The organism is Brevibacillus thermoruber 423, from assembly GCF_000454065.1.
Classification (GTDB): Bacteria; Bacillota; Bacilli; order Brevibacillales; family Brevibacillaceae; genus Brevibacillus; species Brevibacillus thermoruber.
In genome coordinates this window covers 175,738-233,408 of sequence record NZ_KE695653.1, presented here as the reverse complement: position 1 = coordinate 233,408, position 57,671 = coordinate 175,738, and the positions used below count along the sequence as shown (strand labels likewise).

53 protein-coding genes (2 of these 53 only partly in view) are annotated in these 57,671 nt (G+C 59.1%); 47 read left to right on the top strand and 6 right to left on the bottom strand.

Features of this window, described 5'->3' with window-relative positions:
- The 3 genes from M516_RS23905 to M516_RS0118475 all read left to right on the top strand — a co-directional run.
- Positions 1-2,269 carry the 3' portion of an ABC transporter permease gene (locus tag M516_RS23905; protein ID WP_152523436.1) on the top strand. The gene continues 719 nt to the left of window position 1, outside the view, so only the last 2,269 of its 2,988 coding nucleotides appear in the window; the start codon falls outside the window, past its left edge; the stop codon is at positions 2,267-2,269.
- Between the two features lie 66 nt (positions 2,270-2,335).
- A complete protein-coding gene (locus M516_RS23900) occupies positions 2,336-4,924 on the top strand; it encodes a lipase/acyltransferase domain-containing protein (protein ID WP_051188293.1) in 2,589 nt (862 codons plus the stop codon).
- Positions 4,911-5,228, top strand: a complete 318-nt coding sequence (locus M516_RS0118475; protein ID WP_152523435.1) for a hypothetical protein — start codon at positions 4,911-4,913, stop codon at positions 5,226-5,228. The genes M516_RS23900 and M516_RS0118475 overlap by 14 nt, the downstream gene beginning before the upstream one ends.
- Positions 5,229-5,285: 57 nt before the next feature.
- On the opposite strand, the gene M516_RS0118470 is transcribed toward M516_RS0118475, so the two are convergent.
- Positions 5,286-5,549, bottom strand: a complete 264-nt coding sequence (locus M516_RS0118470; RefSeq protein WP_029100430.1) for a hypothetical protein — start codon at positions 5,547-5,549, stop codon at positions 5,286-5,288.
- 257 nt (positions 5,550-5,806) lie between these two features.
- On the opposite strand from M516_RS0118470, the gene M516_RS0118465 reads away from it, so the two are divergent.
- Entirely contained in the window at positions 5,807-6,304 is a 498-nt protein-coding gene (locus M516_RS0118465) for a YwhD family protein (RefSeq protein WP_029100429.1), read from the top strand.
- A gap of 353 nt (positions 6,305-6,657) precedes the next feature.
- Positions 6,658-6,930 carry a hypothetical protein gene (locus M516_RS0118460; RefSeq protein WP_035290283.1) on the top strand — a complete coding sequence of 91 codons (273 nt, stop codon included), beginning with the start codon at positions 6,658-6,660 and terminating at the stop codon, positions 6,928-6,930.
- Positions 6,931-6,993: 63 nt separating this feature from the next.
- Here M516_RS0118460 and M516_RS0118455 read toward each other — a convergent pair whose 3' ends face one another.
- Positions 6,994-9,045 carry a transglycosylase domain-containing protein gene (locus tag M516_RS0118455; RefSeq protein ID WP_029100427.1) on the bottom strand — a complete coding sequence of 684 codons (2,052 nt, stop codon included), beginning with the start codon at positions 9,043-9,045 and terminating at the stop codon, positions 6,994-6,996.
- A 300-nt stretch (positions 9,046-9,345) separates the two neighbouring features.
- Here M516_RS0118455 and speE point away from each other — a divergent pair, with 300 nt between their 5' ends.
- The 9 genes from speE (at position 9,346) to M516_RS24965 (ending at position 19,720) form a co-directional block, all read left to right on the top strand.
- The gene (gene speE / locus M516_RS0118445; protein WP_029100426.1) at positions 9,346-10,179 is read left to right on the top strand and encodes a polyamine aminopropyltransferase; all 834 of its coding nucleotides are present in this window, start codon (positions 9,346-9,348) and stop codon (positions 10,177-10,179) included.
- A gap of 21 nt (positions 10,180-10,200) precedes the next feature.
- On the top strand, positions 10,201-11,073 hold the full coding sequence (speB, locus tag M516_RS0118440; protein ID WP_029100425.1) for an agmatinase: 873 nt from the start codon (positions 10,201-10,203) through the stop codon (positions 11,071-11,073).
- 185 nt (positions 11,074-11,258) lie between these two features.
- On the top strand, positions 11,259-12,503 hold the full coding sequence (locus M516_RS0118435; protein ID WP_029100424.1) for an MFS transporter: 1,245 nt from the start codon (positions 11,259-11,261) through the stop codon (positions 12,501-12,503).
- Positions 12,504-12,550: 47 nt separating this feature from the next.
- Positions 12,551-12,979 (top strand): YwiB family protein, encoded by a 429-nt coding sequence (locus M516_RS0118430; RefSeq protein WP_029100423.1) that lies wholly within the window; start codon positions 12,551-12,553, stop codon positions 12,977-12,979.
- 206 nt (positions 12,980-13,185) lie between these two features.
- On the top strand, positions 13,186-13,581 hold the full coding sequence (locus M516_RS0118425; protein WP_029100422.1) for a hypothetical protein: 396 nt from the start codon (positions 13,186-13,188) through the stop codon (positions 13,579-13,581).
- Positions 13,582-13,646: 65 nt separating this feature from the next.
- On the top strand, positions 13,647-15,119 hold the full coding sequence (locus tag M516_RS0118420; protein WP_029100421.1) for a sigma-54 interaction domain-containing protein: 1,473 nt from the start codon (positions 13,647-13,649) through the stop codon (positions 15,117-15,119).
- A 168-nt stretch (positions 15,120-15,287) separates the two neighbouring features.
- Positions 15,288-16,646, top strand: a complete 1,359-nt coding sequence (kamA, locus tag M516_RS0118415) for a lysine 2,3-aminomutase (RefSeq protein WP_029100420.1) — start codon at positions 15,288-15,290, stop codon at positions 16,644-16,646.
- Positions 16,647-16,935: 289 nt separating this feature from the next.
- The gene (locus tag M516_RS0118410; RefSeq protein WP_029100419.1) at positions 16,936-19,008 is read left to right on the top strand and encodes a heterodisulfide reductase-related iron-sulfur binding cluster; all 2,073 of its coding nucleotides are present in this window, start codon (positions 16,936-16,938) and stop codon (positions 19,006-19,008) included.
- Positions 19,009-19,183: 175 nt separating this feature from the next.
- Positions 19,184-19,720 carry a glucosaminidase domain-containing protein gene (locus tag M516_RS24965; RefSeq protein ID WP_081656596.1) on the top strand — a complete coding sequence of 179 codons (537 nt, stop codon included), beginning with the start codon at positions 19,184-19,186 and terminating at the stop codon, positions 19,718-19,720.
- A 36-nt stretch (positions 19,721-19,756) separates the two neighbouring features.
- Here M516_RS24965 and M516_RS0118400 read toward each other — a convergent pair whose 3' ends face one another.
- Complete coding sequence (locus M516_RS0118400; RefSeq protein WP_029100418.1) at positions 19,757-20,314, bottom strand: hypothetical protein; 558 nt, start codon at positions 20,312-20,314, stop codon at positions 19,757-19,759.
- A gap of 166 nt (positions 20,315-20,480) precedes the next feature.
- On the opposite strand from M516_RS0118400, the gene M516_RS0118395 reads away from it, so the two are divergent.
- From M516_RS0118395 to icmF, 8 genes are all read left to right on the top strand, one after another.
- On the top strand, positions 20,481-20,813 hold the full coding sequence (locus M516_RS0118395; protein ID WP_029100417.1) for a sigma factor-like helix-turn-helix DNA-binding protein: 333 nt from the start codon (positions 20,481-20,483) through the stop codon (positions 20,811-20,813).
- A 237-nt stretch (positions 20,814-21,050) separates the two neighbouring features.
- Positions 21,051-22,229, top strand: a complete 1,179-nt coding sequence (locus M516_RS0118390) for an acetyl-CoA C-acetyltransferase (RefSeq protein ID WP_029100416.1) — start codon at positions 21,051-21,053, stop codon at positions 22,227-22,229.
- 78 nt (positions 22,230-22,307) lie between these two features.
- The gene (locus M516_RS0118385) at positions 22,308-23,159 is read left to right on the top strand and encodes a 3-hydroxybutyryl-CoA dehydrogenase (RefSeq protein ID WP_029100415.1); all 852 of its coding nucleotides are present in this window, start codon (positions 22,308-22,310) and stop codon (positions 23,157-23,159) included.
- Positions 23,160-23,190: 31 nt separating this feature from the next.
- Entirely contained in the window at positions 23,191-24,333 is a 1,143-nt protein-coding gene (locus M516_RS0118380; RefSeq protein ID WP_029100414.1) for an acyl-CoA dehydrogenase, read from the top strand.
- A gap of 44 nt (positions 24,334-24,377) precedes the next feature.
- Positions 24,378-25,520: an acyl-CoA dehydrogenase gene (locus M516_RS0118375; protein WP_029100413.1), complete on the top strand. Its 1,143-nt coding sequence runs from the start codon at positions 24,378-24,380 to the stop codon at positions 25,518-25,520.
- 36 nt (positions 25,521-25,556) lie between these two features.
- Positions 25,557-26,504: a methylmalonyl Co-A mutase-associated GTPase MeaB gene (gene meaB / locus M516_RS0118370; RefSeq protein ID WP_029100412.1), complete on the top strand. Its 948-nt coding sequence runs from the start codon at positions 25,557-25,559 to the stop codon at positions 26,502-26,504.
- Between the two features lie 142 nt (positions 26,505-26,646).
- Positions 26,647-27,279, top strand: a complete 633-nt coding sequence (locus tag M516_RS0118365; protein ID WP_029100411.1) for a TetR/AcrR family transcriptional regulator — start codon at positions 26,647-26,649, stop codon at positions 27,277-27,279.
- A gap of 39 nt (positions 27,280-27,318) precedes the next feature.
- A complete protein-coding gene (gene icmF / locus M516_RS0118360) occupies positions 27,319-30,570 on the top strand; it encodes a fused isobutyryl-CoA mutase/GTPase IcmF (RefSeq protein ID WP_029100410.1) in 3,252 nt (1,083 codons plus the stop codon).
- A gap of 108 nt (positions 30,571-30,678) precedes the next feature.
- Here the strand turns inward: icmF and M516_RS0118355 are convergent, their stop codons facing one another.
- Positions 30,679-32,376: a b(o/a)3-type cytochrome-c oxidase subunit 1 gene (locus M516_RS0118355; protein WP_051188292.1), complete on the bottom strand. Its 1,698-nt coding sequence runs from the start codon at positions 32,374-32,376 to the stop codon at positions 30,679-30,681.
- A gap of 22 nt (positions 32,377-32,398) precedes the next feature.
- Positions 32,399-32,878 (bottom strand): cytochrome c oxidase subunit II, encoded by a 480-nt coding sequence (locus tag M516_RS0118350; RefSeq protein ID WP_338010437.1) that lies wholly within the window; start codon positions 32,876-32,878, stop codon positions 32,399-32,401.
- Between the two features lie 395 nt (positions 32,879-33,273).
- Between M516_RS0118350 and rpoE the strand changes: the two genes are divergently transcribed.
- Together rpoE and M516_RS0118330 are read left to right on the top strand one after the other, a co-directional pair.
- Complete coding sequence (rpoE, locus tag M516_RS0118340; RefSeq protein ID WP_029100407.1) at positions 33,274-33,822, top strand: DNA-directed RNA polymerase subunit delta; 549 nt, start codon at positions 33,274-33,276, stop codon at positions 33,820-33,822.
- A 210-nt stretch (positions 33,823-34,032) separates the two neighbouring features.
- Positions 34,033-35,634, top strand: coding sequence for a CTP synthase (locus M516_RS0118330; RefSeq protein ID WP_029100406.1), 1,602 nt, complete (start codon positions 34,033-34,035; stop codon positions 35,632-35,634).
- Between the two features lie 172 nt (positions 35,635-35,806).
- Here M516_RS0118330 and M516_RS0118325 read toward each other — a convergent pair whose 3' ends face one another.
- On the bottom strand, positions 35,807-36,601 hold the full coding sequence (locus M516_RS0118325; RefSeq protein WP_029100405.1) for a lipid II flippase Amj family protein: 795 nt from the start codon (positions 36,599-36,601) through the stop codon (positions 35,807-35,809).
- A 163-nt stretch (positions 36,602-36,764) separates the two neighbouring features.
- Between M516_RS0118325 and M516_RS0118320 the strand changes: the two genes are divergently transcribed.
- The 23 genes from M516_RS0118320 to M516_RS0118200 all read left to right on the top strand — a co-directional run.
- Positions 36,765-37,139 (top strand): response regulator, encoded by a 375-nt coding sequence (locus M516_RS0118320; protein WP_029100404.1) that lies wholly within the window; start codon positions 36,765-36,767, stop codon positions 37,137-37,139.
- A gap of 100 nt (positions 37,140-37,239) precedes the next feature.
- The gene (gene fba / locus M516_RS0118315; RefSeq protein WP_029100403.1) at positions 37,240-38,094 is read left to right on the top strand and encodes a class II fructose-1,6-bisphosphate aldolase; all 855 of its coding nucleotides are present in this window, start codon (positions 37,240-37,242) and stop codon (positions 38,092-38,094) included.
- A 17-nt stretch (positions 38,095-38,111) separates the two neighbouring features.
- On the top strand, positions 38,112-38,756 hold the full coding sequence (fsa, locus tag M516_RS0118310) for a fructose-6-phosphate aldolase (protein WP_029100402.1): 645 nt from the start codon (positions 38,112-38,114) through the stop codon (positions 38,754-38,756).
- 81 nt (positions 38,757-38,837) lie between these two features.
- The gene (locus tag M516_RS0118305; protein WP_029100401.1) at positions 38,838-40,121 is read left to right on the top strand and encodes a UDP-N-acetylglucosamine 1-carboxyvinyltransferase; all 1,284 of its coding nucleotides are present in this window, start codon (positions 38,838-38,840) and stop codon (positions 40,119-40,121) included.
- Between the two features lie 39 nt (positions 40,122-40,160).
- Positions 40,161-41,123 carry a class II fructose-bisphosphatase gene (gene glpX / locus M516_RS0118300; RefSeq protein ID WP_029100400.1) on the top strand — a complete coding sequence of 321 codons (963 nt, stop codon included), beginning with the start codon at positions 40,161-40,163 and terminating at the stop codon, positions 41,121-41,123.
- A gap of 51 nt (positions 41,124-41,174) precedes the next feature.
- Positions 41,175-42,449, top strand: a complete 1,275-nt coding sequence (rho, locus tag M516_RS0118295) for a transcription termination factor Rho (protein ID WP_029100399.1) — start codon at positions 41,175-41,177, stop codon at positions 42,447-42,449.
- Between the two features lie 116 nt (positions 42,450-42,565).
- Positions 42,566-43,462 carry a peptidoglycan DD-metalloendopeptidase family protein gene (locus M516_RS0118290; RefSeq protein ID WP_029100398.1) on the top strand — a complete coding sequence of 299 codons (897 nt, stop codon included), beginning with the start codon at positions 42,566-42,568 and terminating at the stop codon, positions 43,460-43,462.
- A 70-nt stretch (positions 43,463-43,532) separates the two neighbouring features.
- Complete coding sequence (locus M516_RS0118285; RefSeq protein ID WP_029100397.1) at positions 43,533-44,798, top strand: radical SAM family protein; 1,266 nt, start codon at positions 43,533-43,535, stop codon at positions 44,796-44,798.
- Between the two features lie 109 nt (positions 44,799-44,907).
- Positions 44,908-45,108: a 50S ribosomal protein L31 gene (gene rpmE, locus M516_RS0118280; protein ID WP_029100396.1), complete on the top strand. Its 201-nt coding sequence runs from the start codon at positions 44,908-44,910 to the stop codon at positions 45,106-45,108.
- A gap of 175 nt (positions 45,109-45,283) precedes the next feature.
- On the top strand, positions 45,284-45,859 hold the full coding sequence (locus tag M516_RS0118275; protein ID WP_029100395.1) for a thymidine kinase: 576 nt from the start codon (positions 45,284-45,286) through the stop codon (positions 45,857-45,859).
- A gap of 111 nt (positions 45,860-45,970) precedes the next feature.
- Entirely contained in the window at positions 45,971-46,468 is a 498-nt protein-coding gene (locus M516_RS0118270; RefSeq protein ID WP_029100394.1) for a sporulation protein, read from the top strand.
- Positions 46,469-46,861: 393 nt separating this feature from the next.
- Positions 46,862-47,938, top strand: coding sequence for a peptide chain release factor 1 (gene prfA / locus M516_RS0118260; RefSeq protein ID WP_029100393.1), 1,077 nt, complete (start codon positions 46,862-46,864; stop codon positions 47,936-47,938).
- Positions 47,922-48,830, top strand: coding sequence for a peptide chain release factor N(5)-glutamine methyltransferase (gene prmC / locus M516_RS0118255; RefSeq protein WP_029100392.1), 909 nt, complete (start codon positions 47,922-47,924; stop codon positions 48,828-48,830). Before prfA ends, prmC begins: the two co-directional genes overlap by 17 nt.
- Before the next feature lie 180 nt (positions 48,831-49,010).
- Positions 49,011-49,886, top strand: a complete 876-nt coding sequence (gene spoIIR / locus M516_RS0118250; RefSeq protein WP_029100391.1) for a stage II sporulation protein R — start codon at positions 49,011-49,013, stop codon at positions 49,884-49,886.
- Positions 49,887-50,068: 182 nt separating this feature from the next.
- On the top strand, positions 50,069-51,160 hold the full coding sequence (locus M516_RS0118245; protein ID WP_029100390.1) for an L-threonylcarbamoyladenylate synthase: 1,092 nt from the start codon (positions 50,069-50,071) through the stop codon (positions 51,158-51,160).
- Positions 51,161-51,214: 54 nt separating this feature from the next.
- Positions 51,215-51,775 carry a manganese efflux pump MntP gene (locus M516_RS0118240; RefSeq protein WP_029100389.1) on the top strand — a complete coding sequence of 187 codons (561 nt, stop codon included), beginning with the start codon at positions 51,215-51,217 and terminating at the stop codon, positions 51,773-51,775.
- Between the two features lie 120 nt (positions 51,776-51,895).
- Entirely contained in the window at positions 51,896-52,339 is a 444-nt protein-coding gene (locus M516_RS0118235) for a low molecular weight protein arginine phosphatase (RefSeq protein WP_029100388.1), read from the top strand.
- 168 nt (positions 52,340-52,507) lie between these two features.
- The gene (gene rpiB / locus M516_RS0118230; RefSeq protein ID WP_029100387.1) at positions 52,508-52,963 is read left to right on the top strand and encodes a ribose 5-phosphate isomerase B; all 456 of its coding nucleotides are present in this window, start codon (positions 52,508-52,510) and stop codon (positions 52,961-52,963) included.
- A 1-nt stretch (position 52,964) separates the two neighbouring features.
- Complete coding sequence (locus M516_RS0118225) at positions 52,965-53,534, top strand: TIGR01440 family protein (protein ID WP_029100386.1); 570 nt, start codon at positions 52,965-52,967, stop codon at positions 53,532-53,534.
- 57 nt (positions 53,535-53,591) lie between these two features.
- Positions 53,592-54,842, top strand: a complete 1,251-nt coding sequence (locus M516_RS0118220) for a serine hydroxymethyltransferase (protein ID WP_029100385.1) — start codon at positions 53,592-53,594, stop codon at positions 54,840-54,842.
- A gap of 210 nt (positions 54,843-55,052) precedes the next feature.
- Entirely contained in the window at positions 55,053-55,682 is a 630-nt protein-coding gene (gene upp / locus M516_RS0118210; RefSeq protein ID WP_029100384.1) for a uracil phosphoribosyltransferase, read from the top strand.
- A gap of 13 nt (positions 55,683-55,695) precedes the next feature.
- Positions 55,696-56,844 (top strand): non-hydrolyzing UDP-N-acetylglucosamine 2-epimerase, encoded by a 1,149-nt coding sequence (wecB, locus tag M516_RS0118205; RefSeq protein WP_029100383.1) that lies wholly within the window; start codon positions 55,696-55,698, stop codon positions 56,842-56,844.
- Positions 56,845-57,071: 227 nt separating this feature from the next.
- Positions 57,072-57,671, top strand: the beginning of a protein-coding gene (locus tag M516_RS0118200) for a phosphodiester glycosidase family protein (protein WP_029100382.1). The gene runs 2,550 nt beyond the window's last position; the window shows 600 of its 3,150 coding nt (coding positions 1-600); its start codon is at positions 57,072-57,074; the stop codon falls past the right edge of the window.

Here is a 57,671-nt window from a genome sequence, read left to right as displayed (position 1 = left end):
GGAACCGCCTGTCGGTTATTCGCCCGGCGGCGAGCTGCTGGACGACACGCTGCTTGACGAAGGGCTGTACTTCAGCCACTTCACGGATACCGGAAACGACTACGACACCCACTTGGGAGTGGCCGCAGACGTGCCGGGCACTTGGTACTTGAAATTCAACGGCAGCCAGACACCCTTGACAGGAAAATTGGCAGCGAAAGAAAAGTTCCACCTGTTCTTGCCATACGATGTGGAGGCAGGGGACACCGTCACGCTGGTCTTTATTTCCGAGACGGGCTGCATTCGGGAGCTGGAACTGCCAATCTGGTCCGATCGCAAGTGTTACACACTAACCGCCTCTATCGAACACACGACAGGACAGGTCGTTTGGGAGAAGGACGTCGAACGCGGTGAAATCCTTGAGTTGAAGCCGGAAGACTGGATCGACGGGTATCACGGCTTCCGTCTCTTTACCAGCGCGGACACGCATTTTTCGCTCACGTGGCTCAATCCCGCAACGAACACCTGGGAAAAACAGCGCGACGGAAAATGGCTGAGCGCATCGTCACGAGCGCAGAACCATCACAGCATTTCGTTCCCCCGTGATAGCAGTGGACCAACGGGGTTGCCGTTACCGGGATTCTACAGAATCCAGTTCTATGATGAAAACAGTGATTCTGACCAATGTGACGGCTTCTTCTTTGTTCGCATTGGAGACGGCGGAAATCCCAACCCGAATCCGGATGGGGAAAACCTGCTGATCATCAAAAGCAGCTTCAAGATTACACCAAACGATCCGCAGGCTCCAGGGACGACCGCAACCATCACGTTTGACGTGAAAAACGCCGGAAAACTGGAACACGATACAAAACTGGCGGTTCGCTGGGAAAGCTCCCCGACGGCCACCATGCTGGACGTAAACAACTTCAAGCCGGGGGAAGTCCGCAAAATTACCGTGCCGACCCAATACCCGCAGCAGTCGGAGGATTTTATCGCCAACATCAACCCGAACAAAGACAGGCCGGCTGACGAAACCATTTGGCCGGACAACCGCGCTCAATGGCCGGTCGAGGTGACCGGAGGCGGAGGAGGAACCATTCCCGCCCCGCCGGGAGGAGGAGGCAGCTTTGAAGGCGGCGAGATCGGCCTCAAGATTTTCGACAGCGACGGCCGCGAGCTGCAGAAGCTGCAGGTGAATGCCGACGGTGTATGGGAACGCGAACCGGCCAGGATCCGCGTCGAGATCGACCAGACCAAAATCAATCAGGGCTTTGATCGCGTGAAGCAGGAGATCAACCAAAACATCACTTTGTACAAGTCACAGCTTGAGCAGTCGATCAGCGGTGACGGGATCAAAGGCGTAACCGTGACGGCGACGCCGGGATGGATCGCGGACGCGAAAAGCCTCGCCGTGTACAACCCGGCCATGCTGGACCTGAAGGTGACCGGTCCCGGCACACCCCAACAGTGGCAGGTGAGCAGCGCGGGAACCGGCGGAGACTATCTCTACACCGGAACCGTTGTCCCGACGCAAACGACGTGGCGGCAGGTGCTAAACGCGCAAAAATACAAAGTCGAGATCAACGGGTTTGTCATCACGATGGATTACCACATCCGGTTTAACGTGTCGTATGAGAGCTGCACGGAGGACGACGACGGGAACGAAACGTGCGAGCCGCACAGCTTGACCCAAAACATGACGGGACGTTACACGATCACGGTAAAGGGCGGGGAGCGCGAGTTTGAGGTGTTCGAACCCAACGCCAAAGGGCTGCTGCGCCACACCGCCGAATGGGCGGAGTACCACGGGCGGGACCGATATCCGGAAAGTCGTCCCGATGATTTTTACGCCGGCGAGCGCATCTTGACCAGTCTCGTCCTGGAAACGCGTCACCGTCATCCGGTCAGCGGCAACTATCCGGAGATTACCGCGGCGCAAGCATGGATTTCGGAAACGGGGAGGCGAAACACGCCGCTTCAGTCCACCCTGGGACTGCAGCAGTCGTCGCCGACGGCATGGCAGGGGGCGTCCTACATGGTGCCCAAACTGGGCATGAGAGAAACCGGCGTCGACACGCCCCTGATGGGAGACAAACAGCGCGGCTTTCAGAAGGATGCCAGCTACGCCGTTTACTTTCACGTTAATTTTCGATTCGGAGCGGTGAAGGGCTTTGCCTTCCCGAACAAACAGACGCTCGCCGGGCATGATCAGGCGGACTATCGGACACCGTTCCGCATTATCGCCAACGCCTGGGAACGCCAGGGCATTCGCAACCATACCACGCGGTAAATTTACTTGCTCCCCCTCGCTGTCTTTTCCTACCTTATAGGAAGAAACAGGCAAGGGGGTATTTTTATGGGAGAGACGTTGCGCCGGATGGCACATGTGCTGCTGCTGGCTGTCCTGCTGTTGAGCAGCGTGGTTCCGGCCGGTTTGGCCAAACAGAGCGCTGCGCTTGCGGATGAGGCGGGGGACAAGCCCCGCGAGAGCGAATGGATCGCGCTGCAAGAACAGGAGGACGACGGTGGGGAAGACCCGCATGCGGGGGAAGGAATGGAAGTGGAAAACTCCGATCCAGTGACGGGAGAGGAGGAGTTGGACGCAGGGAATGAGGGCGAAGAGGTCGAAGATGGTAATAACGAGCCGGACGAGCAGGCGGACAGCGACCTGCAGGAGCAGGAAGAGACGTTTTACCGGCGCTTTTCCGGCAGGACGAAGCCGCCGGAAGCGGCGCTGCGGGGGCTGCCCGCGACGTATGAACTGGAGCCCAATGACACCTTTTCCAAAGCGGACTGGATGTTTACCGGAAAGGACGCGTACGGCCGGATTGGAAAAAGCGGTGACGTGGATGTGTGGAAAATCAAAGCTCCCGCAAACGGGGCGATCGCGTTCTCGCTCTTCGACATCCCCTACCAGACAGATTATTACCTGTACGTGTTCGACGGCGAAGAGCGCGAGCTGGGTCGTTCCGACCATCCGGGAAGTGACGAGCAGCGGGTGGAAGACGTCGCCGTCGAAAAAAACAAGTGGTACTACGTGAAAGTGGAGGGAAGCCGGGGGACATTCAACAAGACCTTTCACTATCGCCTGAGGGCGGATTTCGTTGCCGGATCGGAAGGCAAGCCGGACGAGTACGAACCGAACGACACGCCGAAAGACGCCCGCGAACCGATGGTGCAAGGAAGCATCGTGGCCAATTTGCATCAGCTTGACGATGTCGATTTCTACCGCGTAACGATAAAGCGGTCTTCCACCATCCGGGCAGCGCTCAGCGATATTCCCGAGGGGATGGACCTGGATTTGTACCTGTACAACCAGGAGAACAAGCTGGTGGCCAAATCGGACAAGGCCAGGAATGCGGACGAGCTGATCGTGTACAACGGCGACCCCGGCACCTACTTCGTAAAAGTCTCGGCCAGCCGCCGTTCCGCCCTCAAGCCGCACGCCTACAAGCTGTCGATCTCGAACGCTACGATTCCGGTCATCCTGATTCCGGGTATCGGCGGTTCCCGGCTGGAGGTGGAGGAGGACGGGAAGACTTCGGAAATATGGTTGGGCTTGTGGGATATGGGCGTGGGCATCAGAGACCCGCGGCATCGCAGGATTCTGTCGCTGGAACCCGTCAAGAACGGCAGCGTAAACGTACAGCCCCGCCAACCGGGTATCAAAGTGTTTCCGGAACGGGCGGATGGTGGGTTTCGCGCCATTGAATATCTTTCGTATACCAAATTGGACCTGGATGTCATCAAGAAACAAGTGGAGCAGTATGCAAGCATGGCGAAGCATCTGGAGAAAATGGGGTACAGGAAAAACCGGACGCTTTTTGCCATGCCCTACGATTGGCGGTACAGCAACGCGGACAACGCCAAATTTTTAAAGCAGAAAATAGACGAGGCCCTGAAGGAGTCCGGAGCCAGCCAGGTACAGTTGGTCGCCCACAGCATGGGCGGATTGCTGGTCCGGGAGACGCTCCTGTCCAACGTATCCTATCAGCCAAAAGTAAAGCGTATCATTTACATGGGCACCCCGTTTTTGGGATCGCCCCGCGCATATCAGGCGATCAAATACGGCTACAACTTCGGCATCCCCTTCCTGCACGAAGAAACAGGGAAAGTCATCTCCGCATACGCTCCCGCTGTATACGAACTGCTTCCTTCCCGAAAGTACTTCGACACGGTTGCGTTTCTCAAAAAGGACGTGGTTCACCCGTACTCCTATGAAGAATTTTTGCAAGACCGGGAGATCCGCCTTGACTATGACCCGCTGGTCAAAAACGCGGGACAATTGCATGAAAAGTGGGACAACAAGACGATCAATGTCCCTCAGTATTCCATCGTCGGACATGGGCAAACGACCCTGCTGGGATATGTCATGAATCCCGTTTCCCGTCAGTTGGTACCGTATTTTGACCCCGGGGTGGGGGATGGAACGGTTCCCTACCTGAGCGCCAACTACGCCCAAAAAGACATCAAGAAACAGTATTACGTCAAGGAGGAACATGCCAAGCTGCCGGTTAATCCGTACGTCATCCAGCAGGTGGGCCATCTGCTGCTCGGCATTGAGGATGTGCAGAACGGGATGCGGCGAACTCCGCAGAAAACATCTTCCTACCTCTATTACATCCTGTCCCGCGAAGACGGTGAATTTCCTGAAGTGATCGTCTCCAAGTCCGGCAGGACCATACGGATTACTCCCGAGAAAAAAGAAGTGTGGGACGACTTGCGCGTCGAGTACCACGGCAATATCGTGGTGGTTCACGTGCTGGACGGAGAGAAGCCGCTCTTTCAGGAACTGCCGCGTTCCCGGAGCAGTTCCTCGGCCAAGCTGCTGATCCAGCGGTTTTCATCGGAAGATTCCCAAGATCGGCAGGAAACAGGCCGACTGTTCCGGCTTGTTGAAGACCGCCTGGAAGATGTGGAAGGAGTAGAAAATGATGAGCGTTGACGGCATATTCATCCTGATTATGTTGATCATTCCCGCCTGGGAATTCGGGGGACCCTTGATCGGTCTGCTGATTTCCGGATACCTGAGCTTTCTTTTCGGCATCCGCATCTGGCTGATCATGGCGGTTACCTTTCTTGTGACCTTTTGTTATTTCCAACTGCGCTTCTCCGAGTACACCATGTTCAATTCCTGGCCGATCATCGCCTGCATGGCGTTTCACAGCGCCTGGAGCGCGGCACTGCTGATCTGGCTGTTCGGCAAAGCGGCGCGAGCGGTGAAGAAAAAGAGACGGCCGGATTCATGAAAAATCGGCCGCCGGCCCGTCCGTCAACACGGTTCTCCCTGCCCTTTTGAGACAGGGCTACAAACGGCCGGGCGACTTTTTCACTTCAAAAGCGGTCAGGCTCGCGGGCTCGCCGCCCAAACTGGCTTCGTAATTGCTGGGAACGCCGGTCTTCAGTCCGTCGACGCCGCCGGCAGCTTCCTCCGGAACAGGAGGGGCCGGAGACTCCGCCGCCTTTGCGCGCACGACCTGATCCACCACCCGTGCGGCAGCGGGATACGGTTCCTGCAATTGACGCTCTCTGTTGAGCTGAATGTCCCGATCTCTCGGACGATCGTTCATCCGTACAGTCACTCCTTTTCGCTTCGGAATTCGCTTCAGAAAAATCCGGATGGCTGCAAGCGGCGTTTACCGAGAGAAGCCTCGAGAGAAGCTCCGTTTGTAGTGTCTCCCGCTTGCGTCCGTTCCATGTGAAGGACAGTGGAGAGGGGCCAAACAGAGAGGGGCCCAAACGGCCGGGCGCGTCGTAAAATTGCGCCTCACACCGTTTCCGGGTAGAATATGCTGTAAGAAGATTCGGGTCAGAAGAGGTGGATCACGTGGACATTTTTGACAGCAAATCAGGTGGTTTTACGATCATGAGCGGGAAAACGGACGTGCACGGCGGTTTTGGGCAGGGGGTGCTTGACCTGAGCGCCGTCTCCTCCGTCATCATTGACGGGGACAAGGCCTACATCGACATGGGCGCACTGCATGCGAAAAGCGCCGTGGAAAAAGGCATCAAGTGGACGACGAACAAGGAGGAGGTCCCCAACGGCAAGCCGTATTGGGTGGTTTGGGTGACGGTCGACCGCAACGATTCGGGACCGTACTACGCAGGGGTAACCGCCTGCTACATGGAGATTGACCGGGAGGCTCGGCGCGGATACAAGATTTTGGCCGACCATGTCAACCGGATGGACTACTCGATGAAACGGCGCATCATGGTGTCGGAGCTGAACGACACGGAAAAAGCGGCGCTGAAAAAGCTGTTGATGGAACACAACCCGACGATGTGGGAGAATTCCAGCGAGGAACTGAAGCAGGCGTTGGCCTAAAAAGTACGCCGTGCAAGCGCATGGTTGAGCCAAATGGTTCCGCCCATCCTGCCGTTTGTTTGGGCGAAGCTGGAAATCTTGAACGGATTGTGAACAAATTGTGAAATCAATTGTTAGCCGTATTGAAGTCAGGTAAACTTATTTCCATAGCTGTGTACATGTACACTAGGTCAGCAAACAGGGAAAGAGCCCGTCACTCTTTTCCTGTTTGTCTTTTTTTACGAAAACGCTTGCTGGGTTGTGTTCGCTGCTGATCCATGACGTTGTTGGGGCATTTTTCAGCGCATTCCCTGTCCACGGACGCGGGAGACTAGGAAGGTACGGCCAAACTGTTGACGGAAGGGGCGTTGAAGATGACCGACCGCATACAGGGGGGAGACCTGCCGGGGAACGACGCTCAGGCAGACGACAACCATTACGTGCGGCACGGCGGCGTCCATTTTCGCACGCACGTGTCTCCCCAGGAAATCAACGACTTTGTCCGCAAGCTGCCGGCCGGAAAACGGGAGAGCCTGTTTGAAGTGCTGGAGCAGCTTGACAGAGCCGGGTTGATCACCATTTGCAACGACCACGTGTTCGCCGACGGCAGCGGCGTCGTGGGCGGCGGCGACGAATCGGCCCGCTGACGGCAAAAAGGGGCTGTCCCCGGCAGAATCGATCTGCCTTGTGGGACGGCCCTTTTTTCGTGCCTACTCCGACGGTTTCCACCAACTGCCCATGCGCTGCCAGAACGACGGAGTGTCCGGCGGCGGGAGCGGCGTGGGCGTTTCATGGTTGGGGAGGTGATCCGTGCAGTACTCCTGTGGCTCGGTTCCTTTGGCAAAGTAGAACAACTGCGGGTTGGGGCAGTGCTCCGTCGCCAGCTTGCCCGATGCCGGATCGATGTACACCGACACCACCCCTGCCGGCATGTCAAACAAGGCGGGAGGCTGGTCTTTCAGCGCGCTTTCCATGAACTGCGCCCAAATTTTTTTGGAGAGATAGCCTTCTGTCACATCGTCCACTTTTTGATTCTTGTCGTACCCCAGCCAGACAGTGGTGACCAACTGCGGCGTGAATCCGCTGAGCCAGGCGTCGTAATCGGTGGAGCCGGTTTTGCCCGCGACCGGCCTGTTCAGTTCGCCTGCCACCCGGTAGCCGGTTCCGCCCGGTTCAAACACGCTCTGCATCAAGTTGATCAGCAGTGCCGACGCCACCGGATCGGCGGCTCTGGTTTTCTCCGTTTTTTCCTCGACGAGCACGTTGCCCTGGCTGTCTTCGATCCGGGTGATGGCAATGGGCTTGACCCGTTCCCCTTTGTTGGCGATGGCGGCGTAGGCGGTGTTCAATTCGAGCGGGGAGACGAGCGACGTGCCCAGCGCCAGCGAGGGAACGGCCTGCAGCTTGCTGGTGATCCCCAGGTTGCGGGCCTGTTCCACCACTTTTTGCGGGGTGAGGTGGTCGATCGTCTTGACCGCGTAGATGTTGTCCGAGGTCTTGATCGCCTCCCGCATGTTGATATAGGCGTGGGCGTAGCGCTCCCCAAAGTTTTTCGGGATGTAGGTCTTGCCGTTGTCGTAGGTGAACACGGTCGGTTCGCTTTTCATCAGCGTCAGCGGCGTATAGCCGTTTTGCAGGGCGGTCAGGTACAGGATCGGCTTGAACGAGGAGCCCGGCTGCCGCATGCCCAATGCCCGGTTGAACTGGCTCTTGCGGTAGTCCCGTCCGCCCACCATCGCCTTGATCTGGCCGGTGGCCGGGTCCATGGCGACCAGTGCCACCTGCAGGTCGGGCTTGTCTTTCGGCAGCACCTTGGCGATGATGTCCTCCGCTTTTTTCTGCATCACCGGGTCCAGGGTCGTGTGGATTTTCAGCCCCCCGTGGATAAAGGTCTCTTCGTCGATGCCGTATTTGTTCTTCACCAGGTTGGCGATGTAATCGCGAAAATAGGGGGCCTGTTCGGTGGCGGTTTCGGTGCCGCGCTCTTTCAGCTTGATGGGGGCGGCATACGCCTGCTCCGCCTGTTCCGGCGTGATGTAGCCGGAGCGCACCATGGCCTGGAGGATCACCTGCTGCCGCGATTTGGCCTTGTCAAAGTCCACGAAGGGAGAGTAGTACGACGGGCCTTTGGGGATGCCGGCCAACAAGGCGCTTTCCGCCAGCGTCAGATCCTTGGCGTCCTTGCCGAAGTACGTCTGCGCCGCGGCCTGGGCGCCGTAAGCGGAATGGCCGTAGTAGATCTGATTCATGTACATCTCCAGAATCTCGTCTTTGCTGTAATTCAGCTCCAACTGGATGGCCAACAGCGCCTCCTTGATCTTGCGCTCCCAGGTCTTGTCCAGCGTGAGATACAGGTTTCGCGCCAATTGCTGCGTGATCGTGCTGGCTCCCTGCAGCTTTTCCATGTGGATCACGTCCACGTAGGCGGCCCGGGCCAGACGCAGCCAGTCGATGCCGTAGTGCTCGCGGAAGGAACGGTCCTCGATGGCGATCGTCGCCTGCACCAGGGAGGGGGCGATGTCCTTCAGCGGGACCACAAACCGGTTCTGGCCGCGGTGCAGCGTATCCAGCACCTCGCCGTTTCCGGCGTAAATGGTCGTCGTCTGATTGATCGAGACCGCCGGCAGCGGCTGCGAACGGAGGTAGAGAATCAGCAGCAGGATGGCAAAGGAACAGCACAATAGGCTGAGTATGAGCAATTTTACGAATTTCTTCGCCCAACGCAAATAGCGGAGCAGCGGGGCTTCCCGGATCACTTCCATGTCCTCTCTAGTCCTTTCCCCTCATTTTTTTCCGAATTGGGACATACTAACCAAACGATAGGGTTACTGTCTAGTATGGGACAAAGTCGCGCTGGATAAACTTGACGTCCGCGCCGGGCAGCGAGTCTCGCAAAAATTGCTTGCATTTTGAGAGGCAGCCACTATAATTTTCTTGGCAGATACGAATGGCAGCGGTCTGGACCATTTCGGCAGGGACTGCCCGCTATCTCCTGCCAAACCGGCGTCGGCCGGGTTCTTCCAACCAATGCGGTTAGTTAAGGAGGGTACATAATCATGAACATGGAACTGTGGTACACCGAAAAACAAACGGAAAATCACGGTATTACGACAAAGATCACCGAGACGTTGTACAGCGAGAAAACCGAATTCCAACAATTGGACATCATCAACACCAAACAGTTCGGCCGCATGCTCGTTCTCGACGGCATGGTCATGACCACTGATGTGGACGAGTTTGTCTATCACGAAATGATCGCCCACGTTGCCCTCAACACCCACCCGAACCCGAAAAAGGTGCTCGTCGTGGGCGGTGGCGACGGCGGTGCCATTCGCGAAATCGTCAAACACCCCTCCGTGGAAAAAGCCGTATTGGCGGAAATTGACGGTGGCGTGATCGAGGCCTGCAAAAAGTTTTTCCCGGCCATCGCCAGCGAACTGTCCGGCAACCCGAAAGTGGACGTGCAGGTGATTGACGGAATCAAGCACATTCACGACCACAAAGGCGAGTACGACGTGATTATGGTCGACTCCACCGAGCCGGTCGGACCGGCCGTGGGCCTGTTTGAAAAAGGATTTTACCAAGGCATTTACGACGCGTTGAAACCGGACGGGATCATGGTGGCTCAGACCGAGTCCCCGTGGTTCAACCGCGACTTGATCAAACGCGTGTTCAAGGATATCAAATCGATTTTCCCGGTAACCCGTCTGTATACATGCAGCATCCCGACGTACCCGTCCGGTCTGTGGAGCTTTACGATCGGCTCCAAACAGTACGATCCGCTGGAAGTGGATGCGAGCAAGATCAAGGATCTGAACACCAAGTACTACAATGCGGAGGTTCACTACGCCGCGTTCAAGCTGCCCAACTTCGTGGCTGAGCTGACCCGCGACTAAGGACTGGGAGGAAGGAACACCATGCGTTTTGACGAAGCGTATTCCGGCAACGTCTTTATCCGCAGCCACGGCAACTACGAGGAGAGCCAGGCGGTCATCTACGGCATGCCGATGGACTGGACGGTCAGCTTCCGTCCCGGTTCCCGTTTCGGCCCGGCCCGCATCCGCGAGGTCTCGATCGGCCTGGAAGAGTACAGCCCGTACCTGGACAGGCTGCTGGAAGAAGTGAAGTACTTCGACGCGGGGGATATTCCCCTGCCGTTCGGCAACGTGGAGGGCAGCCTGGATGCCATCCGCTCGTTCGTCAGCAAAATTTTGGCGGACGGCAAGTTCCCGATCGGTCTGGGCGGCGAGCACCTGGTGACCTGGCCGGTGATCCAGGCCGTCTATGAAAAGTACAAGAGCGACCTGGTCATCTTCCACTTTGACGCGCACACCGACCTGCGCGACCACTACGAGGGGTATGCGTACTCCCATTCCACGCCGATTAAAAAGGCGTGCGATCTGATCGGCGGCAAAAACGTCTACTCGTTTGGCATCCGCAGCGGGATGAAGGAAGAGTTTGAGTGGGCGAAGGAAAACATGCACCTGTACAAGTACGACGTGCTGGAGCCGGTCAAACAGGTGCTGCCGACGATCGGCAACCGTCCGATCTACCTGACGATCGACATCGACGTGCTTGACCCTGCGCACGCGCCGGGAACCGGCACGACCGAAGCGGGCGGCATCACCTCCCGCGAACTGCTGGAGACCATCCACTACATGGCGAAAAACGGCGCCAATGTGATCGGCTGCGACCTGGTGGAAGTGGCGCCGGTCTACGATCACAGCGAGATGACCCAGATTGTGGCGTCCAAGATCGTGCGCGAGCTGATTTTGGGGTTTGTAAAATAACAGACGGTACCACAAGCGTCCCCGGTTTCGCGCCGGGGGCGTTTTTTTGTCCGGTTGGGCGGAAGCACACCCGGCGGAGGGCGGTTTCTGGGACTATTATGAAACATTTTTATTTACAAAATTTAAAATATTCCGTATGATAATACCGAATCCTTGCGACATACATTCCAAGGGGGCCGCGTCCCATGAGAGAAGTGTTTGCCAACCGTCAGTTTCGCAAGCTGTTTTTCTCCAACCTGTTTTCCGGTTTTGGCCAGGGGATGACCATGATCGGCATCGCCTGGTATTTGGTGGAAACGACCGGGTCGGCGGAGCTGCTCGGCTCCACCATGTTCGTCTCGGCCGTGCTGATGTTTGTGGTCGGCCCGTATATCGGGACGCTGATCGACCGTTTTTCCCGCAAGCGGATGCTGCTGGCGGAGCACGCGATCGGCTTTGCCGTGCTTGCCGCCCTCGCGGTGTGGGGCTTTTTCGGGCCGTACGCCGAGTGGATGCTGATCGCCGTCTACCTGGTGACGACCCTGATGTTCCAGATTCACTACCCGGCGCAGTCGGCGCTTGTCCAGGAAGGGTTTGAGCCGAGGCACTACAGCGACATCAACAGCCTGCTGGAGATTGAAGGACAGACGGCGTCCGTGCTGGCCGGAGGGATAGCGGGATTTTTGCTGGAGGCATACGGGCTGCATGTCGTTTTGCTGATCAACGCCTGCACGTATCTGGCTGCCTGCGGTCTCCTGTCCACCATGGCCTACACCTTTACCCTGGAGCGGGAAGCCCGGAACAACAGGGGGGTCAACTGGGTGGGCCAACTGCTCCAAAGCTGGCGTTACATTCGGGAAAAACGAGGCTTTCTCCTCTTTGGCATCGCGGCGCTGATGCCGTTTATCGCGGTGATGGCCGGCAACTTGTTGAAGCCTGTCTACGTGAATCAGACCTTGAAAGCGGACGTGACGGTGTTTTCGCTCGGGGAAACGGCATACGCCATCGGCGCGGTGGCGGCCGGGCTGCTGGTCTCTGCCGTGTCAAGGAAGTTCGGCCAACTGCCGGCGATGGTTGGCAGCACGCTGCTGTTTGCCTTCGTCATGGCGGTCATGGTGGCGCTGCCCTACGGATGGGCCCTGGTTGGCGCATACATGATATTCGGCTGGTGCAATGCTTCCGTCCGGCTGATCCGGCAGTCGCTGTACATGACGGTCGTGCCGAAGCCATTCATGGGGCGGGTCATGAGTTTTTTCAATTCCATCGGGATGATGATGCGCTTGCTGTTGATCGGCGTGTTTACGTGGATGATTGACCGGACCGGGGCCGGGATGGGGTACCTCGTGCTCGCCGGGCTGCTGCTGCTCGCCGCCGCGGGGATTGTGGGAACCATGCGCTATCTGCTGCACGACGCGGCCGGTCAGACGGCGGTTGCAACCGAAGAGCGATGAGGCGTACAATGGACGGGTACAAGCAGAACGGGAAGTGAGGACGATCCATGCAAGACGTGCACATCACCCTGACAGCCAGACAGCGCACGGGAGGAGATTGGGAGGAAACCGTCTACCGCTATGCGGGCCGATGCGTGGAAAAGACAGGCGGCTGGTATCTGACCTACAAGGAGCAGATGGAAGGGGCCGGCGAGGTGAGCACGACGCTGAAGCTGGGCGACGGAACGGTCACGCTGCTGAGGCAAGGCGACGTGCAGACGAAACAGCAGTTTCAGCAGGGCACGAGCCACCAGACGACCTACCGGAGTCCCTACGGGCTGTTTTCGATGGAGACCCACACGCGCAAACTGCGCATCCGGCACGAACAGGGAAGGCCGGCCCAGGTCTGGGTGGCCTACCAGTTGTGGCTGAACGGCCAGTACGTCGGCGAGCACGAACTGACGCTGAACGTGGAGTGGCCCTCCGCGAGCGGATGACAATCGGCGGAACCGCCCTGGTGTCAGGGCGGTTTTTGTGTTGGGGTGCCGCCGCGTTCGGTGGCTGTCGGGCGGTTCTGGCCGAAACGGACGGGCGTTGGCGCGGACAGCGGCGGGGTGTCCCCGGCGATGCGTTGGCTGTAGCCGGTCGGGGTGGTTTTTTCGTACAATAAGGGTAATTCACGGCAGGAAAGGGGAGGGGCATCATGAGGTTTGCGCTCGCAACCGGAGGCATGGCCGGCCTCGTTCTGGCCGCGTTTCTGGCTTTGGGAGACGGCCTGTTTCAAACGTCGACGCTTGCCGTCCTGATCGACGTCAGCTATGTCCCCGGCCTGGAGGGGCTGCCGTCCGTTGTCGAGCTGTTGATCCACCTGTTGGTCAGCGTGGTCGTCGCGTTTTTCATGATGTACTTCTATCCCCGAATCCGCGGCGAGCGGAGGATCAAATACCTGCTGTACTGGTTGCTCGTCTTTGCCGCGGCCTATCTGCCGTTCAGTCTGCTCAGCGTCGCCGCCATGTCGTGGGCCGCTTTTTTCCTCTGGCTGCTGGGCCATCTGCTCTACACGCTGATGATCGCGGTGCAGGTGGAACGGCAGCGGTAACTGCCGAAAATTCGGCACAGTGATGATTTTTTGGCAGCATGTTCGAAAGGAGGCTGTTACTCCCCATGCCGATGTCCGAAACGGTGGAAATGCTGCAGGCCATCCTGGGAACGATCGATGAGGGCATCCACGTAGTCGATGCGAACGGCATCACCATTTACTACAATCACGTGGCGGCCAGACTGGACGGGCTGACGCCTGACGAAGTGCTGGGAAAGCCGCTGCTGGAGGTGTTTCCCTCGCTGGACCGCCACTCCAGCACACTGCTGAGGGTCATTGCGAGCGGCGAGCCGATCTACAACCAGCCGCAGACCTACACAAACTGGAAAGGGATGCGGGTGGAGACGGTCAACACGACGCTGCCCGTCCGGGTGGGCAAACGGCTGGTCGGGGCGGTAGAGGTGGCCAAGGATATCCGCAAGCTGAAAGAGCTGTCGGAGCGGCTGCTCGACCTGCAGGCGCAGATCAGCAAGCCGAAGCGGGCCAAGCGGAGCAGGCCGGGCGAGTGGGACGGGCTCTCCTTTCAGTTTGCCGACATCCTGACGCAAAACGAGCGGATGATGCGGTTGAAAGACCGTGCGCGGAAGGCGGCCCGCACCTCGTCGCCGGTGCTGATCTACGGGGAGACGGGGACGGGGAAGGAACTGTTCGTCCAGTCGATCCACCAGGCGTCGTCCCGCAGCGGCAAGCCGTTTATCGCGCAAAACTGCGCGGCCCTGCCGGCTTCGCTGCTGGAAAGCCTGCTGTTTGGCACGACCAAGGGCAGCTTTACCGGAGCCGACGACAGACCGGGGCTGTTTGAACTGGCGGATGGCGGGACGCTGTTTCTCGACGAGTTGAACAGCATGCCGCTCGACCTGCAGGCCAAACTGCTGCGCGTGCTGCAGGACGGGCAAATCCGGCGGATCGGCAGCAGCAGCGCCGCGCGTGTCGACGTGCGGGTCATCGCCGCCGTGAATGAACCGCCGCTGGCGTTGGTTCGGCGCGGCGCGCTGCGGATGGACCTGTACTACCGCATCAACGTGGTCTCCTTCGAGCTGCCGCCGCTGCGGGAGCGCAGGGAGGACGTGGACCTGCTCGTCCGCCATTTCCTCGACAAGTACAATCGCCGCTTTCAGATGCAGGTGCAGGGCATCAGTCCGGAGGTGGCCGACCTGTTCAGGCAGTACGACTGGCCCGGCAACGTCCGCGAACTGGAGCATGTGATCGAGGCGGCGATGAACATGGTGGAGGGAACGGTCATTGAACGGGAACACCTGCCGCCGCATCTGGCGGAGCGTTCGCCGGTGAACGCGACGGGCGAGAGCGGTCCGGGCGAGACCGGACCGGGGGAGATCGGATCGGGCGTTCCTCCCGTCGAGGCGTGGGCGGAGGAACAGCGCACGCTGCCGGAGGTGCTGCGGGAGGTGGAGGAGCGGATGATCGCCGACGCGCTGAAGTCGACCGGCGGCAACGTGCTGAGGGCGGCCCGGCTCTTGGGCATTCCCCGGCAGACCCTTCAGTACAAGCTCTCGCAGCGGGGAGCGGGCGAACGGTAAGTGCCGGATTTTCGGCAGCACAAACCCTCCCGCAGATGGAGAAAACGCCTGTTGTCGCTTTGTTTTCTATATTCAAAATCTTTTGATTTGGTTGGCATGAGTGTTGCATCCCTCTGTTGATGAGGAATACACGCGTTTCTTCACACAACGCAAAGGGGGATGACAAGGATGACCGTAGCGGCCAAACGCGACTGGCGCCAGATTGAACTGTGGAAAGACGTCACCGAGGAACAGTGGAACGACTGGATGTGGCAGCTCACCCACACCATTCGGACCGTGGATGAATTGAAACAGGTGATTAACCTGACACCGGAGGAGGAAGAGGGCGTACGCATTTCCAACCAGACCATCCCGCTCAACATCACGCCCTATTACGCCATGCTGATGGACCCGGACGATCCGAAAGATCCGGTCCGCATGCAGTCCGTTCCGCTTTCCTCCGAAATGGTTCGGACCAAATACGACATGGAAGACCCGCTGCACGAGGACACTGATTCGCCGGTGCCGGGCCTGACGCACCGCTACCCGGACAGGGTGCTGTTTTTGGTCACCAACCAGTGCTCGATGTACTGTCGTTACTGCACGCGCCGCCGCTTCTCCGGCCAGATCGGCATGGGCGTGCCGAAAAAGCAGCTCGACGCCTGTATCGACTACATCCGCCGCACGCCGGAAGTGCGCGACGTGCTCCTCTCCGGAGGCGACGGCCTGCTGATCAACGACCGCATCCTGGAGTACATCCTGAGCAACCTGCGGGCCATCCCGCACGTGGAGATCATCCGCATTGGCACGCGCGCTCCGGTGGTATTCCCGCAGCGGATCACGGAAAACCTGTGCAGCATCCTGAAAAAATACCATCCCGTATGGCTCAACACGCACTTTAACCACCCGAAGGAGATAACCCCGGAAGCGAAGCAGGCCTGCGAGATGCTGGCCAACGCCGGCGTGCCGCTCGGCAACCAGGCGGTCATCCTGGCGGGCATCAACGACTGTCCCAATACGATGAAAAAGCTGGTGCACGAGCTGGTCAAGATTCGCGTCCGGCCGTACTACATCTACCAGTGCGACCTGTCCGAGGGGATCGGCCACTTCCGCGCGCCGGTCAGCAAAGGGATCGAGATCATCGAACACCTGCGCGGCCATACCTCCGGCTATGCGGTGCCGACGTTCGTGGTGGACGCTCCGCACGGCGGCGGCAAGATTCCCGTCATGCCCAACTACATCATTTCGCAGTCGGCCGACAAAGTGGTGCTGCGCAACTTTGAGGGCGTGATCACCTCGTATCCGGAGCCGAAAAACTACCACGCCCACGACGAGGAGAACTGTGAGTACTGCCGGGCGGCCAAGGGCAAAGCCGTCGGCATCGCCGCGCTGATGAAGGACGAAGCCGACAACCTGGAGCCGGCCGACCTGCCGCGCAACAAGCGGATCAAGGCGACCAAGGTCAAATCGCTGGCGGACATCCGGCAGGAACAAAAAGCAAAGAAAGAGCAGGGGGAACAGGAACACAAAGAGGTGTCCGGCAAATAGGCCGGATGGACCGCAGGGCTGACAAGGCCGCCGGGGAAACCAGGGACTGCTGGCATACCCCGGCGGCTGTTTGCGTGGGGGAGATTTGCAGGTGACGAAGCGGACCAATCTGTGTTAAGATCAAGGCATACGATTCTGAACGAACGCTCAGTCTGGACAGGCTGCCGCGGTTCGACAAGCGCGTTTGTGCAGGAATCAACATAATGAGTGAATAGTCATTCATTTTTTCTTGCGATTCTGATAAGATAGAAAACAACGGACGAACATGGAAAAGGGGGAGCTGAACACCTTGCTGGCCTTGCTCAATCTGATCGCGTTTTTCCTGGTGCTCGCTTACGGTCTGTACCTGGTCTGCCACGTCCTATACAGCCGGTATCTGTTTATCAAGCTGGGCAAAAAGCCGGACGTCAAGGACGACTTCGGCACGCGCCTCAATCTGCTGCTGGAAAACGTCGTCTTTCACAAAAAGCTGTTGAAGGACAAAAAGAGCGGCATCATGCACGTCGTCATGTTTTACGGCTTCATTATCCTGCAGTTTGGCGCCATCGAACTGATCGTCAAAGGACTGGTGAAGGGCTTTGAACTGCCGTTTGGCAGCGCTCACAAGTACTTCAGCCTGATGCAGGAGATCACCGTCTTTCTGATTCTCGTGGCGGTCGGCTTCGCGTTCTACCGCCGGTACATCGAAAAGCTGAAGCGGCTGAAGCGCGGCTTCAAATCGGGGCTGGTGCTGCTGTTCATCTCCACGCTGATGGCGACCGTTTTGCTGTCGCTCGCGTTTGAGCAGCTCTGGCTGGGGCACGAGCCGTCCGGCTACGCGCCGATTTCGTCGTTGATCGCGATGGCGTTCGCCGGCATCTCCGACACGGCGGCGGCCGCGCTGTTCTACGTGTTCTGGTGGCTGCACCTGCTGATCCTGCTGGCATTCGCCGTGTACGTGCCGCAGTCCAAGCACGCTCACCTGATTTTTGCGCCCGTCAACGTCTGGTTCAAAAAACTGGACCCGCCCGGCAAGCTGTCCAGCATCGACTTTGAAGACGAGACGCAGGAAGTGTTCGGCGTCGGCCGGATCGAGGATTTCACCCAGACGCAGTTGATCGACCTTTACGCCTGTGTGGAGTGCGGCCGCTGCACCAACATGTGTCCCGCCTCCGGCACCGGCAAGATGCTCTCCCCGATGGATTTGATCACCAAGATGCGCGATCATTTGACAGAAAAAGGGGCGGCGATCACGTCCCGCACACCGTGGATGCCGAGCTTCGCCTTTGCCGGCACGACCGCCAACCAACTGGCGCTGCAGGCGTCGGAAGTGGCGGCGGCGGCCGAGGGAGCGGCGGCGGTCGCCTACGAGAAAAACCTGATCGGCGACGTGATTACCGAGCAGGAGCTGTGGGCCTGCACCACTTGCCGAAACTGTGAGGACCAGTGCCCGGTGATGAACGAGCATGTGGACAAAATCATCGACATGCGCCGCTACCTGGTGATGACCGAGGGCAGCATGCCGCAGGAGGCGCAGCGGGCGCTGAACAACATCGAGCGGCAGGGCAACCCGTGGGGCATCAACCGCAAGGACCGCCTGAAGTGGATCGAAGGGCTGAACGGCCAGTACGACGTGCCGACCGTGCAGCAGGTGGAGGAATTCGAGTACCTGTTCTGGGTCGGCTCGATGGGCTCGTTTGACAACCGCAGCCAGAAGATTACGCAGGCGTTCGTCAAGCTGATGCACGAAGCCGGGGTGAGCTTTGCCATTCTCGGCAGCGAGGAGAAAAACTCCGGCGACACAGCCCGCCGCATCGGCAACGAGTTTCTGTTCCAGCAGCTCGCGCAGGAGAACATCGCGCTGTTCCAGGCTTACGGCGTGAAGAAGATCGTCACCTGCGACCCGCACGCCTACAACACCTTTAAAAACGAGTACCCCGAGTTCGGCCTGGAGGCGGAAGTGTATCACCACTCCGAGCTGCTCGCCCAGTGGGTCAAGGAAGGGCGCCTGAAGCCGACCAAGGAAGTGAAGGAGCGCATCACCTACCACGACTCCTGTTACCTGGGCCGCTACAACGAGATCTACGACAAGCCGCGTCAGATCCTGACGGCGATCCCGGGCGTGGAGATCGTGGAAATGAAGCGCAGCGGCTGCGACAGCATGTGCTGCGGTGCCGGCGGCGGCCTGATGTGGATGGAGGAGCACGAAGGCACCCGCATCAACGTGGCCCGCACCGAGCAGGCGCTGGAAGTAAATCCGACGGCCATTGCCAGCGCGTGTCCGTACTGTTTGACGATGATGAGCGACGGCGTCAAGATGAAAGAGATGGAGGATCAGGTCAAAACCCGCGACATTGCGGAGATTCTCGCCGATGCCATTTAATCCGGCGGGAAGCGTTTCTACTGTGTAAATCCCTGCCCTGTCAAAAGGGCGGGGATTTTTTGTGCATAAAACGCAATAATTGGGGGTATCATTCGTTCCTCTTTTTTACCTAGTAAGTGAAAACGACAATGACCGGTCTAAAGTCGTTTATCTACTTGCTAAAGGAGAGAATATTATGGCATTGAAACCAATTCCAACAGAACCTGTTAAAGTTGATGGTGTTCGAGATACGTATGTAGACTTGAATCCAAATACCGATCCCAATGATAAAGTACAAGCTTTCGTTGATGCGTTCAAACGAGTTGCCGAAGATGCTAGCGATGAATGCTATGGCTTGCCTGTTGAGGTAATCCTTGCTATGTGGGGGGGAGAATCAGGATGGGGTACTAGTAAAACACAACGAAACAATCAAAATTGGTCAAACATGAAATATGTAAGTAGTTCCAATCCACCTGGAAACTATGGCAAAGGAGAAGGCGGATGGGCTGCTTTTATCGGTCGCAGTACCCATGCTAACTCCTTTGGGCGGTTCTTTAAAGAAAATAACCGATACTCTGCGTTAATCAATTATTTGAAAAGCACAAACAACCCCAGTTCAGAAAAATGCATACGATACATCGCGGATGCCGGGTATGGCGGCTCCGACCATGATCAATACTATGATGAAGTAATGGGTTATCTGGAAACACTCCGCAGACGAAGCAATCTGTAGTTTGGAAAGAAGCACCATGTATATGGTGCTTCTTTGTTATAGTCCCGTGTGTAGAGCTAAATATAAATCAATAACCTTTTTTACCCAGTCGCCATAATCTTTTACCTGATAAATCTTCCATTCATCCAGATTATGCGGATCTTGCACACCGACAAAGGCGTCGGTTGGATTTTGCGGATCAAGATAAATCACGATATCCTTTCTAGGAAATTCATTGACTCCACTTTCCGGAATGAAGGGCTTCTGGACAATTCTTATGTACGTATAGTCATATTGACTTGTTCCTTCTTCCAGTTTTTCTTGAAGGAATGGCAGTTCTCGCTCGTTTGTTACCCCCAATTCCTCGCCGACTCTTCGATAAGCAAACCTGTAGAAATCTTCGGCATTTACAAGAATCCCCATGCAGCGCCAAGGTTTCTCGAAAACAAAACGATCATGCCCTCTTTGCACCACAAGCTTTTCCACTTCAGCGGCTTGTGAATCCTCAGACTGTGGTGCCGGTACCTGTTCATGATGATGTTCTCCCTGGGAAGAAACGGCACTGCACCCACTTGCGATCCCGAGCAAAATGAGTAAAAGAATACATTTTTTCATGTATGCGGCACACCTTTCCATCGACCTTTGTTTAGATACTATATTGGACGAGCAAAATTCCAATAAGTTTCATATTTTGGAAAAACGCACATCTATCATGCGGAAACATTCACAAAAACGGATGTTTTACTGACAGGAAATTTACCTAGAGAGTAGGGGGGATTCGATGGAAAATCAGTCTATGATTGATAACTATCGTCAAATGTTAAAACGGATTGCATGGAGATTGCAGTACCAAGCAAAAAAAGTTGATCGTCATGAAAGCGTGTTTGAGGATGTATGGACAAAAGAACACATGGGGTACGTAGATTCAGACCTTTTTGTTAAGGAGTTTCTCAGTAGCCTTCCTGATCGAGGACGTTTTATCCTTCAAAAGGTGGTGATTGAAGGCATACCTGAAAGAGAAGTGGCGAAGCAACTTAACATTTCACAGAAACGGGTCAATGTTTGTAAAACAAAGTATTTACAGCAACTTCGTCAAAAACTCATTTCTGATTGAATGCAAGGCATTGGAACCAACAGCCCCTTGGGTTTTGCACTCCCATACATCGTCAGAAAGGTAAGCAGAATACCCGTCCAGTGACGAATGGTTGCCTGACTGACAAGAAAAGTCAGGCGTCCTTTTTTTCGTATTTCATTGACTATTCTGACGGGAGACGGCAAAATGAAGGTAAGCAAAAATGAGCGATCGCTCGATCATTTTGAAATGAATGCCATGCAGCGAGGAGGAGCCGACATGAAAACGGTGATTGCGGGGGCGGCACGCACCCCGTTTGGCAAGTTTGGCGGCGCGCTGAAAGACGTTTCCGCGGTTGATCTGGGTGCCATTGCGATCAAGGAAGCGCTGCGGCGGGCCGGCGTGTCCGGCGAGCAGGTGGACGAAGTGATCATGGGCATGGTCGTACAGGCCGGAGCGGGGCAGGTGCCCTCCCGTCAGGCGGCCCGCAAGGCGGGACTGCCGTGGAACGTGGCCAGCCAGACAATCAACAAGGTGTGCGCCTCCGGGATGAGGGCGGTCACTATGGCCGACCAGATCATCCGCGCCGGAGACGGGCAGATCATCGTGGCCGGCGGCATGGAGAGCATGAGCGGTGCACCGTATGCGCTGCCCAACGCGCGGTACGGCCTGCGCATGGGCGATGCGGTAGTGCGCGACCTGATGATGTACGACGGGCTGACCTGCCCGTTTGACCAGGTGCCGATGGCGGTCCACGGCAGCAACGTGGCGGAGGAGTACGGCATCACCCGCGAGGAGCAGGACCGCTGGGCGCTGCGCAGCCAGCAGCGGGCGGCCAGGGCGGCGGCGGCCGGACTGTTCGATGAAGAGATCGTACCGGTGCCGGTTCCGCAGAAAAAGGGCGAACCGGTCATCGTAGCCAAAGACGAGGCGCCGCGTCCCGACACGACGTTGGAGGGTCTGGCCAAACTGCCGCCGGTGTACAAAAAGGACGGCACGATTACCGCCGGCAACGCGCCTGGCATCAACGACGGCGCGGCAGCGATGGTGCTGATGGCGGAGGACAAGGCGGCCGAATTGGGGATTCGCCCGCTGGCTGTCATTCTGGGGCACGCGCAGGTGGGCGCGGAGGCGCCGTACATCGCCACCACGCCGGGTCTGGCGATCCAAAAGCTGCTGGAGAAGACCGACACGCGGCTGGACGAGATCGATCTGTTCGAAGTAAACGAAGCGTTCGCCGCCGTCATCCTGACCAGCGGCAAGATCGTCGGCTGGGACGAGGAAAAGGTAAACGTCAACGGCGGGGCGATCGCGCTCGGCCATCCGATCGGGGCGAGCGGGGCGCGAATCGTCATGCACCTCGTGTACGAACTGCGGCGCCGCGGCGGCGGATTGGGCATTGCCGCCATTTGCAGCGGAGCGGCCCAGGGAGACGCGATTCTGATCAAGGTGTTCTAGCCCCCTGCGGGGACCCGGATGTGTTTGGCGCGTGAAGAAAATCGACGAAGGCATTGCCACGAGGAAGGGGACCTGTTTATGAACATGCAAACCATCATGGTCGTGGGTGCGGGACAGATGGGCAGCGGCATCGCCCAGGTGGCGACGCAGGCCGGGTTCCGGGTGATTCTCAACGACATCCAGCGGGAATTTGTGGACCGCGGCCGGCGAACGATCGAGAACAATCTTTCCCGCAGCGTGGAAAAAGGCAAAATGAGTGCGGAAGACAAAGAAGCGGTGCTCTCCCGCCTGACGCTCTCCGTCGATCTGGCGGACGGCCGTGACGCCGACTTTGTCGTGGAAGCGGTTACGGAAAACATGGACGTGAAAGCGGAAATCTTCCGCAAGCTGGACGGGATCTGTCCGGCGCACACGGTGCTGGCCAGCAACACCTCCTCACTGCCGATTACGGAAATCGCCGCGGTGACCAAACGGCCGGAAAAAGTGATCGGCATGCATTTCATGAACCCGGTGCCGGTGATGAAGCTGGTGGAGATCATCCGCGGTCTGCAGACGGCGGACGAGGTGTACCAGTTGACGGAGGACCTGGCCAAACAGATGGGGAAAGTGCCGGTCAGCGTCAACGATTTTCCCGGATTCGTCTCCAACCGCGTGCTGATGCCGATGATCAACGAGGCGATCTACTGCGTGTACGAAGGCGTGGCCGAGCCGGAAGCGATCGACGAGGTGATGAAGCTGGGCATGAACCATCCGATGGGGCCGTTGACGCTGGCCGACTTCATCGGGCTGGACACCTGCCTGTACATCATGGAAGTGCTGTACGAGGGCTTCGGCGACTCCAAATACAGGCCGTGCCCGCTTTTGCGAAAGTACGTCAAGGCGGGCTGGCTCGGCCGAAAATCGGGACGAGGCTTTTACGTTTACAACTAGAATCCGAACGCGGCAGAAAGGGAGGACGGCGATGGATTTCCGTTTCAGCGACGAGCATGAGATGATGCGCCGGATGGTGCGCGATTTTGCCCAAAAGGAGATCGCCCCGTTCGTTCCCGTCATGGAAGAGACGGAACAGTTCCCCCGCCACATCGTGAAAAAGATGGGGGAAACCGGCCTGATGGGCATCCCGGTTCCGGAAGAGTGGGGCGGTGCGGGAGCCGACTTTATCTCGTACATTCTGGCGATTCACGAGATTTCCAAAGTAAGCGCCACCGTAGGCGTGATTCTCTCCGTGCACACCTCTGTCGGCACCAATCCGATCCTGTATTTCGGCAGCGACGAGCAGAAGCGCAGATACCTGCCCAAGCTGGCCAGCGGCGAATACCTCGGCGCGTTTGCGCTGACCGAGCCGCAGGCGGGATCGGATGCGGGCAATATCCGCACGACGGCCGTCCGCAAAGGGGATGACTACATCCTCAACGGCAGCAAGGTGTTCATCACCAACGGCGGCGAGGCCGACTTGTACATCACGTTTGCCGTGACCGACCCGGCCCAGGGCCGAAAGGGCATCTCCGCGTTTATCGTGGAAAAGGATACGCCAGGCTTTATCGTCGGCAAAAAGGAAAAGAAGATGGGGCTGTTCGGCTCCAATACGACGGAGCTGATTTTTGACAACGCGCGCGTGCCGGCCGAAAACCTGCTCGGGCAGGAAGGCAGCGGTTTCAAGATTGCCATGGCCAACCTGGATTCCGGCCGGATCGGCATCGCCGCGCAGGCGCTGGGCATCGCCGAAGCGGCCGTCCAGTACGCGACCGAATACGCCAAGGAACGGCAGCAATTCGGCCAGGCGATCATCAAGCAGCAGGCGGTCGCCTTCAAGCTGGCCGACATGGCGACGCTGGCGGAAGCGGCGCGGCTGCTGGTCTACCGGGCCGCCCTCCTGCGCAGCCGCGGGCTTGCGTGCGGCATGGAAGCGTCCATGGCCAAAAAGTTCGCCTCCGACGCGGCGATGAAAAACGCCACGGAGGCGGTGCAGATCTTCGGCGGATACGGCTACACCCGGGAGTATCCGGTGGAGCGGCTGTTCCGTGACGCCAAGGTGACGCAAATCTACGAGGGAACCACCCAGATTCAGCACATCGTGATCGCCAAACATCTGCTGTCCACATGAGGAACGGGACGCACGAAAAACCATGACGCAGGGGAGTGGGGAACATGAACTTTCAACTGACGGAAGAGCAGGAAATGCTCCGCAAAATGATTCGCGACTTCGCGGAGAACCAGGTGGCGCCGACAGCGGCGGAGCGCGATGAGGAAGAGCGCTTTGACCGGTCCATTTTTGAACAGATGGCGGAGCTGGGGCTGACCGGCATTCCCTGGCCGGAGAAGTACGGCGGCGCGGGAGCCGACTACCTCAGCTACGTGCTTGCCGTGGAGGAGCTGTCCCGCGTGGACGCGTCCATCGGCGTCACGCTGTCCGCCCACGTCTCGCTGGCGAGCTGGCCGATTTATAAGTTCGGCACGGAGGAGCAGAAGCAGAAGTACCTGCGGCCGCTGGCGGAAGGCAAAAAGCTGGGCGCCTACTGCCTGACCGAGCCCGGCTCCGGGTCCGACGCCGCCGGGATGCGCACCACCGCCGTGCGCGACGGTGATCACTACGTGCTGAACGGCACCAAGATTTTCATCACCAACGCGGGCGAGGCGGAGATTTACATCGTCTTTGCCCTGACCAATCCGGAGCTGAAGCACAAGGGGATCACCGCCTTTATCGTGGAAAAAGGCATGCCCGGCTTCACGATGGGCAAAAAGGAGAAGAAACTGGGGATTCGCTCGTCGCTGACGCTCGCCGTCAACTTTGAAGATGTCCGCGTCCCCGTGGAAAACGTGCTCGGGGAAGAAGGACAGGGATTCAAGATCGCGATGATGACGCTGGATGGCGGGCGCAACGGCATTGCCGCCCAGGCGCTGGGCATCGCGCAGGGGGCGTTTGATCACGCGCTGGCGTACGCCAAGGAACGGCACCAGTTCGGCAAACCGATCGCGTCGCTGCAGGCGATTCAGTTCAAACTGGCCGACATGGCGACGAAAATCGAGGCGGCGCGGCTGCTGACCTACCAGGCGGCATGGCTGGAAGACCAGGGGCTGCCCTACGGCAAGGCATCGGCGATGTCCAAGGTGTTTGCCGGCGACATCGCGATGGAAGTGACGACGGAGGCGGTGCAGGTCTTCGGCGGCTACGGGTACACCCGCGAGTATCCGGTGGAACGCTTCATGCGCGACGCCAAGATCACCCAGATTTACGAAGGCACCAACGAGATTCAGCGGGTCGTCATCAGCAACTACCTGCTGAAAGAGTAAGAGGCGGCAAAGTACAGGGCGAGAAGAGGGCTTTTCATGCATGAGATCACACGGCGCATCCTGGCGGGCGACGCGCGCGGGGCAGCCCGCGCCATCACCTGCATCGAAAACGACTATCCGGAGCGGTCGCGGATCCTGCGGGAACTGTTTCCCCACACCGGCCGGGCGAAGCTGATCGGCATTACCGGCACACCGGGCGCGGGCAAAAGCTCGCTGGTGGACTGCCTGATCGGCTACCTGCGCAAACTGGGGTTGAAAATCGGCGTGGTGGCGGTTGATCCGACCAGCCCGTTTACCGGCGGCGCGCTTCTGGGCGACCGCGTGCGGATGCAGAACCACGCACTGGACAGCGGCGTGTTTATCCGCAGCATGGGGACGCGCGGCAGCCTCGGCGGCCTTTCCCGCAACACGCGGGACGCCGTGCGGGTACTGGACGCGTACGGCTGTGACGTCATCCTGATCGAGACGGTCGGGGTGGGGCAGTCGGAGCTGGACGTGATGACCATCGCCGATACGACCGTGGTGGTGCTCACCCCCGGCGGGGGCGATTCGGTCCAGGCGTTCAAGGCGGGCATCATGGAGATTGCCGATCTGTTCGTGATCAACAAAGCCGATCTGCCGGGCGTGGAAAAGCTGCGGATCGAAGTGGAACAGATGCTGGATCTGGCCAAGCATGACGCGCTTTGGCGTCCGCCGATCGTCCAGACGGTCTCCACGACCGGCCAGGGAATGGCTGAGCTGTGGGAGCAGGTGGGGCAGCACCAGCGCTTTTTGCAGGAGAGCGGAGAGGGGCAGGTACGTCGCTCCCGCCACCTGCAGGAGGAGGTGCTGGACATCGTCCGCGATTCCCTCTACCAGCGGCTGCTGGGCGGCATCAAGACAGGCCGGTACCGGGACGAACTGGAGCGGGTGGCGGCGCGGGAAGCCGACCCGTACTCCGCAGCCGACCGCATCGTCCGCGAGTGGTGGGGACCAACCCCCTGAGCGGGAGGAAAAGAAAGATTGGCGTCCGGCGTTCTCTCGACGTATAATATACGGGATATGATACGAAGAGAGCGCTGCGGTCTTTCTTTTTCCAAATGTTGTCTGACCAAACGCTCAGTCGGTTGGAAAGGTGGAAGGAATCGTGTCTGAGAAACGAAAAACCATTCCGTCTCTGGTAAAGGACCCCAAGCTGATCGAAAAGCGGCGGGAGCAGATTATTGAAGCGGCCGTCGATCTGTTCATCAACAAAGGGTTTCACAAGACGACCACGCGGGAGATTGCCCGTGCGTCCGGGTTCAGCATCGGCACCCTGTACGAATATATCGAATCCAAGGAAGACGTCCTCTATCTGGTGTGCGACGCCATCCATGCGGAAGTGGAGAGCCGCCTGCGCGAGGCGATCACGTTCAACGGCACCGGCCTGAAAATCCTGAAGCTGGCGCTGAAGAGCTTTTTCCGCGTGATGGACCAGATGAGCGACCGCGTCCTGCTGATCTACCAGGAGTCCAAATCACTGCCGAAAGAGACGCTGCGCTACGTGCTGCAGCGCGAGGAAGAAATCACGCAAATTTTCGAGGAGATTCTGCGCAAAGGCATTGCCGACGGGTCCATCGGCATCGACGAGAAGCACGTCAAGCTGATGGCCGACAACATCATGGTGCTGGGCGAAATGTGGGTGTTCCGCCGTTGGGCGTTGAAGCGGCACTACACGCTGGAGGAGTTCACCGAGAAACAGACGGCTTTGCTTTTGAGGGAAGTCAGCGTCTCCGAGTAAACGAGGATGGTTAACTTGATATTCGGGGAGAGTGGAACGATGGAAACGGAAGTGTATCGTCCGCAACACAAGGTTCGCTTTGTCACGGCTGCCAGCCTCTTCGACGGACACGACGCGTCGATCAACATCATGCGCCGCATCCTGCAGGCGTCGGGGGCGGAAGTGATCCATCTGGGGCACAACCGCTCCGTCGACGAGATTGTCACCGCCGCCATCCAGGAAGATGTGCAGGGGATCGCCGTCAGTTCCTATCAAGGCGGTCACGTCGAGTTTTTCAAATACATGGTGGATCTGCTGCGCGAGCGGGGAGCGGGACACATCCGCGTCTTCGGCGGCGGAGGCGGGGTCATCGTTCCACGGGAAATCCGCGAGCTGGAGGCGTACGGCGTTTGCAAGATCTTTTCCCCTGACGACGGCCGCCGCCTCGGGCTGCAGGGGATGATCAACCACATGCTGCGGGAGACCGATTTCCCCACGGTAAAGGAACTGACGGGCGAGGTGGAGGAGCTGCGCCGGCAGCAGCACCAGGCGATCGGGCGGCTGATTTCCGTGGCGGAGTACGCCGTGGAAAAGCCGGAGTGGCAGGGGCGGCTCACGGACGGGCTGCCGGAGCCGGAGCGCACGGTGCCGGTGCTGGGGATCACCGGCACGGGCGGCGCCGGAAAAAGTTCGCTGACCGATGAACTGGTCCGCCGCTTTTTGCGCACCTATGCCGACAAGACCGTCGCGATCCTGTCCGTCGACCCGTCCAAGCAAAAGACGGGCGGGGCGCTGCTCGGCGACCGCATCCGCATGAACGCCAACAACACGCCACGCGTCTACATGCGCAGCCTGGCCACGCGCCGGTCCGGCTCGGAGCTGTCGGCCGCCGTCAAGGACGCGATCCGGGTGGCCCGGGCCGCCAACTTTGACCTGATCATCGTGGAAACCAGCGGCATCGGGCAGGGAGACGCCCAGGTAACGGACGTGTGCGACGTCGCGCTGTACGTGATGACCAGCGAGTTTGGCGCCCCCTCCCAGTTGGAAAAGATCGATATGCTCGACTTTGCCGACCTGGTGGCGATCAACAAGTTCGAACGGAAAGGCTCGGAGGACGCGCTGCGGGAAGTGCGCAAGCAGTACCGGCGCAACCACAACCTGTTTGACGTGCCGGATGAGCAGATTCCCGTGTACGGCACGATCGCCAGCCAGTTCAACGATCCGGGCACCAATGTGCTGTTTGCCGCCCTGATGCGCAAGATCGTGGAAAAAACAGGCGTCGACTGGCCGGTGGAACATCTTGACGCGACGCCGGTCAAGACGCACAAGACGGCGCTGATCCCGGCGGAGCGCGTCAACTATCTGCAGGAGATCGCCAACACGGTACGGGCGTACCGGGCGTTCGCCGCGGAGCAGTCGTCGATCGCGCGCAAGCTGTATCAACTGCACGGGGCCAAGGAGACGCTGCTGGCGTCGGGCGAACCGGATGCGGTCGAAGCGGCCCGCGTGCTGGATAAGCAGATCGCGCATTTTGAAGCCAAGCTGCATCCCGAGTGCCGCCGCATCCTGGACAACTGGCCGAAGCTGAAGGAACTGTACCGGCAGGATCAGTTTGTCACCAAGGTGCGCGACAAGGAGATCGTCACCAGGCTGTACACGGAGTCGCTCTCCGGCACCCGCATCCCGAAAGTATGCCTGCCTGAATTTGAAGACTGGGGCGAAATTTTGAAATGGTCGCTCAAAGAGAACGTGCCGGGCCAATTTCCCTATACAGCGGGCGTCTTTCCGTTCAAGCGGGAGGGAGAGGACCCGAAGCGGCAGTTTGCCGGGGAAGGCACGCCGGAGCGAACCAACCGGCGCTTTCACTTCCTTTCGCAAAACGACGAGGCGAAGCGGCTCAGCACGGCGTTTGACTCGGTGACCCTGTACGGCGAAGACCCCGATTACCGCCCGGACATTTACGGCAAGATCGGCAACAGCGGTGTCAGCGTCTGTACGCTCGACGACATGAAAAAGCTGTACGCCGGCTTTGACCTGTGCGCGCCGACCACCTCCGTGTCCATGACCATCAACGGTCCGGCGCCGATCATTCTGGCCATGTTCATGAACGCGGCGATCGACCAGCAGGTGGAGAAATTCGCGGAGCGGGAGGGACGGCAGCCGACGCCGGACGAGTACGAGCAGATTAAGGCGTACACGCTGTCCACGGTGCGCGGCACGGTGCAGGCGGACATCCTGAAGGAAGACCAGGGGCAGAACACCTGCATCTTCTCCACCGAGTTCGCGCTGCGGATGATGGGCGACATCCAGCAGTACTTCATCGACCACAAGGTGCGCAACTACTACTCCGTCTCCATCTCCGGGTACCACATCGCCGAGGCGGGGGCCAACCCGATCACGCAGTTGGCGTTTACGCTGGCCAACGGCTTTACCTACGTGGAATACTACCTGAGCCGGGGCATGCACATAGACGACTTTGCGCCCAATCTATCGTTCTTCTTCTCCAACGGACTGGATCCCGAGTACACGGTGATCGGCCGGGTGGCGCGCCGCATCTGGGCGACGGTGATGAAAAACCGCTACGGCGCCAACGAGCGCAGCCAAAAGCTGAAGTATCACATCCAGACGTCGGGACGCTCCCTTCACGCGCAGGAGATGGACTTCAACGACATCCGCACCACGCTGCAGGCGCTGATCGCCATTTACGACAACTGCAATTCGCTGCACACCAACGCCTACGACGAGGCGATCACCACGCCGACGGAAAACTCCGTTCGCCGCGCCATGGCGATCCAGATGATCATCAACAAGGAGATGGGGCTGGCGAAAAACGAGAATCCGCTGCAGGGCTCGTTTATCATCGAGGAGCTGACCGATCTGGTGGAGGAAGCGGTGCTGCAGGAATTTGAGCGGCTGAACGCGCGCGGCGGCGTGCTCGGCGCGATGGAGACGCAGTACCAGCGGGGCAAGATCCAGGACGAATCGATGTACTACGAGATGAAGAAGCACAGCGGCGAGCTGCCGATCATCGGGGTGAACACCTTTATCAACCCGAACGCTTCCGAAGAGGACTACGAGATCGAGCTGGCGCGCGCGACAGAAGAGGAAAAAGAACAGCAGATCCGCAACCTGCGCGACTTCCACGAGCGGCATCGCGAGCAGGTACCGGCCGCGCTCAAGCGGCTGCAGGAAGTGGCGATGTCCGGCGGCAATATCTTCGCCGAGCTGATGGAGACGGTGAAGGTGGCTTCGCTGGGACAGATCAGCGCCGCGCTGTACGAAGTGGGCGGACAGTATCGGCGGAATATGTAAACGTGGGCCCGCTGTGCGAAAGCAAGCTGCTTCCGCGCGGCGGGCCTTTTTTCGTTCCGGTGCCGGGGAGTGTCGAGGTGGATGCAGGCCCGGCCGGTAAAAAGCCTGCTACCACGTCCGCATCGGCAGCGCGCCGGGAGCGGGGTGGATGAACAACTGCACAAAGGGCATCGTGTAGGCAAACAGGATCAAGCCGACGGCCACACCAATCCAGATGGACCAGCGTTCCAGAAAGAACGGCGGTTTGGGTTGATCAGGGGTGACCTCGCCGATGGGATATTCGTTGGGGGTTTCCGTTTTCGGCGCAAAGAACCACAGGTATGTGGCGATAATCAGAAACAGCACAATCCCCGTGAACAGGATGCCCCCGCCCAGCGCCATCGCCTGACGGTAAGGGATCCACATCTGGGCAACAGGATGGTCGCCGTACGTCGTGTAACTGATTCGCCTCGGTTCCCCCAGGAGCCCGACAGCGTGCATCCCCCCCGACATGAGCGCCATCCCGATCACCCAGGTAAACGCCTGGACGATCCCCAGATGATTCATCGCCCGGGTCAGCGTCCGGCCGCGAAGCACCGGAATCAGCATGTAGGATATGCCAAAAAACGTCAGGACGACACTGGAGGCCAGGGTAAGATGAAAGTGGCCGGTTACCCATAACGTGTTGTGAACCACCTGGTTTAATTGATAGCTGGCATTGATAATCCCGCCGATGCCGGCCGGTACGAACAGGATCATGCCGAGAAACGGCGCGAGAAAGCGAACGTCCTTGTACGGCAGCTTGGTGATCCACCCCAGCAGCCCTTTTCCCCCTTGGGAGCGGCCGGCCAATTCAAACGTGGCCAAAAGGGAAAACGCCGTTAAAAACGAGGGAATGACCACGAAAAAGGTGAGAACGGTCTGCACAAACTTCCAGACGGAGTCAATGCCCGGCTCGTTGAACTGGTGGTGCAGCCCGACCGGTATGGAGTAGAGGATAAACAGGATAAACGTCAGCCGGGGCAGCGAATTGCTGAAGATGCGCCCTTTTACCAGCCGGGGGATGTTGACGTACCAATAGATGTAGGCCGGCAGCAGCCAGAAGTAGACCAGGGCGTGACCGAAATACCAGAACAGCGTCCGGCTCAGGCTGACATCCACCCGTTCTGTCCACCCCATCGACCAGGGAATCAGCTGGAACAGCATTTCGATCGCGACGCCGAGGGTGCAGATGACCCACAAGATCATCGTCGCGACAGCCATGTAGGCAAACAGCGGGGACGATTCGCCGGGATGAGCGCGCCTCCATCTGCGGAAGGCGGAAAAGACGGTGACGCTGCTGCTCCAGCTTCCGACCACGACGGCGGTCAGGCCGACGTAGAACAGCGGGGAGGCTTTGAGCGGTGCGTAAAAGGTGTAGAGCACGGACGCGTCATTCGTGAGGATGGGAATGAGCGCAAGAACGGTACCCGCCGCCATCAGGACGAAGCCTGTCCATCCCCATGCCCGTTCCCGTGGTGTCAGCTCGCCTCCCGTTGTTTTGGCCACGCCCGAAAAGAGAAACCCGATAATGAAAAAGGTTGTGAAGATAAGGGCCAGGCTTACCCCGTGCAGGGTGAGCAGCTGATAGTAGCCCAGTGCCGATGGCAAGGTAATGACTCCGGTCCGCTGCAGGGTCTGCAGCACGCCGGCCACTGCTCCAAGCAGCAGGGCCAGATAGGCAAAGCCGATATGGGCCTGAATTAGCAGTTGGTCATTGCGCTGAAAGCGAAAATCGCTTTTGCCGACTGTGGCACCGCCAAAGCCGGTGGTTTGCAAGTCACTCATCTCCAACAACTCCACCCGTGTTTTATTGAACCACCATTTTGGCCATCATGACCTGATGGCCGATGCCGCAGTATTCGTTGCACAAAAGCAAATACTCTCCCGGCTTCTTGAAGGTATAGGTAAATTCCGTGACATGCCCCGGCACGACTATCAGGTTTACGTTGGTTCCCGGTATGGCAACGCCGTGAATGACATCGGGGCTGGTCACGCGAAAATGAACGGTGGATCCCGCCGGAACGGTCGGGGCGGCCGGCAGGTAGTTGAAGGCCCGGGCCACCATGACGACCTGATACTCCTTGTCCCCGACAGGATAGACGCCCGGTTTGTCAAACGGCGCCGTGCTCAATACCTGGTCCGGGGCGACCGTCCGCTCGTGACCGTCAGCCGGGTGCCTGTCCATCGCGAATGCCATGATTCCGGTGACGAGCAGAAAAATGATGAGGGTGATGACGCCGAACCACAACCAGATCTTTTCGTAACGAGGCAAATCAATTCCCTGCACCGTCCTGTCTCCTTCCTACTGCCGACTGAGATACAGTTCAAAAATGCTGACCCACCCGACAATCATCAGGGCGCCCAAAACCATCACCAGCAAGAAGCTGCCGGCCAACTGTCTGTCGTCTTTCACTGCCACCCCTCCGCTCCTGCGAGTTACGATGTTAGGAATGCCCCACATATTGGATGATTATGCAGGATTTTTCCTCTGCTTCCTGTCCTTCCGGATGATGACGTGACGTCTCGGGGCGTCAGAAAAACCGTTTGAATTCCTTGCATTTTTGTCTAAAATAATGAATACTGTAAGATAGCCTATTTACCGTTGAACGAGACCAAGGTCTCGGCCGTACGGCGAGAGCCTTGACTGAACGCCAAGTTTTCCAATGAAAGGACGTGCCCTGGGTGAGTCAATTGCTTGCACATATGGACCGTGAAAAAATGAGTGAAATGGCATTGGTTGACATCGCGTATGAGATTTTGCGCGAAACCAATCGCCCGTACAACTTCCGCGAGCTGATGGACGAATTGGCTGCCCTGCGCGGAATGACCGAAGAGCAAAAGATGGCCATTATTGCACAAGTATATACCGAAATCAACATCGACGGCCGGTTTGTCTGCCTGGGCGACAACACCTGGGGATTGAAACGGTGGTACCCGACAGACGCCGTGGAAGAAACCCAGGAGGGCGGCAAGAAGAAGAAGGTGCTCCTCGACGACGACTTCGACGATTACGAGATCGAGGAAGACATCGTCGAAGAGTTCGAAGAGGACGAAATCGCCATCTTCGAAGACGACGAAGAGTTCCTGGACGACGAGGCGCTGGATGACGATCTCGACCCCGAACTGGACGATGAAGAAGAGATCGTGGAAGACGAAGACCTGTTTGAAGACGAAGACGTGGACAGCGAGGATGCCATCGCGGAAGTGGACGAGGACGCGGAGGATTTTTAGAATCTTGACTTCCGCTTGAGAGACAGATAAAATACTCCTTGGGCTTCACATGAAGAAGGATTAAATATGGGAAACTACAAAACAAAAGTGCCCCCTGCCCGAGCCGTATCGGGGTGGGAACCGCTTTTGTTTTTTCTTTTTTTGGAGCCGTCTTCATCGTTGTTTATCAGTACATCCATCAAGGAACAGGGGAAAGAGGGGACGTAAATCATGACGAAGTACATTTTTGTGACAGGCGGGGTTGTATCCTCGTTGGGAAAAGGGATTACTGCGGCTTCTCTGGGCCGACTCCTGAAAAACAGAGGCTTGAAGGTAACCATCCAAAAATTTGACCCATACATCAACGTCGACCCGGGGACGATGAGCCCGTACCAGCACGGCGAAGTGTTCGTCACCGACGACGGGGCGGAAACGGACCTCGACCTGGGGCACTACGAGCGCTTCATTGACATCAACCTGAGCGCCAACTCCAACGTGACCACCGGGAAAATCTACTCCGCCGTCATCGCCAAGGAGCGCCGCGGCGACTATCTGGGCGGCACCGTTCAGGTCATTCCGCACATTACCAACGAGATCAAGGAGCGCGTCTTCCGTGCGGGACGTGAAACCGGCGCCGACGTGGTCATCACCGAGATCGGCGGCACCGTGGGCGATATCGAGAGCCTGCCGTTCCTGGAGGCGATCCGCCAGATCAAGAGCGACATCGGCCGCGAAAATGTCATGTACATTCACGTCACCCTGATCCCGTACATCAAGGCTGCCGGCGAGATGAAAACCAAGCCGACGCAGCACAGCGTCAAGGAACTGCGCAGCCTGGGTATCCAGCCCAATGTCATCGTCACCCGCACCGAACACCCGCTGTCCCAGGAGATGAAGGACAAGCTGGCGCTGTTCTGTGACATCGACAAAAACGCGGTGATCGAATGCGTAGACGCCGAAACCCTGTACGACGTGCCGCTGCAGCTTCAGGCACAGGGTCTGGACGACTACGTCTGCCGCCACCTGGGACTCACCTGCAAGGAAGCGGACATGACCGAGTGGAAAGCGCTGGTCAACAAGATCAAAAACCTGTCGCACACCACCCGCATCGCTATCGTCGGCAAGTACGTGGAGCTGCACGACGCATACCTCTCCGTCGCGGAGGCGCTCTACCACGGCGGCTACGCCAACGACAGCAACGTGGAGATCAAGTGGGTGAGCGCCGAAGAAGTGACGCCGGAAAACGTGCATGAACTGCTGGGCGACGTAAACGGCATTCTCGTGCCGGGCGGATTCGGCGACCGCGGCATCGAAGGAAAGATTACCGCTACCCGCTACGCCCGCGAAAACAAGGTGCCGTTTTTGGGCATCTGTCTGGGCATGCAGATCGCCGTCATCGAATTTGCCCGCCACGTGGCCGGTTTGGACGGCGCCAACAGCTCGGAGATCAATCCGGATACGAAATACCCGGTGATCGACCTCCTGCCGGAACAGAAAGAGATCGAGGACAAAGGCGGCACCATGCGTCTCGGCCTGGGACCGACCAAAGTGGAGCCGGGCAGCCTGGCCGAAAAGGCGTACCAGAGCACGCTGGTGTACGAACGCCACCGTCACCGCTACGAAGTGAACAACGAGTACCGCGATCAGTTGGCCCAGTTGGGCATGCGCTTTGCGGGCACCTCCCCGGACGGCCGTCTGGTGGAGATCGTGGAGATTCCGGACCATCCGTGGTTCCTGGCCACGCAGTTCCATCCGGAATTTACCTCCCGTCCGAACCGTCCGCAGCCGCTGTTCCGCGAATTTGTGAAGGCTTCGCTGGCTCACAAGCGCTAAGCGGCGCGGGCCGGACCCAAACAAAAAAGACGCACCTGCGGACTTCTCCGTGGGTGCGTCTTTTTGTCCAGGACCGAAAAAGGGCGGGAGCGCTGTCCCGGTTGGGCCCGAACCGTTCTTCCGTTGGGCGGTTTCGCCCGGCGCCAGTCCCGTCCCGCCGGTCAGGCGACCGCTAATGGAACAGCGGGGCCAGCCAGGCCACCCAGTGGGCCGCCGGCACGAGCAGGAACTGGGCCAGGATCGTGCCGAAGAAGCGGGACACCATCAGCCACAGATACGTGTCCCGGATCGACTCGGTCGGGGCTTGTCCCTGCAGGGCCTTGTCCGTCAGCAGCGCCACCTGCGGGTCGACCAGAACGGCCATGATGATGGTGGCAAAGCCGTTGATCAGGCCCGAGGACATCAGCACCGTCGCCTTGAAGGCGGGCGCGAGCAGCGACGCGTACAGGACAGACAGGATGCTGGAAGTGTAGATGCCGGTGACGACGCAGTTGAGCAGCAGCAGCCGTTTGGGAATGCCCCGGAAGCGAAACCGCGACAGCGCCCGCCAGCGGGGGAAGCGGATGTGATGCCGGACGTGGCGAATGCTGTGGACCGTGACGGACGTCCGCAGCATCTGCGGGATGGAACCGGCCAGTTCCAGGTGGGCGATCAGCCGCTTCGAGAGCTGGATGCAGGTGGGAAACAAGAGAATGGCCGCCAGCGTGCCCAGCGACGCGGCACCGATGATCATGTGAAGGTCGGGGGCCACGTCCGCATGACTGACGGCCGCCCGGTCAATCAGTCCGCCGGTAAACGGACTCTGCATCAGGTTGGCGGTGCGGGAGACGAGCAGAACCATGCCGGTCAGAGACAGCGCGACGGCCAGCCGCGCCGTCTGCACGCCGGCCAGGCGGATGGCGAACGAGAGCGTCTCCGTGGCGTGGATTACAAACGTAAACAGGCAAATCAGCCAAACCGTATTCATACGGGTTCAGTCCCCTTGCATGCGTCGAAAATGGTCATTCTCCATTATACTCGAAAGCGGCTGCGCGGGAAATTTTCCACCTGCCGTTGCAGGATTTTCCTGATTTTAGGCGAATCAAGGTAATTTAAGTAAAACGGTCTTTTGAGCAGGGGGATAGGAAACCATGCAGGATAAACGGGAGAAAAAAGTGTTGGTTGTGGACGATCAGTACGGCATTCGCATCCTGCTGTACGAGGTGCTTGGCAAGGAAGGCTACAAAACGTTCCAGGCCGCCAACGGCAAAATGGCCCTGGAGATCGTGGAAAAGGAGTCGCCTGATCTGGTGATCCTCGATATGAAAATCCCCGGCATGGACGGCATTGAGATTTTGAAGCACATCAAAAAGATCAACCAGGACATCAAGGTGATCATGATGACCGCTTACGGCGAGCTGGACATGATCAAAGAAGCGACACAGCTGGGAGCGTTGACTCACTTCACGAAGCCGTTTGACATCGACGAGCTGCGCATGGCCGTTCACCAGCAGTTGGCTTGTTAGAGACACCCGGGATCGACACCCCGGACAAGCGTACCTGTTAACGCGCGGATTCATGTGGTATAATAGGCCACGTTACAGAGTCTGCTAAGGAGGATTATCAATGCCACTGGTACCTATGACCGCTTTTACCGAAGACGTCAAGAAGCATAAATACGCTGTCGGACAGTTCAACCTCAACAACCTGGAGTTCACGCAAGCGATTACGGAGGCAGCGATCGAAGAGAAATCCCCGGTGATTTTCGGCGTATCCGAAGGCGCGCTGAAGTACATGGGGCTCGAGTTTACCGTGGCGATGGCCAAGGCGGCGGCGGAGCGCGCAGGTGTTCCGATTGCCCTGCACCTGGACCACGGCAGCAACTTTGACATCGTGATGAAATGTATCCGTGCCGGCTTTTCTTCCGTGATGTTCGACGGGTCCCACCATCCGTACGAAGAGAACATTCGCCTGACCAAACAGGTTGTCGAAGCTGCCCATGCGGTCGGCGTTTCCGTGGAAGGCGAGCTGGGTACCATCGGCGGCGTAGAGGACGACCTGTCCGTGGATGAAGAAGACGCTACCCTGGCAAATCCGGAAGAAGCGATCCGCTTCTGGGAAGAAACCAAAGTAGACTATCTGGCCATTGCTGTCGGAACGGCACACGGCATGTACAAAGGGGAGCCGAAAATCCGCTTTGACATCATCGAAAAAGTGGCAAGCAACATCGGCGCTCCGATCGTGCTGCACGGCGGCTCCGGCGTACCGGACGAAGCGATCAAGAAATCGATCAGCCTGGGCGTCGGCAAAATCAACGTGAATACCGAAAGCCAAGTCGCATGCACCGAAACGGTACGCAAAATCCTCGCTGCCAAGCCGAACGAAATTGACCCGCGCAAATACCTGGGACCGGCCCGCGAAGCGATCAAGGAAGTCGTCAAAGGGAAAATGCGCCTGTTCGGAAGCAGCAACCGCGCGTAACCAAGGAGGTACACATCATGCGCTTTTTGATTGATACGGCTAACGTCGAAGAAATACGCGAGATTCACGAGTGGGGCGTGGTGTCCGGCGTGACGACCAACCCGTCGCTCGTTGCCAAGGAAGGGCGCGATTTCATCGAAACGCTGAAGGAAATCATCGACATCGTGGACGGCCCGATCAGCGCGGAAGTGATCAGCACGGACGCCAAGGGCATGATCGAGGAAGGGGAGAAGCTGGCTTCCCTGTCCAAGAACATCGTGATCAAGGTCCCGATGACGGCGGAAGGCCTGAAGGCTGTCAAGCACTTCGCCAAGCGGAAGATCCGCACCAACGTCACGCTGGTGTTCTCCGCCAACCAGGCGCTGCTGGCGGCACGGGCCGGCGCTACCTACGTTTCCCCGTTCCTGGGCCGTCTGGACGACATCGGCCACGACGGCATGCAGTTGATCGAAGACATTGCCGAAATCTTTTCCGTTCACGGTCTGGAGACGGAAATTATCGCCGCCTCTGTTCGCCACCCCGTTCACGTGACGGAAGCGGCGCGCCGCGGCGCTCATTTCGCCACAATCCCCTACAAAGTGTTCAAACAACTGATTGCTCATCCGCTGACCGACAGCGGTCTGGAGAAGTTTCTCGCGGACTGGGCGAGCATGCAAAAGTAAGAACGAATGTGTAAAAGGCCTAAGCACCTTTTCCGTTGGGGAAGGTGCTTCTTTCCCGATTACGCCTGAGGAGAGCTAAGCATGGAAAAGCTGATCATCAACGGTGGGAAGCGACTCGAGGGTTCGGTTTCCATCAGCGGAGCCAAAAACAGCGCCGTTGCCCTGATTCCTGCCGCGCTCCTGGCAGACGGGCCGGTGGTGATTGAAAATCTGCCGCATATTCAGGACGTGGAAATCTACTGTGAGCTGCTGAAGGAAATGGGTGCGGACGTGCTGTTCGAGGACGACTGGATGGAAGTGGACGGCCGTCCGATGAAGCTGATGCTGATGCCCAACGGACGCATCAAGAAGCTGCGGGCTTCCTACTACCTGTGGGGAGCGCTTCTGGCCAAATTCGGCGAGGCCCGCGTCGGTTTGCCGGGCGGCTGCGACCTCGGCCCGCGTCCGGTCGATTTGCACATCAAGGGCTTTGAAGCGCTGGGAGCCCGGGTGGAAAACCAAAACGGCGTCATGACCATTCGCGCCAAAAACGGCCGCCTCAAAGGCGCGCGCATCTACCTGGACCTGGTCAGCGTCGGAGCGACGATCAACATCATGCTGGCTGCGTCCAAGGCGGAGGGCGTGACGATTATTGAAAACGCTGCCCGCGAGCCGGAAATCGTCGACGTCGCCACATTGCTGAACAACATGGGCGCCAAAATCAAGGGGGCCGGCACCGACATCATCCGGATCGAGGGAGTGGAGCGTCTGCGGGGCTGCCGCCACACGATCATCCCGGACCGGATCGAGGCGGGCACCTACATGATCGCGGCTGCCGCGACGCGGGGAAGCGTTACCTTGGAAAACGTCATCCCCAAACACCTGGAGTCCGTCACCGCCAAGCTGCGGGAGATCGGGGCGGAAGTGCTGGAAATGGACGACTGTATTCAGGTGAACGGGCGGGAGTTCTATCGCGCCATCGACGTGAAAACCAGCCCGTATCCCGGTTTTCCGACCGATTTGCAGCAGCCGATCACGACCCTGCTGACGCTGGCCGCAGGCACCAGCGTCGTGACGGACAACATTTACAGCGCCCGTTTCCGCCACGTGGACGAACTGCGCCGCATGGGGGCCAATCTGAAAGTGGAAGGGCGCTCGGCGGTCATCGAGGGCGGCAGCCGGCTGAACGGGGCCAAAGTGGTCGCCTCGGACCTGCGCGCGGGCGCGGCGCTGGTCATTGCCGGCCTGGCTACGCAGGGCACGACGGAGCTGGAAGGATTGGAACACATCGATCGCGGTTACGAAAATCTGGTGGGCAAGCTGCAAAGCCTGGGAGCCGATGTGAAACGGATCGGTCTGCCCCGCATGGAGCGCCACCCACGGTAACCGCACGTTCACCAATTGCCAGGAGAGGAGTCTTCCAGAATGGAACGCAGTCTTACGCTTGAACTGGTACGTGTTACGGAGGCGGCAGCGCTGGCGTCCGCCCGCTGGATGGGCCTCGGCAAAAAAGACGAGGCCGATGACGCGGCGACGACGGCGATGCGCAAAGAGTTTGAAAATGTGCCGATGGACGGGATCGTCGTCATCGGCGAAGGGGAAATGGACGAAGCGCCGATGCTGTACATCGGAGAGCGGTTGGGCCAGGGGGTCGCACCGGCCGTAGACGTGGCCGTCGACCCGCTGGAGGGCACCAACATCGTCGCCAAAGGGACCTGGGGAGCCATCTCGGTCATCGCCATCGCCGACCGCGGCAACCTGCTGCACGCGCCGGACATGTACATGGAGAAAATTGCCGTCGGCCCGAAAGCGGTGGGCAAAGTGGACATCAACGCCCCGATCAGGGACAACCTGAAGGCGGTGGCCCAGGCCCAGGGCAAGGACATCAGCGACCTGGTGGCGATCGTGCTGGATCGCGACCGCCATCAACGGATCATCCACGAGATCAGGGAAGCCGGGGCGCGTATTCGGCTGATTTCCGACGGGGACGTGGCCGCGGCGATCAACACGGCGTTTCCCGATACCGGTGTGGACATCCTGTTTGGATCCGGGGGCGCTCCCGAAGGCGTATTGGCAGCCGTTGCGCTCAAATGCCTCGGCGGCGAGATTCAGGGCAAGCTGCTGCCGCAAAACGAAGAAGAGATCGAACGCTGCAAGCGGATGGGACTGGCCAATCCCCATCAGGTCCTGTACATGGACGACCTGGTGAAGGGGGATGACGCCATCTTCGCCGCCACCGGCGTTACCGACGGTGAGCTGCTCAGGGGCGTGCGTTTCCAAGGCATGCGCGCCACGACCCATTCCGTCGTCATGCGGGCCAAAACGGGAACCGTCCGCTTTATCGAAGGAAACCACCGCTTGGAGCGCAAACCCCGCCTGGTATTGTAAGGCGGCGATCGGACGAGAATAGATGATGAGAAAACAAAGAGTGGTGGAATCATGTTACTTTCCGAACTAGAAGAAAAGAAGCTGACCGAACTGTACAAGCTGGCAAAGGAATACCAGATCCCGTACTATTCCCAACTGAAGAAAAAGGAACTGATCTTTGCCATCCTGCGAGCCAGGGCGGAACGGGACGGTCTGATGTTTATGGAAGGGGTGCTGGAAATCCTCCCCGAGGGCTACGGATTCCTGCGCCCCATCAACTACCTCCCCAGCTCGGAGGACATTTACATCTCCCAGTCGCAGATTCGCCGATTTGATCTGCGGATGGGGGACCTGGTATCCGGCAAGGTGCGGCCGCCCAAGGAAAACGAACGGTATTTCGGGCTGCTGCAGGTGGAAGCCGTAAACGGAGAAGACCCCGAATTAGCCGCCGAACGCCTTCACTTCCCCGCCTTGACACCGTTATACCCTCAAAACAAACTCGTTTTGGAAACCGTCCCGGAGCGCATTTCCGCACGCCTGATGGACCTCATCGCCCCTGTCGGGCTTGGCCAGCGCGGCTTGATCGTGGCGCCGCCCAAAGCGGGAAAAACCATGCTGCTTAAAGAGATCGCCAACAGCATTACGGAAAATCGGCCGGACATTCACCTGTTTGTCCTGTTGATCGACGAACGGCCGGAAGAGGTAACCGACATGCAGCGCTCCGTCAAGGGGGAGGTCGTTGCCTCCACGTTTGACGAGCTGCCGGAAAACCACATCAAAGTGGCGGAACTGGTGTTGGAGAGGGCAAAACGATTGGTGGAACACAAAAAGGACGTCGTCATCCTGCTCGACTCCATCACCCGTCTGGCGCGCGCCTACAACCTGGTGATTCCGCCCAGCGGACGGACGCTGTCCGGCGGGATCGACCCGGCCGCGTTTCACCGGCCCAAGCGGTTTTTCGGATCGGCCCGCAATATCGAGGAGGGCGGCAGCCTGACCATCCTGGCGACCGCGCTGGTAGAGACCGGCTCCCGCATGGACGACGTGATTTACGAAGAATTCAAAGGGACGGGCAACATGGAGCTGCACCTGGACCGCAAACTGGCGGAACGGCGCATCTTCCCGGCGATCGACATTCGCCGCTCGGGCACCCGCCGCGAAGAGCTGCTGCTTTCCAAAGAAGAGCTGGAAAAGCTGTGGGCGATTCGCAAAAGCATGAACGAAACGCCGGAATTCGTCGATTCGTTCCTCAAACGACTGGCGGAGACCAAGACCAACGAAGAATTTTTGCAGACGTTTGAACCCAATAAAATTCGCGGAAAACAAGCAAACGTGACGGCGGGGTAACCAACTCGCCGTCATTTTTTTTCGGGACCAGGCATACGGTAAAAGCAGAGTTTCTGGAACGTGCGGCGGCCGCCGCGCCCATGGCAAAGGCGGAACCGCAGAAAGGAGGAGCGGCTGTGGAGTTCGCGCAGATGTCCGCCGATTGGGGCGGAAGGGAAGAGATCAAGCAGGCGGTGGCGGAACAGGTGCTGTTTCAGGCGTTTAATCCCTACGCCTCTCTGACCAAGCCGACCCCGGCCAACCGGAGCGATGTGATGACCTATACGGTTCAGCCGGGCGACACGCTGTCCGGCATTGCTCACCGGTACGGCCTGTCCCTGAAACAACTGGTGGAACTGAACAGGATGGCCAACCCCAACCTCGTGGGAATCGGCATGAAGCTGAAACTCAGCCAGGGCGACGTGACCCATTCCGTCCGCCGCGGCGAGACCTTGGACAATATTGCCCGCCGGTACGGCGTAAGCAAGGAACTGCTGCTGGAGCGCAATCCGCTGCTTCGGCTGATGTCGGACAACCTCTACATCGGCCAAACCATCCAGATCCCTGTCACCGACTCGCAATCGGTGACGGCGAAGGAGTGGCAGAAGCGGCGCGGCGTGGTGCAGGCGGCCAGCCGCCAGTCAAGCCGTTCCCGCGCGCTGGATTGGCCGGTCAAGCAGGCGACCGTCACCAGCGGCTTCGGCACACGCTGGGGGAAGATGCACAAGGGAATCGACATGTGGAACCAGGACGAGGGGCGGACCCCCATTCACGCCGCCAAGGAAGGCGTCGTCGTGGAAGCCGGGGGCGGCCATCCCGGCTACGGCTTTATGGTCATTCTCGATCACGGAGACGGGCTGCAAACCTACTACGCCCACATGCGCAAAATTCTCGTGTCGCCGGGCCAGTATGTGGAGCGGGGGGAGGTTCTCGGCTACATGGGGCGAACCGGCGATTCCACCGGGTACCATCTGCACTTCGAGGTGCGGCAGGACGACGTGCCGATCAATCCGCTGCGCTACTTGAGCAGGTAACCCTTCACATTTACTTTGACGTGCCGTTGCGTTACAATGGGCTGAGCGAACAAAGCGAGGCGATTTTTCGATGTTTTTGGTATACGCAGACGAAAACGGCAACGTCTACGACCACCCGGGACTGCTCGCGGTGGCACGTAACGGCGATATCCTGACGGAGATTTTGGAAGACGAACTGATTCCCCTGCCGGAGGGAGCGACGCTGGTCAGCCTGCCGGACACGGTGCCGATCGGCATGGACCCGGACACGGGCGAGATGGTGAAGCTGGACGGGTACACGGCGGTTGGCGCCTTGATTCCTCAGGGGTTTACCCGGCTGCTTCTGCCGGGCTACATCAAGACCGACAAAAACAGCAAGCTCCCTCTGTTCGGTTATACGGCCGTGGTGTGGAAAGACGGCAGCTTCTGGGTGGCCGGCCGGCAGAGCGATGATCCATACCAATGGAACCCGCTCAACTTTCCGATGGACGAGCTTCGCCAGCGGGTGGAACGGACACTGGAGCTGTTTCCGAACAACCGGATTTTGCGCCACCTCTCCCACTGTGCGCTGGAATACGAGTGCCTGACCGCCTCCAACAACTTTTTCAACCGCTGGGAGGGCAGTCTGCCGGTCTCCTACACCTGTAACGCCGGCTGTTACGGCTGCATTTCCGAACAGCCGGAGGACAGCGGCTTCCCGTCTCCGCAGACGCGGATGAACTTCAAGCCGACGGAGGACGAGCTGGTGGAGGTGATGCTCCATCACCTGCAGACACCGGAGAGCATCATCAGCTTTGGCCAAGGCTGTGAAGGGGAGCCGTCCACGATGGCCTCCATCATCATTCCGGCGATGCGCCGCGTCCGCGAGCAGACCGACATGGGCTACATCAACATCAACACCAACGCCGGGCTGACCGACCACATCAAAGGCATCGTGGACGCCGGACTGGACCTGATGCGGATCAGCATCATCAGCGCCATCGACGAACACTACAACGCCTACTACCGGCCGCGCCACTACACGCTGGAAAACGTGGCCCGCTCGGCGGAGTACGCCGCTTCCAAGGGCGTGTACACGTCGATCAACTACCTCTGTTTCCCGGGGGTCTTTGACCGTGAAGAGGAGATGGAGGCGATGATCAACTTCATCCGCCGGACCGGCATCAAGCTGATCCAACTGCGCAATCTCAACATCGATCCGGAGAGCTACCTGGCGATGATTCCGCCGGCCAAGGGGGAAGTGTTCGGGATGAAGCAGGCGATCGAGATCTATCAGCAGGAGCTGCCAGACGTGGTGATCGGCTCGTTTACGCACGTGCCGCCGGCGGAGCTGCGCCGCCGGAAAAACATGGCGTAACCGCGAATCTGTTGCATTTCGGTCCGAACCGTGCTACTATCTTGTATGTGTGTTTGTATATAACTCTGTTTCGGCAAACGATTCAGGGCGGAAAAGAGGTGTAATTAGGATGAAACAAGGCATTCACCCGAACTACAACATTGTGAAAGTAACGTGTGCCTGCGGCAACGAATTCGAATCCGGCTCCGTGAAGCAAGCGCTGCGCGTGGAGATCTGCTCCAACTGCCACCCGTTCTTCACCGGTAAGCAAAAATTCGTAGATGCCGGCGGCCGTGTAGACCGCTTCAAACGCAAATACAATCTTTCCTAATCGGGAAGAAGAACCAGGCAGGATCGCTGCCTGGTTTTTGCTTTTTCGGCAAAAAACGTTCCGTTCTGCGGCATGTACCCCTACAATAGAGCCAGAAGCCCGGACGAATGACGCAGACGGGGGAGCCCGCGCGGCATCGCCGGAAGGGAAAATGAACGCAAAGGGAGACAGACAGGTGGCACAACTCTATTTTCGCTATGGGGCGATGAATGCTTCCAAATCAATCCAGTTATTGACGGTGGCTCACAACTACGAGCAGTCAGGCAAAAAAGTGCTGGTGTTTACCCCGGCCATCGACGACCGGTACGGTGTCGGCAAGGTGGCTTCGCGTGTGGGAATCAGCCGGGAAGCCATTCCGATCAGCGACGATACGGACATCTTTGCGATCGTCGCCGGGGAGGAGAGCCGGCCGCACTGCGTCCTGGTGGACGAGGGCCAGTTTCTCGGCAAACAGCATGTGGAGCAGTTGGTCAAAATCGTGGATGAGCTGGACATCCCGGTGATCGTGTACGGGCTGTTGAAAGACTTCAAGAACCAGTTGTTCCCGGGCAGTTCCCATTTGCTGTGCGAAGCGGACAAGATCGAGGAGATCAAGACCGTGTGCGTCTACTGCAACAAAAAAGCGACCCACATCCTCAAGTTCAAGGACGGCCGCCCCGTTTACACCGGAGAGACGATCGAGATCGGCGGAAACGACACCTACAGCAGCGTCTGCCGCCGCCACTACTACCACCCGCCGGCTGCGTACTGAGGATGGCCCCCGCTTGAGGGGGTTCCGCTCTCGTGAAGGCCTCCCCTGTTTGCCTGTGAATGGCCGTCGCCTGCGATGCGCACAATAAGGCAAACAGGAGGTGGCTTTTTTATGCGATGCCAGTCCTTTTGGAAAAGTACCCTGGGCGTGCTGGCCGCAGTTTTGTTGGCATCCCCCCTGACCGCCGGGTGCGGCCGGACGATGCCGCAGGAGCGGAGCTACGGCGCGCAAAGTTACGATCCACAGCAGCACGCGACCATCAAAAGCGACCGGGACGGGGACATCATCGACCGCGGAGCGTCTCCGCTGGAAGACCGGGACGGCTTGATGGGGCGCAACCAAAACCCCAATGTGATCATCGGCCACTCCAACGTGCGTTCCACGCAGATCGATATGGACAACATGGAAGCCATGGCCAAATCGGTGCCGGGCGTGGAAAACGCGCGAATCACCCTGAGCGGCGGAAACGCATATGTTACGTTGGATCTGATCCCCAACGTGACGGCCGCCCAGGCCCGGTCCATCGAACAGCAGGTGATCGCCGCCCTGCGTCAAAAAGTGCCGCGCTACGATTTTCACATCACCTCAAACGACGGATACCATCGCTGATTCCCCGTCCGAGGCTGCGCCGGTCACGGGCTGGACCTGATACCAGCCCGGCCTGCTCCGCACCGGGTTGCGGGGGATCGCCACAGCCGCATCGTTTCGCAGCCCATGCCAGGGTGGCGCTTCTCTTTCCCGCAGCTCGCTGTTCGGCTCGGTCGGGCTCACCAGCCGCTGTGCCTGGAAACATGCTTCTCCTTCGATGCAATCGCTTTGTTTTCAGTCTGGAGGCTCGGCCATGCCGGGCCTGTTTGCCTGCTTTTGCCGTTTCTTTCGTGCTGCTGCGGCACGCTTTTTCCAATCATCACCTTGAAAAGAAGCCGTTTTGACTTTTTCCACATCTGCCTCTATAATTTATCTGTTATAATAGACAGTATTTTAACGGTGGGGTGAAATGCAGTGTTCGAGCGCTTATCTGCGGTTGAAGAGCGTTATGAAGAAGTGACCAATCTCCTTTGTGACCCCGACGTCATCAACGATACGAAACGACTGCGCGAACTGTCCAAGGAGCAGTCCTCTTTGGAAGAGACCGTGGTCGTCTACCGTGAATATAAATCGGTCGTAAGCCAGCTTGAGGATGCCAAGGCGATGCTGGAGGAAAAGCTGGACGACGAGATGCGCGAAATGGTAAAGATGGAAATTTCCGATCTGAGCAAGCGCAAGGAACAGCTTGAGGGCCGTTTGAAAATCCTGCTGCTGCCGAAAGATCCGAACGACGAGAAAAACGTCATCATGGAGATCCGCGGGGCGGCGGGAGGCGACGAAGCGGCGCTGTTTGCGGCCGATTTGTTCCGCATGTACACCCGCTACGCGGAGCGGCACGGCTTCAAGGTGGAAGTGCTGGAAGCCAACCCGACGGACATCGGCGGCTACAAGGAAATCGTCTTTTCCGTCAGCGGGCGCGGGGCTTACAGCAAGCTGAAGTTTGAAAGCGGCGCGCACCGCGTGCAGCGCATTCCGGCCACGGAGTCGGGCGGGCGGATTCACACCTCCACGTCGACGGTCCTGGTGCTGCCGGAAGCGGAAGAAGTGGAAGTGGAACTGAACGAAAAAGACATCCGCGTCGACACGTTCTGTTCCAGCGGCGCTGGCGGGCAGAGCGTCAACACCACGAAGTCGGCGGTGCGGGTGACCCACATTCCGACCGGCATCGTGGTCTCCTGTCAGGACGAAAAGTCGCAGAACTCCAACAAGGAAAAGGCGCTGCGCGTACTGCGCGCCCGCCTGCTGGACTACTATCAGCAGCAGCAGATGGCGGAGCAGGACGCCACCCGCAAGAGCCTGGTGGGGACGGGCGACCGCAGCGAGCGGATTCGCACCTACAACTTTCCGCAGAGCCGCGTCACCGATCACCGCATCGGTCTGACGCTGCACCGTCTGGAATCGATTCTGGAAGGCGAGCTGGACGAAGTCATCGACAACCTGATCATGCACGAACAGACGGAGCTGTTGAAGAGCCATGCAAGCACAGCGTGAGTGGCCGGATGTGACGACAGTACGGGAAGCCCTGGCACGGGCTTCTTCCTTTTTACGCGAGGCGGGCGTGGCGGATCCGCCGTTTGAAGCGGAACTGCTGCTCCGCCACTGCCTCGGATGGGACCGCACCCGCTATTTGATTTCCCTGGGCGAACCGATGCCCGCCGACGCCCTGGAGCGCCTGATCGGCCTGTGCCGGCGCCGGGCGCGCCGCGAACCGATCCAGTACATGATCGGCACGCAGGAGTTCTACGGCCGTCCCTTTCGCGTCCGTCCTGGTGTGCTGATTCCCCGGCCGGAGACGGAGATTCTGGTGGAACAGGTGTTGCGGCGGGCCGATGACATCTGGCCGGCGGAGCAGCCGCTCGCCGTTGCGGACATCGGCACGGGCAGCGGAGCCATCTGTGTCACGCTCGCCTGCGAACGGCCGCACTGGCGGGTGAGCACGGTGGATCTTTCACCCGACGCGACCGCCATCGCCCGCGAAAACGCGGAACAGTTGGGCGCCCACGTCCGCTTTTTGCAGGGAGACCTCGTCCAGCCGCTGGTGGCGGAGGGGCTGCAGGTGGACATTCTGGTCTCCAATCCTCCTTATATTCCGACTGCCGTGGTCGACACGCTGGACGCGGAAGTGCGGGCGTACGAACCCCGGCTGGCGCTGGATGGAGGGGCGGACGGACTGGACTGCTACCGCCGCCTGTGCGAGGCGCTGCCTGCGGTGCTGAAACGGCCGGGTCTCGTCGCGTTTGAAGTGGGCATTCATCAGTCCCGTGACGTCGCTGGCCTGATGAAGGCTTCCGGCGTGATCGACGAGGTGGAGATCGTTCCCGATCTGGCGGGGATCGAGCGGGTCGTCGTCGGGCGGGCGGGTTTATCTACCTTGCACCGCTGAGACGCGTGTCACTTGAGCCGTACGATCGTTGTGGCCATTCGTCTCGCAGCCGTCGCGAACCGCGATGTGTTTCGCTGGAAACGTTGCCAGAACCGCGTATGTTTTCGCTAGATTCCGTCCATACTGGTTGCTAGAAAAAGAGATTCGCAGCATCCGTATGAGAAAGGGAGAAGGATGAACATGAAGCGGTTCTGGTTGGCGGCATTCAGTGTTTTGATGTTGATGATGAGCTGGGAGGGACAGCTTACGGCGGCCAATGTGCTGGACAACGGGCCGATCCCTCAGGAGTCGATCCGGCTGCGGATTATCGCGAACAGCGATTCCATGCAGGATCAATGGCTGAAACGGGAAGTGCGCGACGCAATCGTCGCACAGATGAACGAGTGGGTCACGGAGATCCGCTCCTACGAGGAGGCCCGCCAGGTGGTGGCGGCCCGGCTGCCGGAACTGCAGCAGCTTGTGGACAAGACGATCCGGGAACGGGGCTTTGCCTACCCGGCCGTGGTTGATTTCGGTCGCGTTCCGTTCCCGACCAAACTGTACGGGTCGTACGTGTACCCCGCCGGGGACTACGAGGCACTGCGCGTCCGCATCGGCGAAGCGAAGGGGCAAAACTGGTGGTGCGTCCTGTTTCCGCCGCTTTGTTTCATCGACATGTCCAACGGCGACGCGGTCCAGGCGGCGTCCGCCGCGTCCCCAACCGAGCCCGCTCCGTCAGGACAAGCCGACGGACGAGCGGAGGCGGCGGCAGAGCAGCCGACGCTACCGGCCGTGATGGCTGACGTCGACGCCGTACGGGACGCCTTCGAGGAACGGCGTCAGGCTCGCCTGGAAGCCCGCTGGTTCGGCGATGCGGAAACGGCCGGCCGAACGGACCAACCGGCAGCGGATCAAGCGGTGAATCCGTACGAAGCCGCAGGTCACGTCGCGAAAACGGAGCGGCAGCCGGCCGGCGAAGAACGGCAGACGACAGACGACAGGGAGACGACGGCCGCTCAGCCGAACGTGGAAGTGCGCTTTTTCCTCTGGGAAAAACTGACGGCCCTCTTCTCCTGATCACGAGAAAACGACACCCGGTCACGCCGCGGTGTCGTTTTGCATATCGGCGATGAAACGTTCTGAAAAAAGAGAAACTTATTCACAGGTTACCCACAGCCTGTTGAAAACTTGTATCATCACCTCTATACTAAAGGCACAAATTGTTGTGAAACGAGCATAAGGAAAGGATATTCGCCAAGATGGAACAGCATCGGGTAACAAAGCTATGGACTGTGAATAACCATGTGGAGAACGCTGTGGAAAATTGGCAGGGTTGTTCACAGATTGTGGATGCCGCCCACCTGCTCCGCGACGGGGAGGTCGTCGCCTTTCCCACGGAAACCGTTTACGGGTTGGGGGCGAATGCATTGTCGGACGACGCTGTGGAAAAAATATTTCTGGCAAAAGGGAGACCCGGCGACAACCCGCTGATTGTCCACATTGCCGATGAAGCACAACTGCAGACGGTTGCCGAAGCGGTACCGGAGAAGGCCCGCCGGCTGATGGACGCGTTTTGGCCCGGACCGTTGACGCTGATCCTGCCCAAGACGGACCGGGTGGCCTCGCTGGTGACTGCCGGGCTGGACACGGTCGGCGTGCGGATGCCGAACCATCCCGCCGCGCTGGCGCTCATCCGCCAGGCCGGCGTGCCGGTGGCCGCGCCCAGCGCCAACCGTTCGGGCCGCCCCAGCCCCACGACGGCCGCGCACGTCCTGGCCGACCTGGACGGCCGCATCGCCGGCGTGCTGGACGGCGGCCCCACTGGTGTCGGGGTGGAATCGACGGTCATCGACGTTACGGTGGAGCCGCCGATCATCCTGCGTCCGGGAGGCGTCACCCGCGAGCAGTTGGAAGCGGTGATCGGCCCCGTGAAGCTGGACCCCGCCTTCTCCGCCGGTTCGGCGGAAACGCCGCGCTCGCCCGGCATGAAGTACGCCCACTACGCTCCGGAGGGCGAGATGTGGCTCGTCGAAGGAGAAGAGCCGCGCGTCCGGGAAAAAATGAGCGGCATGCTCGCCGAGGCCAAGCGCCGCGGGCTGCGCACCGGCGTGCTGGCCAGCGCGGAGGCGGCTTCGTACTGGCGGGAACGTCCCGAAGCCGACGTCGTTCTCTCCGTCGGATCGCGGGCGGAACCGGGTGAAGTGGCGCATCGGCTGTACGCGGTGCTGCGGCAGTTCGACGAGCGGCAGGTGCAGTTTATCGTCGGGGAAACGTTTTCCCGCTCCGGCTTGGGAATGGCGGTCATGAACCGTCTGGAAAAAGCGGCGGGCGGACGCATTCTGTCCGTGTAAACGTCTAAACTCCCTCTTGTCCGCATAAGGTGAAGAGACAGGAGGGGGAGCGGCGTGGACCTGACCATATTTCATTGGGGACAATTTTTAACCCTGCTGGTGATTGCCTTTGCCCTGAGCATGGACGCGTTTTCGCTGGGGGTGGGCGTGGGGATGGTGGGCATGCGCCTCAGAGAAATCGTCAAAGTCAGCATCACCATCGGGTTGTTCCACGTAGCCATGCCCCTCGTGGGGATCGCCGTCGGGGTGTATTTGTCCGAGTTGGTCGGGGATATTGCGGTGTTTATCGGCGGTGCGGTACTGATGGCCATCGGTGCGCATATGCTGTGGAACGGGTTTGTGCAGGGCGAGGAAAAGAGCATTCTGCGCACGAAAGGACTGGGACTGCTGCTGTTTGCCGTCAGCGTCAGCCTGGACGCGATGACGGTCGGCTTTTCCTTTGGCTTGATGGAGGTAAACAAACTGCTCGCGGTCACCTTGTTTGGCGTCATGGGCGGCATGATGGCGTACTGCGGCCTGATGATCGGGCGAAGGATGGGAGGATGGCTGGGCGAGTACAGCGAAGTATTAGGTGGACTGATTTTGCTTGGTTTTGGTCTGAAATTCATGCTGTGACGCCGGTCGCCGGCGGCAGTAGCAAACGGGCGGGTGCGCGGAAACTCCCGGGCCATCCTGAAATCGCTCGCCGGGAAAGGTTGTTCAGGCAGCAGCGCCGCCGGAAAGGGGGAGAGACACGTGAAGAGAATTTTGTTTGTCTGTACGGGAAACACCTGCCGCAGTCCGATGGCGGAGGCGCTGTTCAGGGCAAAGGCGGCGGACGGCCAGTGGGAAGTCCGTTCGGCGGGAGTGGCCGCGTTCGACGGTCAGCCCGCTTCTCCGCACGTCCTGCAGGTGCTGGCGGAACGGGGCATCGAACACGATCATCAGGCCCGTCGGTTGAACGATGAAATGGTGGCCTGGGCCGATCTGATCCTGACCATGACGCAGGGCCACAAGGCGATGATTCAGGGCATGTTTCCCGGTGCCGCGGAAAAAGTGTTCACACTGCGGGAATTTGTCGGCGTGGAAGGGATGAGCGACATCGCCGACCCGTTTGGCGGTACGGTGGAGGACTACCGCCGATGCGCGGAGGAAATCGAAGAGTCGCTGGACCGGCTGTTTGACAAGTTCACAGGCTGACGTTGCGGCGCATATTGTGAAGGGATGAGGTGCTGGCAGTGGGCCAGGGCCTTCTTTTGCATGATAGGGCGAACATTTTTTGTTTCCCACTAAAAAATGTTCACTTTTTACGATGCGGATTCTGATGTATAATGGCAGAAGATCACGACACAAGCGAGGGATGGCAGGATGAAAGTGGCGATTGGCGCCGATCACGGCGGGTACAAACTGAAGGAGGAAATCAAGGGGCTGCTGACCTCGATGAACATTTCCTTTGAAGACTTCGGCTGCACCTGCGGAGATTCGGTCGATTATCCCGACTACGCGCTGCCGGTGGCGGAAAAAGTGGCGGCCGGGGAATTTGACCGCGGCATCCTGGTATGCGGGACAGGCATTGGCATGTCGATCGCAGCCAACAAGGTGCCCGGCATCCGCTGCGCACTGGTGCACGACACGTTTTCCGCGCGGGCGACCCGCGAGCACAACGACTCCAACGTACTGGCCTTGGGCGAACGGGTGATTGGTCCGGGGCTGGCGCTGGACATCGTCAAAATCTGGCTGGAGACGGAGTTCCAGGGAGGGCGTCACGCGCGCCGCGTGGAAAAAATTGCAGCGATTGAAGCCAAACATGCGGGAGTGAAGTAAGGTGGACATGCTCGCAATCGAACGGCAGGTGAGCGCGCTCGTCTCTGAAGTGGCGGAGTTGGCCGAGCTGCGGCCGGGCCAGCTTCTCGTCATCGGCTGCAGCACCAGTGAGGTGCTGGGCAAGCAGATCGGCAAAGCGGGCAGCCGGGAGGTGGCGGACGCCATTTACCGGGGCATTCGCGCCGTTCAGGAAAAACGCGGTTTTGCGCTGGCTTTTCAATGTTGTGAACATTTGAACAGAGCGCTGGTCGTGGAGCGGGAGACGCAGGAGCGCTACGGTCTGGAAGAAGTGACGGTCGTCCCCGTGCCGCAGGCGGGCGGTTCGATGGCCGCGCACGCGTACGCCCACATGGCCGATCCCGTCGTGGTGGAGCACGTTCGCGCCCACGCCGGCATCGACATTGGCGACACGCTGATCGGGATGCACCTGAGACATGTCGCCGTCCCCATTCGCCCCTCCTGCCGGACAGTGGGGGAAGCCCATGTCACCGCAGCGCGGACGCGGCCCAAGCTGATCGGCGGAGCCCGGGCGGTCTACGAACGAACACCGTCGTCGGAGAACTGTACCTAGGTCGGGCAAGCGGTATTCCTACCAATATCCCTGAGTGTAAAGAGGAGGAGACAAACCATGCTAGAGTTTTTGCGCAAGCAGGATCCGCAGGTGGCGGAAGCGATTCGACTGGAGCTGGGCAGGCAGCGCGACAAGATTGAACTGATCGCGTCCGAAAACTTTGTCAGCCGCGCCGTGATGGAAGCGATGGGCACGGTTCTGACCAACAAGTACGCGGAAGGCTACCCGGGCCGCCGCTACTACGGCGGCTGCGAGTATGTGGACATCGCGGAAAACATCGCCCGTGACCGCGTCAAGGAGCTGTTCGGGGCGGAGCACGCCAACGTGCAGCCTCACTCCGGGGCGCAGGCCAACATGGCGGTCTACTTTACCATCCTGAAACCGGGCGACACCGTGCTCGGCATGAACCTCTCCCACGGCGGACACCTGACGCACGGCAGCCCGGTCAACTTCTCCGGCACGCTGTACAACTTCGTGGAGTACGGCGTGGACAAGGATACCCACCTGATCAACTACGACGACGTCCGCGCCAAGGCACTGGAGCACAAGCCGAAGCTGATCGTCGCCGGCGCCAGCGCGTACCCGCGCACGATCGACTTTGCCAAGTTCCGCGAAATTGCCGACGAGGTCGGCGCGTATTTCATGGTGGACATGGCCCACATCGCCGGTCTCGTGGCGGCGGGACTCCACCCCAATCCGGTGCCGTATGCGCACTTTGTCACCTCCACGACCCACAAAACCCTGCGCGGTCCCCGCGGCGGCCTGATTCTCTGCAAGGAAGAGTTTGCCAAGGCGATCGACAAATCGGTATTCCCGGGCGTGCAGGGCGGTCCGCTGATGCACGTGATCGCGGCTAAGGCAGTCGCATTCGGCGAAGCGCTGCAGCCTGAATTCAAAGCGTACGCGCAGCAGATCATCAACAACGCCCAGGCTTTTGCCGAAGCGCTGAAAGCGGAAGGGCTGACGCTGGTCTCCGGCGGCACGGACAACCACCTGGTGCTGGTTGACGTGCGCAACCTCGGCTTGACCGGAAAAGTGGCGGAGCACCTGCTGGACGAAGTGAACATCACCACCAACAAAAACACGATTCCGTACGATCCGGAAAGCCCGTTCGTCACCAGCGGCGTCCGCATGGGAACGCCGGCGGTCACCAGCCGCGGCTTCGACGAAGAGGCGATGAAGGAAGTGGCGTCGATCATCGCGCTCACCCTGAAGCATCCGGAAGACGCGGCCAAGCACGAAGAGGCGCGCCAACGCGTCGCCGCTCTGTGCCAGCGCTTTCCGATGTACGAAGGGCTGACGATCTGACAGCCCCGTCGGCGGCGGGATTAAAAAATGGAAGCAGACCTCATGGAGCGATCCGTGAGGTCTGTTTTTGTTTGCTTGGCGGGAACGCCGCGGCCGGCCGGGGGATGGCCGTGAAGAGGGGGAAGATCGTGAAGATTGGGCAAATTGACGTGGACACGCTCCTTCGCTATGATGATAAGGATGTATTGATAGGGAAACGGAGGAACATGCATGAGCCGCGTATACGTGTTTGACCACCCGCTGATCCAGCATAAGCTGACCTATATCCGTGACAAGAACACGGGGACCAAGGAATTTCGCGAACTGGTAGACGAAGTGGCAACCTTGATGGGATATGAGATTACCCGCGACATGCCCTTGGAGGAGACGACCATCGAAACGCCGGTGGCGACCTGTAAAGCTCGCGTCATTTCCGGCAAAAAGGTGGGGCTGGTGCCGATTTTGCGGGCCGGTCTGGGCATGGTGGACGGTTTGCTGAAACTGATTCCCGCCGCCAAGGTGGGCCACGTCGGCCTGTACCGCGACCCGGAAACGCTGCAGCCGGTGGAGTACTACGTGAAACTTCCGTCCGATATCGCCGAGCGTGAACTGATTGTCATCGACCCGATGCTGGCGACAGGGGGGTCTGCCGCAGCGGCCATTACCGCCCTGAAAAAGCGCGGGGCGAAAAACATGAAGCTGATGTGTCTGATCGCCGCGCCGGAGGGCATCAAGCTGGTGCAGGACGAGCATCCGGACGTGGACATCTACGTCGCCGCCATCGACGAGTATCTGAACGACCACGGCTATATCGTGCCGGGCCTGGGCGACGCCGGCGACCGCCTGTTTGGGACGAAGTAGGAGAGGGAATCCGATGAAGAAGCTGAAAGTGATGACCGTATTCGGCACGCGGCCGGAAGCCATCAAGATGGCGCCGCTCGTGCACGAACTGAACAAGCATGGGGACGAGATCGAGTCGATTGTCTGCGTGACCGCCCAGCACCGGCAGATGCTGGACCAGGTGCTGGAGATCTTTGACATCCGGCCGGACATCGACTTGAATATCATGAAAGACCGGCAAACGCTGGTGCAGATTACCACCCGCGCCCTGGAAGAGCTGGATGGCGTGATGAAGGAAGTCAAGCCGGACATCGTTCTGGTGCACGGCGATACGACCACCACCTTTGTCGCCAGCCTGGCGGCGTTTTACAACCAGGTGGCGATCGGCCACGTGGAAGCGGGCCTGCGCACGTGGGACAAGTACTCCCCCTTCCCGGAGGAGATGAACCGGCAGCTCACGGGCGTGATGGCCGACCTGCACTTTGCGCCGACCGAGGGGGCGGCGGAGAACCTGCGGCGTGAAAACAAGCTGGAAGAGGCGATTTACATCACCGGCAACACGGCCATTGACGCGCTGAAAACAACCGTCCGCGACGATTACACCCATCCCGTGTTGGAGCGCGTGGCCGGCCGGAAAATGGTGCTGATGACCGCCCATCGGCGGGAGAACCTGGGCGAGCCGATGCGCCGGATTTTCCGCGCGGTCAGACGGCTGGTCGACGAACATGGCGACATTGCCGTCGTCTATCCGGTCCACCTCAACCCGGCTGTGCAGGAAGTGGCGCAGGACGTGCTGGGGGGACACGAGCGCATTCACCTGATCGAACCGCTCGACGCCTTTGACTTCCACAACTTTGCCCGCCGCGCCCACCTGATTCTGACCGATTCCGGCGGCGTCCAGGAGGAGGCGCCTTCGCTGGGCGTGCCGGTGCTGGTGCTGCGCGACACGACGGAGCGGCCGGAAGGAATCGCGGCCGGCACGCTGAAGCTGGCCGGAACCGACGAGGACCAGGTGTACGCCATGGCCGATCATCTGCTGCGCGATGCCGACGCGTACGACGCCATGGCCCGCGCCGCCAATCCGTACGGAGACGGGGAGGCTTCCCGCCGGATCGTCGAGGCGATTTTGCACCACTTCGGACGCAGAGCGGAGCGGCCGGCACCGTTCCGTCCCGGCTCCTGACGCCGGGGGACTGCTCACCCACACACCGTTTTCACAATCGCAAGGAGGCGTTGATGAAACGCCTCCTTTTTGCTGTCCGCTAAAACGGGCGGTGCGGCAGGTTTCCCCGATGGTCAGTATTTCCAGCAAAGAATGTGCCCAAAAATATGAAACTATCCGCTTTCTCGCGCGTCTATTATGTAGCTGAGATAGTATGAAACAAGAGAGATAGGAGAGGAGTTACCAACATGAGAGGGCGGAAGGTTGTCTCGCTTCTCACGGCTGCCGCGGTAGCGTGGGGAGCTTTTGTTCCGTTTGCGCCGGTTGCGGTCCAAGTGGCACAGGCGAGGGCGGAAACAAGCGCCTTGCAGATGATGTGGGAGACCCCGATCGGGGAAGGGACCACGTTGCAGAAATATACGAAGTCGTTCGGAGGCCAGCAGATCACCGTTATGGTGACCAAGGTGGACCTGAACAATCCCTACGTGGAGGTCAAGCCGGTCTACGGCACCAACGGCAAGCTGACCGAGCGGCAGACGGTTACCCAGATGGCCCGGGAGACCGGCGCCATTGCGGCCATCAACGCCGACTTCTTCAACATGACCAAACGGGGCGCGCCGTTTGGCATTGTCATGAAGGACAAGCAGTTGATCTCGTCGATGGGGCACATCTCCTACTGGTACAGTCTGGGGATTACCAGCGACAAAAACGCGGCCATCGAAAAATTCGGCTTTACCGGAAAAGTGACGGCACAAAACGGCAATTCGTTTCCGCTGCAGGGGCTCAACAAGGAAGAATACAATCCCAGCGAAGGGCGGAAAAGTCACGAGAACCAGTTGAACCTGTAT

Coding starts and splice junctions, on each gene's coding strand:
- M516_RS0118460 (WP_035290283.1), top strand. CDS start 6,658: ATGACCGACCGCATACAGGGGGGAGACCTGCCGGGGAACGACGCTCAG.
- prmC (WP_029100392.1), top strand. CDS start 47,922: ATGCAAGCACAGCGTGAGTGGCCGGATGTGACGACAGTACGGGAAGCC.
- icmF (WP_029100410.1), top strand. CDS start 27,319: ATGGAAACGGAAGTGTATCGTCCGCAACACAAGGTTCGCTTTGTCACG.
- M516_RS0118305 (WP_029100401.1), top strand. CDS start 38,838: ATGGAAAAGCTGATCATCAACGGTGGGAAGCGACTCGAGGGTTCGGTT.
- M516_RS0118400 (WP_029100418.1), bottom strand. CDS start 20,314: ATGAAAAAATGTATTCTTTTACTCATTTTGCTCGGGATCGCAAGTGGG.
- M516_RS0118270 (WP_029100394.1), top strand. CDS start 45,971: ATGCGATGCCAGTCCTTTTGGAAAAGTACCCTGGGCGTGCTGGCCGCA.
- M516_RS0118395 (WP_029100417.1), top strand. CDS start 20,481: ATGGAAAATCAGTCTATGATTGATAACTATCGTCAAATGTTAAAACGG.
- fsa (WP_029100402.1), top strand. CDS start 38,112: ATGCGCTTTTTGATTGATACGGCTAACGTCGAAGAAATACGCGAGATT.
- rpiB (WP_029100387.1), top strand. CDS start 52,508: ATGAAAGTGGCGATTGGCGCCGATCACGGCGGGTACAAACTGAAGGAG.
- rpmE (WP_029100396.1), top strand. CDS start 44,908: ATGAAACAAGGCATTCACCCGAACTACAACATTGTGAAAGTAACGTGT.
- M516_RS0118380 (WP_029100414.1), top strand. CDS start 23,191: ATGGATTTCCGTTTCAGCGACGAGCATGAGATGATGCGCCGGATGGTG.
- M516_RS0118325 (WP_029100405.1), bottom strand. CDS start 36,601: ATGAATACGGTTTGGCTGATTTGCCTGTTTACGTTTGTAATCCACGCC.
- M516_RS0118435 (WP_029100424.1), top strand. CDS start 11,259: ATGAGAGAAGTGTTTGCCAACCGTCAGTTTCGCAAGCTGTTTTTCTCC.
- meaB (WP_029100412.1), top strand. CDS start 25,557: ATGCATGAGATCACACGGCGCATCCTGGCGGGCGACGCGCGCGGGGCA.
- speE (WP_029100426.1), top strand. CDS start 9,346: ATGGAACTGTGGTACACCGAAAAACAAACGGAAAATCACGGTATTACG.
- M516_RS23900 (WP_051188293.1), top strand. CDS start 2,336: ATGGGAGAGACGTTGCGCCGGATGGCACATGTGCTGCTGCTGGCTGTC.
- M516_RS0118470 (WP_029100430.1), bottom strand. CDS start 5,549: ATGAACGATCGTCCGAGAGATCGGGACATTCAGCTCAACAGAGAGCGT.
- M516_RS0118420 (WP_029100421.1), top strand. CDS start 13,647: ATGCCGATGTCCGAAACGGTGGAAATGCTGCAGGCCATCCTGGGAACG.
- spoIIR (WP_029100391.1), top strand. CDS start 49,011: ATGAAGCGGTTCTGGTTGGCGGCATTCAGTGTTTTGATGTTGATGATG.
- M516_RS0118355 (WP_051188292.1), bottom strand. CDS start 32,376: ATGAGTGACTTGCAAACCACCGGCTTTGGCGGTGCCACAGTCGGCAAA.
- rho (WP_029100399.1), top strand. CDS start 41,175: ATGTTACTTTCCGAACTAGAAGAAAAGAAGCTGACCGAACTGTACAAG.
- M516_RS0118390 (WP_029100416.1), top strand. CDS start 21,051: ATGAAAACGGTGATTGCGGGGGCGGCACGCACCCCGTTTGGCAAGTTT.
- M516_RS0118220 (WP_029100385.1), top strand. CDS start 53,592: ATGCTAGAGTTTTTGCGCAAGCAGGATCCGCAGGTGGCGGAAGCGATT.
- kamA (WP_029100420.1), top strand. CDS start 15,288: ATGACCGTAGCGGCCAAACGCGACTGGCGCCAGATTGAACTGTGGAAA.
- glpX (WP_029100400.1), top strand. CDS start 40,161: ATGGAACGCAGTCTTACGCTTGAACTGGTACGTGTTACGGAGGCGGCA.
- M516_RS24965 (WP_081656596.1), top strand. CDS start 19,184: ATGGCATTGAAACCAATTCCAACAGAACCTGTTAAAGTTGATGGTGTT.
- M516_RS0118455 (WP_029100427.1), bottom strand. CDS start 9,045: ATGGAAGTGATCCGGGAAGCCCCGCTGCTCCGCTATTTGCGTTGGGCG.
- M516_RS0118385 (WP_029100415.1), top strand. CDS start 22,308: ATGAACATGCAAACCATCATGGTCGTGGGTGCGGGACAGATGGGCAGC.
- speB (WP_029100425.1), top strand. CDS start 10,201: ATGCGTTTTGACGAAGCGTATTCCGGCAACGTCTTTATCCGCAGCCAC.
- M516_RS0118245 (WP_029100390.1), top strand. CDS start 50,069: ATGGAACAGCATCGGGTAACAAAGCTATGGACTGTGAATAACCATGTG.
- M516_RS0118330 (WP_029100406.1), top strand. CDS start 34,033: ATGACGAAGTACATTTTTGTGACAGGCGGGGTTGTATCCTCGTTGGGA.
- M516_RS0118475 (WP_152523435.1), top strand. CDS start 4,911: ATGATGAGCGTTGACGGCATATTCATCCTGATTATGTTGATCATTCCC.
- M516_RS0118430 (WP_029100423.1), top strand. CDS start 12,551: ATGCAAGACGTGCACATCACCCTGACAGCCAGACAGCGCACGGGAGGA.
- M516_RS0118425 (WP_029100422.1), top strand. CDS start 13,186: ATGAGGTTTGCGCTCGCAACCGGAGGCATGGCCGGCCTCGTTCTGGCC.
- fba (WP_029100403.1), top strand. CDS start 37,240: ATGCCACTGGTACCTATGACCGCTTTTACCGAAGACGTCAAGAAGCAT.
- M516_RS0118375 (WP_029100413.1), top strand. CDS start 24,378: ATGAACTTTCAACTGACGGAAGAGCAGGAAATGCTCCGCAAAATGATT.
- upp (WP_029100384.1), top strand. CDS start 55,053: ATGAGCCGCGTATACGTGTTTGACCACCCGCTGATCCAGCATAAGCTG.
- M516_RS0118320 (WP_029100404.1), top strand. CDS start 36,765: ATGCAGGATAAACGGGAGAAAAAAGTGTTGGTTGTGGACGATCAGTAC.
- M516_RS0118285 (WP_029100397.1), top strand. CDS start 43,533: ATGTTTTTGGTATACGCAGACGAAAACGGCAACGTCTACGACCACCCG.
- wecB (WP_029100383.1), top strand. CDS start 55,696: ATGAAGAAGCTGAAAGTGATGACCGTATTCGGCACGCGGCCGGAAGCC.